Here is a 57,671-nt window from a genome sequence, read left to right as displayed (position 1 = left end):
AAAGAAATCTACCTTATCGACCCTAAAAGCAAGGAAAAACTATATTATATTGATGCCCCATTAATGTACGACTCATTTATTCCGCAAGGATATAAATCAAATAAAGAAATTAAGTCAATCCCTGAAGAGGCAATCTCATACGACATAAGTATGGATTATGAAGAAATAAATGGACAACTTTACCTACATATTAAACCTAATCAAGACTGGCTTAATGATAAGAAAAGAATATATCCTTTAACCATTGATCCGACCATAGTAAGGATTAATTCATCTCAAAACGTGGAAGACACGAATATTCGTAGTAATTTCCCCACTCAAACTGGTGGAAATGATACAGAATTAGGTGTTGGACTATATAAAGATACAAAACAAACCAATGTTATACGTTCTTTATTAAAATTCAATGTAAGTTCTATCCCGAAAAATTCAGAAATTATGAAGGCTGATCTAAATTTATGGATGTCAGCAGTAAGCAATGATACTCCTATTAATATTAGTGCTTATCAATTGTCTAAAAGTTGGGATGAAAATCAAGCTAGTTGGAATTATAGCAAAACTTCTCCTTTAACCTCCTGGAGTGTGAAAGGTGGAGATTATACTTCAACTGTATTGAGTAGCATGGAAGTGGGAAACCAAATAGATTTAGCATATAGTCAAAAGTGGGATATACCAGTTGGATTAATTAATAAGTGGGTGACGAATCCATCTACTAACAATGGTATTATTTTGAAAAGTAATAGTGAGTCAACAAATACGTACAAAAAATTTATTTCAAGTGAATATCCGATAGATGGTCAATATCAGCCACTATTAGTCATCACATACAAAACAGGTGCCAGATTAGGAATTGAAGATTATTGGGAATATGATTCTCATTCACTAGTTGGGGGTACTAGCTATACTAATTTAACAACTGGTAATAATGTTATCCAATATGAAGATTTTACTTTACCATCTCGTGGAGGATTTGGCTTAGACTTTAATAGAACCTATAATTCTAAGTCGCAAGAAAATTCAATATTTGGATATGGTTGGACAGCAACAGGCCTAGAAAACCTATACGTTGGAAGTGAAAATATTGACTATACAGATGAAGATGGAACTACTCATAAATTTACTTATGATGACGCCAGTGCCCTATACAAATCAGAAGCAGGTAAATATTTAACCATTAAAAAGTCATCGGAATCAATTAACAATAAATATGTGTATATTATTATGAACTACAAGACAAATATGGTAATAAAAAGGTTTTTAAAATCGATGAGTTTAATAATGATACAGATTTAACTTTAGCTACTCTTCAATATTGGGAAGACCGTCATGGAAATCGAATTAATTTTGAATATAATTCAAAACATCAATTAATTAAGATTACTAGTGACCTAGGTAATGGTTTAGTAAAATCCATTGAACTTTCATACAATACTGATGGATATGTTGAAAGTGTATCTTACGAAGGTAGTAAATTTACTTATTCGTATAAAAATGACCAGTTGATAAGTATGAAACAATTAAAGAGTGATGGAACGTACTCAGTTACTCAATTTGAATATAAAGATAATCGAATATCAGCGATTATTGACCCTAACGGTAGACGAACTGATTTTACTTATCAAAATGAAATGTTAACAAAAGTTCAAGAACCACAAGAAATAAATGGTGTTAAAGATCCTAGTGATCGACCAGGAACGGAGTATTCTATTGATATTGCAAATAAATCTTCAATCATTACTTATCCTGAGGGAAACCATGAAACATATTATTCAAATGATCAATATGTAACAATTAAAAAAATAGATTCTGACGGAATGGAAACTACTTATACTCTAGATGAAAACTATAATCCCACTACAATTATAGAGGATGGACATCCGACTACAAATACTTATGATAATAAAGGGAACTTAACATCAACTACTGATCCTGAACATCACACGATCAGCTATGAGTATACTACTTTTAGTAATATTGCAAAAATGATAGATTCAAATCAAAACCCAACATTCTATACTTACAATGCTAAGGGTGATTTATTATCTATAAAGTATCCAGATACAGGTACTGAAACTTACCAATATGATTCATATGGTGATATTCAGTCTATAACACACCCTAATGATTCAACTGAAAATATAAATTATGATTATAAAACAAATCTAAAAACAGTCGAAAGCTTTGATCCATTCCTAAATAAGACAAAATCTGTCACAGATCATCAAGATAATGTATTGGAACGTACAGATGGTAAAGGAAATTCCTTTACCTACACTTATGATGAAAAGAATGAGCTTACTACAGTTAGTGATCCTAACAAAAAGATAACTAAATACGAATATGATGCTAATGGTAACATAACAAAAATCACTAATAGCAAAAATAAAGAAACAAACTTTGAATATGATGGTCAAAATAATCTTCAGAAGGAAAAAAATGCATTAGGTGATGAAACACGTTATCAGTATGACCTAAATGGGAATCTAGAAAAAACCTTATTACCAAATGACCATATCATAATTAATAACTACGATTATTCTGTTGATCAATTGAAGAGTATCGAAGTAAATGGTATGACCATGTGGGGATATGGATATGACAGCTCAGGCAGTGTAACTACAATTTGTGAAGGAGATTTCCCATGCAAAGGTTCCGATGTATTAAAAACCATATCTTATAAGGATGATGGTTCTGTAGATACAATTGTGGACAGAGGGAATTTAATCAACTACACAGATTTAGGTACAAAACAAGTTCTTAAGTATCAAGTAGGTAATGAAACTGAATCATTACAATTTTCTATAAATTCAATGGATAAACTAAGTTCGATTACAAAAAATGGGGATACCACTCCTTTAGCTACATTTGACTATGAAAAAGGAGGTATTCCCAAACTTGTAAGATATAAAAATGGTTATTCGATCGAAATGTATTATGATCATAATCGATTAAGTAAATATATGCTTAATAATAGCAGTACACAAGAACCTTTAGACACTTATACTTTTGATTATGACGCAAATAATAATATTACCAAAATTTATTCCGAAAAAAACGGAACCACAAGCTACACATATGATGATAAATTGGACCAATTAAAGAAAGAAAAGTTACCAGACGGAACAACAATTTCATATGAATATGATGAGGTAGGAAATCGAATTTCAAAAAGTATCACAAAATCAGGCGATTCAAAAGTTACTCAATATAGTTACAATGATGCAAATCAATTGATTAAGGTTGGAGAAAAGACCTATCAATACGATAAGAATGGGAATCTAAAAAACGATGGATCAAACGAGTATATTTTTAACGATCTAAATCAATTGGAAGAAATAAAGGATCAAACAGGAAAAACTATATCTAAATATACTTACGATGAAGAAGGAAAAAGAATTAGTAGTATAACTGGAACAGATACGATCCATTATTTTTATGATGGTAATCAAGTAATCTATGAAACAAATAGTGAAAACCAGATATTAAGAGAATATACTTATAATGATGCTGGGCAGCCATTAACAATGACGTCCAATGGAAAAACTTATTATTATTTATATAATCAACATGGAGACGTAATTGCTTTAACAGATGACAATGGTAAAGAAGTTGCATCCTACACATATGATGCATGGGGAAATATTTTGACCCAGTCTGGAGATATTGCTTCAGAAAATCCTTATCGTTATGCAGGTTATAGATTTGATGAAAATTCAAAGCTGTATTATCTAGTTGATAGATATTATAATTCTGAAACTGCAATCTTCTTATCAAAGGATTCTGAAGAAGGAGATGTAGAAAATCCTATATCTTTAAATGGATATAATTATGGTAATAATAATCCAGTAATGATGATAGATCCTAATGGACATTTTGCTTTTCTAATACCTGTAGCATATGCTGCGACGATTGCAGTCTTGGGAGTAGGGGTAGTTTATTATTTTATAAAATCACTCAATGCAGTAGGAAATTTAATAAATCAAAGCTTTGCCAGAGTGAAATCTAGACCAAAATATAGATCAAATTATGAAATACATCACATTGTTGCACAAAAGGCTAAAAAAGCTCAATTTGCTAGGGGCATTCTTAAGAATGTAGGTATAACAGTCAACGATTCCATAAACTTAATAAGTATAAAAACAGGACTGCATAGAAGAATGCATACAAATGTTTACTATTCCACAATCAACACCCTTATGGGGAATGCTTATAACAAAAGAAATAGTTATAGTAAAAACCATAAGAATGTAGTGGCTCTTTTACGGGCAGTCAGGGTCTGGTTAACAGCTAAGAGTATTAGTTCACCATTTTAATTAATAAATTAATGAATCAAACTTCTATTAGCAAATAAAAGATGATAGTATTTTTTATTTTGTCTGTTAATGGAACAATAAAAAAGAAAACAACTTTATAAAAAGATTTATAATAATAATAATGAAGATGTAGAATGAATTCTATTAAGTGACAGGGAGATAATTACCGAATAAGTGTAGTAGTACTTGGTGAATAGCTCAGAATTATACTGATAATGTTTTGTATTCAGATACCAGTAATTTTAATATTGTAACCCTACCTGCGAAGCAGGTGGGTATCTAAGGAGTGTAGCAAGTATGTTAGGTATGAATATAAAGAAAAAATTGAAAACTTCTTTTGAAATTATCTTCTCTGAGGATCAACGCTTTATGTGTCATAGCACAAATACAAATGTTATTTTATTTGATAATTGGGACCATTCTATTAGTATAAATTCTCCTAAGAACCCAAGTTGTGTTAAATTTTCAAGAAATAATAAGTTATTAATTATTAAAAATACAAGTGGTGGACTATGGATATATGACTTAGAAAACTTAAAGTTACTCAAAAGAATTTCCTCAAAAAGAAACTTCAAATTACTTGATGATGGCTTTGGAATTACAGAAAATAATAGAATATTAGATATTATGGATACAAAAAATGGGAATCAAATTATTTCGGTTGATGTAGACACAGGAGACTTTTCACTTCTAACAAATTATGAAAACTCCCAAATTAAATACAATGGATTTATCAATCAGCCAAATAATAAATTCCATTTATTTACATTGAGTCTTTTGAATAAAATAACTGGTTATGTTGAAAATAAAATAATCAAGATTAAAGAGCCAATTTCGCCTAGTTCAATTGAGATAATTAGTAATTCGAAGGTTTTTTTCTGGGATTCACTTATATATAGTTCTATTCATAATTTATTTATTTTAGTTGATGATTACGATTTGATTTTAATGAATATGGATTTCACTGATATTGTTACGAAAAAAAAATAATTAAAGATGAGTTTAAGGAAAAAGCAGGATATTTTATGCAAATTCATTTATCAAATAATGAGAAGTATGTCGTTCTTACATACAGTGAAAGTATACTAATACTAAGATTGGATGGCTTAGAACAAATATTAATGGAATATATACCATATTTATGTTTTGCTGCATTCAGTGCTAATGATGAATATCTTTTAGTAGGAACCTGGAAGAATGGGTTTGTTTTAGAGAATAATTTAGAGTAATTCAAACTTGAATGATAAATTGAAAAGGAATATTTCATCTTTTAAAAAATTTATGACTGTTGATTAATAAATATCAACAGCCATAATTTATAATTATTTATGTGATTACTATTTTTATGATTTTTTGGATAGGAACCCTTTGAGTAAAAATTAACATGGCTACGCCAATAGTTATCATGAACTATTGGTGTGGCCATTACTATTTTAATAATGGTAGTAATAGTGAAATTCTTGATGTCTATGACGATAAACAGGTTTTTTATAAATAAGATTCTAACCTTAGCTAAATAAAATTTATATCCTATGATGACGTTAGGCACTATGGGGAATTTTTTGATCCAGTCTGGCGATTTAGCCTCTGAAAATCCTTATCGTTATGCAGGATATCGCTATGATGAAAATACTAGTCTTTATTATTTAATGGCTAGATATTACTCTGCGGAAACATGTGTATTTTTATCGCAGGATCCTATTTTAGGGGATTTGAATAACCCCATTACACTTAATGGATATAGTTATTCCAATAATAATCCTGTCATGTTGATAGATCCTAATGGGACTAATGCTCAATTTAAATATGCTTTACGAAAAGGATGGATTGGGTGGTTGCAACAATATGTTGGTTGGCAAAATGCAGGAGCGTTATATAGTTTAATAGTAGGTAGAATAGCGGGGGTATACACATTAGGTGATATGATCCACAAGTTTACGAAAAAGCGACTTGAGATTAACTATATGGTTCAATATAGTGGAAAATATGTGAAAACAATTATTAGTCAAGCAAAGAATCAACTTTTAAAGACTTTTGCCAAAAAAGCAGCAGCAATGATTGGTGGTGGTATCCTCGGGTTGGTACCAGATATTTATACTTTCTCCTGGTATTTTGTAAAGGGATGGATGGAATATGGACGAAAGCATAAAAAATAAAATTATATTTTTATAAAAATCAGGTGAATTAATAATGGGCTTGTTTTATGGGATAGTAAGTATTGCAATTTTAATAGTAATTCTTTTTGCTAAGAATAAAGGTGAATTTTGGAATTTGTTATTTATAATTCCCTTGATATTTTACTTAATCATTTTTCAAATTTTATTGAATTTACAGGTTGAAAGTATCTTATTTTATTTAATACCCTTACTAGTGTTAATATTAATTTCTTATTATATAAAAAAAATAGTCAATCCAAGAATTAAGAATATGCGGCTCATTTCCTCTAAAAAGGATTTCGAATCACATATAATGCAGATAGAAAAACTGTTTATCTTTGCAGCAAAAGAAATTAAAAATGATAAGTGTGGTAAAATAGATGATTTTGAGATAGAGATTGTTATTGGTAAATTAGGTAAACCTTTTAGTAAAAATGATAAGATAACTCAAGATTCATATTCCTATGTAAATATCATGATTACCAATAAACTTAATGGAAAAGTTATAGTTGATAATTTTTGCATTTGGAACATAGAAACAATATTTTTTAAAAAGTATTTATTAATTACTAATTATACTAAGCAAGAAGATATTATTAGCTTGATTAGAAGCAAAATTAGAAACTATATAAAATAACTACTTCACTAAAGCTTCTGACATAAATGTCTTCCTTACATTTATGTCAGATTTTTTTATGAATATATAATATTGAATCGATTGTTACAATTCATGAAAATATATTTATTAGTAATAAAAAGCAGGCAATTTATGTTGTATAAGCCCCTGTTAATATTGCTAAAAGAATAATCTATTTAACTAAAGAGATAAGAAGGGATATTGTGAAGGAAGTTTTTTCAGGTATATTTGTATTTATTGTAGGTATAGTCTTACTATGGGCAGGAATTTTTTATGTTAATAAAAAGAACTATAAAGAACCAGATGACGGTATGAACTATTTACTAAAACTAACTCCACTACCGAAAATAATAAATTATTGGCTTGCAAAATTTATATTTTTACTTGCTGGATTTTTGCTTGTTTTTTCTTGTATCTATGGAGTGATTCAAAATATTTAATATTAAGTTGTGTATAAACTTAAAAATTATTAGACTTTTTTTGCCTTGAAGAAAAAGATTATTTCTTTAAGGCTTTTTCTTTTTTCTTAGAAGAAAAAACCTATATAGAGTACAACTTTATTGTTTAGGGTACAACTTAATTGTACGATAACAAAAACCTAGAAAGAGGGGAGGAACTTAAATAATACAATTATGCGTAAAATATCAATTTTACGAAACTTTGACACATATATATAAAATATGGTAAAATAAAAAGACTAAGATATAGAAATCTTAACCTCTATTATAATAGTTTATTAACATTTATGTATGAATAGATTTTAGTCAACCCTAGAGTTGAGTTACTTTCTATTCTATTAATAACTAGTCGATCCTAGAAACGAGTAATTATTAAGTAATTACATATTAATATAATTAAAATATAAAGTCAAGGGTGAAAAATATTGAGAACTGAGTTGATGAATATCTTTTTTGATGAAAGTGGAACAAAAAAAGATAAACCTACATTAATGGCCGGACTATTAATTCCTTCAAAAATATACAATACATTAGAATATAATAATTTAAACAAAAAGTTACGGAGTAAAGAGTTTACAAACTTACATTGGACTGATTATACAGGTTACTTAAAGCTACAAAATGATATTCTTGAGGTTCTTTTTACCTTCGCAAAGTTTGCAAGATATTGCAAACTAAATGTTATTAATTATAACGAAAATCCTTTAGATATTCGTAAAAATCTCTATAATCAGGATCATTCTAGTGCGGAAAAATTATCTCAAATAATGATTTATACAAAGATTCCAGAGCGAATATTATATGGACTATTAAGGAACTATGGTAAAGATGTTTACATCAAGTCTACCCTGTTTATTGAACATTCCAATCGTTATGCAGATTATCAACTAGATAAAAGATTAGTAGAACAGTTGAATATTCAGTCAATGTACCGTGGAGAACAATTTGGGGTTATTGATTGCTGTTTTAAAAATAAAAGAGAAGAAATTGGAGTTGAAATTACTGATTTGATTTTAGGATTTATTCGACAAGTAATACTAAATGAAGTAGTTCCCTCCTCTCTTAGCCAGGAAGAATTAATTGAGAGAAAACTTAAAGGAAAAAAGGCTAAAAATGACCTTGCAGTTAAACTAGTAAAAAACAAAGATTTTATGGATTTTATCTCATCTATAAAATATTACGAATGGGAATCTAATAATGAACTGAAGGAAAGAAACTTCTCTGATTATCTAAATCTTTTTATGACTTCACATATATATGAGTTTTAAGTTATGTTCTAAAGTAACTGTTTTATTAATTGTTAGAAATTTCATCTATAGTTAGGAGCTAAAATAATGTCAATTCAACGTTTAATTGAAAAAATCCGAAATAATGATGTCGTACTTTGGGCTGGGTCAGGTTTGTCTTTCTATGCTGGTATGCCTAAAGTTAGCGAAATTATTAACGAAATACTAGAAAAATGTACTGAAGAAGAGAAAAATTACATACAAGGAAAAACAAACCTCGCTGAGGTTGCTAATGATTTTATTGCAATGAGAAGTGGTTCAAGACATGAATTAAATACAATTCTATTTAATCTAATTGACAAAGATCCCTCATCTCTGAAATATCACAAAATGCTCTCAGAGATTCCTCAAATTAATACAATAATTACTACGAACTATGATAAATTATTTGAGCTTGCTTATGAAAGAGATATTTACCCGATTATAAGTAATTCTCACATCCCTTATGCAAACAGTAAGAGAGTAGATTTATATAAGGTTCATGGTGATATTGGTGTACCAGATAGTATTCTTATATCAAGTAAAGACTATACAGAATTTTTTAATGAAGAACAGAATCCTATTTGGACAAAAATTAAGAGTATAGTAGCAGAAAAGACTATTTTATTTGTTGGATTTAGTTTAGCAGATCAAAATATTGATTATCTCATAAACAACGTAATTAGATCTTTAGGCAGCAATCAAAAGGAGTTTTTTTTAGTATCCCCTAATATGCCGCCTTTTAAAGTAAATGAATTAAAATCCAAGAAAGTGGAATACATTAATATGACTGGTGAGGATTTTATTACACAAGTTCATAGCGAGATAAAAAAAAAATAATTTATGACATACTAGATAATAAGGTTAATGCCCAACTTGGAACAAAGCTATTGATGCAATGGGGCATGGATTTAGGTGTGAAAATTGCTCAAGGAAAGACATATATAGACATGATAAAGTCAATTGATAATAGTCCATTAAATTTACAAATTGGATTTAAAAATCTAAACTTTATAGAGCTACTTTCTACTAGTATGTACGAGCCTATAAAAATTGATGGAAATCTAATTAGTTCCTTTAAATCTACCTTTAGAGATATTGAAATCCCAATTCCAAAAGGAAATAATTTTTCATTAAAGATTTCTCATATACCTGCTGCTTCTTTCAAATCAAACATTTTAGTACCATTCACATCAGAGTATCTAGAAAATGCAGAGATCCATTTTTTCGGTAAAAAGATAGAAGAAGTGGTTATGAAAATTACTCATCCATTAATTCGAATGACTATGAATCTAAAAGACAATTGTTTTAACTTTACTATTAATGAGTTAACTTCGGTTGCTCAGGCCAAAAACATATTTAACTTTCTACATTCCTTATTTTGTGTTGAAAATAGCTTTACTTTAGATCATCCCGATTTTGATGAGGAACCTTTGTTACAGTTTAAACTTGGACCAGATAATAAGGATTTACTTAACGATATAAAAGCCATTTCTAACCTTATGAATGACTTAAGTAGCATTGAGTCTTATTATCGTGTGAGATTCAAAGATTTTAATTTAAACATAAGTCATGATGAATATGAGAGTATACAATTATTATTATTAAATATTACAAAAGAAAAAAGAAAGATTAATTCTATCGCATTTAATATTAATGTATTTGACGAAGAATCATTACTTAAAGCTATTAAGAATAATAAAGGTGCTCCTGTCTCAATTGTTTACAATCAAGTGACTATAAATCTATTTAATAAAGACATAGTGATTCCAAGAAAGTTCGTTACTGAGGCTCCTGATGCTTATTTTACTGATTCAAAAACTTTAATTAGACAAATTCAAAGGAAAAAATCAATTGTCGGACTTAAAATTAAAGTAAAAAGTAAGAAAAACCAATTAACCCAATATTTTTCATAATAATAACTCAAAAGTTATAAACAAAAAATATGATTAACTTCTCGTAAAAATTGTATTTTACGCATAATTCGACATTAAACGACAAAAAAGGAGCATGATTATGGCTGATACCAGACAACATAAAATCCATGAACAAAAACTCAATGAATTAGTCAAAATAATGCCCTACTTTGTGGCTGAATATGTAGATGATAAACGTGACTCTCGCTCCCCTTCTACTCTATTGAACTATGTACATGATTATAAATTGTTTTTTGAATGGTTAATCGAGAAAAACATTGCAAACTGTAAAGAGATTAAAGATATCGATCTTTCTGTTCTAGAAAATTTAAAGTTAGAACAAGCGAAGAGATTTTTTAAGGAGCTACAGAGACGGGATATTCAAATTAATAAGGATGAAACTAAGAAACCGGAGAAAGTAACGATTAATCGTAAAATCTCCGCACTCCGCTCTCTATTTCATTACTTAACTACTCAAACTGAAAGAGATGATGGTGAACCTTATTTCTATAGAAACGTTATGTTAAAAGTTGAGGTTAATAAAGTAAAAGAAACGCTTGGTGCCAGGGCAAATAAAATTTCGAGGGATATTTTCCACAATAATGAAGATGTAACATTCTTGAATTATATAAAAAATGATTATTATAATGAATTGCCACCAAAATCTCGTAGTAAATTTTACTTTGAACGAGATAAGGAACGTGATTTTGCTATCCTTTCCTTATTTTTAGGTAGTGGGATTCGTGTAAATGAGCTTTCAAATCTTAGGTTAAGGGATTTAGATTTTGAGGAAAATCAAATTAGTGTCATACGTAAAGGTGGAAAATTAGATACTATTGCTGTAGTTCCAGAATCAATGGGTGATCTGAAAGAGTACCTAAGTATTCGTTCGGAAAGGTATAAAGCTACATCTGAGGATTATGATTACGTATTTGTAACAAAAGTTCATAATACCGCTTCTCCCCTCTCTAATCGAGCGATTGAAAGTTTAGTGAAGAAATATACTAAAGCATATAAATCTAATAAGTCGATGTCTCCACATAAATTAAGGCATACATATGCTACGAACTTAATGGATGAGACAAATGATATTCACTTATTAATGCGTCAGCTGGGCCATACATCAACTTCAACCGCAGCACTTTATTCTAATCCTGAGCAGGAGAAAGCTAAGTTAGCTTCGAGAAAACTTGGAGAGCGTAGAAAAAATTCTTTAGGCTCATAATACTCAAATAAAAAATGGAGCATATGAGCTACATTTTTTTGAGTTTACACATACAGAAATATCTTGGAGACAAAAGTTCACTAAAGGCTGATCCTGAATATCTATTGGTCCCCCAAATATATAACCTAGAATTTCGCAACCATCGGTAAGCCTCTATAAGCTCGATTAAGTTTTTTTAACACGATATGTGCCATGTATTTTGCTACTTGGAGAAATTTATCTAGCTCACCATAATTATTTTCCACAACGAACAATGGTTTAAAGAAAGCTAGAATTGACCAATTATAGGTATTCTTTTGTTTTCAAGTTTTTTGAAATACGAATTTTTTTAAAATTCCATGACATTTTTTCCAAAAAATGTTACAATTCATAATAGTATGGAAAATTATATTGAAAAGGGGATAGAAAAATGAGTAAAAATGTAAATCTAAAAAAGTTTTTAGTATTAATGTTTTCGGTTTTTTTGTTGCTCCCATCGATATCATCAGCTGCTGAGTCTACTGAATATAAATACAAAACACTGGAAGAGTTTTATCAAGCTGCAAAAATTTTAAAAGCTGATTCATCAAAAACAGAAGAAGAAATAGGTGACTTGTTATTAAAAAATACTGATCCTATTGTTTTAAACCAATATTTTGATGAATTTTTCAATGAAGTAAATTCATCAATGGAAGTTCTTATGGAAAAAGCAAATAAAGAAAGTTTAAATATAAATACTAAAAATAATAATGGTACAATATTATATAATGATAAAATTTATCTTTCTCACGGTGAAAAAGTTCAAATAATAATAAAAGATGAGCCTGAAGCATCTATAGGAATCACTGGATCTGAATATAAAGAATATGGTAATAGACGTTATACAGCTACATTTAAAATAAATGCAATAGCTTGGCCTGATTCTACTATAAGTTTAGTGAATCATTATAAGATTGGAAGTTATGGACTAAAAATGACAAGTGTTGATTCAGCTGGTACAACGGCTATTTTTCCAACAACTATTAAAGTAGTTAGTACAGATATTACTGATGGAGTAGCTGAAAAAGTAGGTTATGATATTAATGGAAGAGGTCAATATACAGTAACAATTGGAGGATATAATGGAATTGGTCTTATTACACGGCACTATACATTAACCAGTACAATTAAGCTAGAAAAATTGTATAATGATGCTGCCGTTGTTAATCAAAGTTTTAGTGTGAAGTATTAATCTTTAGTTGGGAAGTGACCTTATGGATTGGTTTGCTTATCTACCTATACTAGTTGTAATTCTTACAATCCTTATAATTATAGGACTTTATTTCATGATAACTAACTTCTTTAAAAGGATTTTTAAAAAAAAAAAGTAAATTTAACTAAAATATCTAGTTAGATACGCTAATGGCACAGGAGCACATAAGCAATTAATACCCTCCTTAGTCCATACTTGAGAAAAAACCTCACATATGCCTTCTCTGGTGTATGAACTTATTAAGTGCACTCCAATCGTTAGAAACCATCTAACAATTGGAGATGCATTTTTTTTTACTAAATTTATAAGTGAAATCAAATTAATGATTATTCAAGGCTATTCGAAAGCAATTTCTTAATCGAAATATGCAAAAAAATGGTTATTACCAAAGCGTAATTTCAATAATGGTTCAGCAATCCCTATGAAGATAGAATTTAAAAAAATAGTAATTATATAAATTGAAGGAGTTTCTTATTATGAGGCTATTTCTTTTAATATTTGCATTCCCATTAAAATCAAATAAAAATAAACGGCCATTTATAATAAAAAGTACATAAAAGAACGAGTGCATTCCAGATACACTCGTTCTTTTATGTACTTTTAAATTAATTATCTTTATAAATAAAAGGATAATAAGCTAAAGGAATAACCACAACCATTGTAGCAAATATCCATAGCTTGGTTTGTATCGATAACATTTGCTCTGGATTAATCACGCTACAAGGAATAGATTAGCAAGTATAAAATCAATAATTCTGTTAACCTCACAAGAATGAAATTTGTGTAAAGATATTTAACGAATAATCGCATCCATTTCCGGCAGGATATAGATATATGCATCGTCCACATGCTTGACGTACACAGTAGCTTTTTCACCGGATTGTCCTTTTGAGGAAATCAAATAAGATACTGTTTCTGTAGTACCGGCATCTATGAGCGATCTCAAAGAATACCTATTGATTCGTTCAGAAAGGTATAAGGCTACATCTGAAGATTATGATCATGTATTTGTAACAAAAGTTCATAATACTGCCTCTCCCCTCTCTAATCGTGAGTCTGGTAAAGAAATACACCAAAGCATATAAATCTAATAAGTCGATGTCTCCACATAAATTAAGGCATACCTATGCTACGAACTTGATGGATGAGACAAATGATATTCACTTATTAATGCGTCAGTTGGGCCATACATCTACTACAACAGCAAAGCTTTATTCGAATCCTGAACCAGAGAAAGCGAAATTAGCTTCAAAACAACTTGGGGAACGGAGAAAAAAGGTTTAGTAGATTATTTAAATTAGATAAACAAAAAAATGGAGCTAAGGAAGCTCCATTTTTTATATAGATGGTTCACAATCTTTATTTGTCATGATTCCTAATAATATATTATCTTTGCTAGTTATACTCAAATCATTAATTCTTTTATTAGTATCTAGTTTTTGAGAGCCTAAAAAGAATTTCTAAAGATAGTTTATATTTAAATTCCATTGGACACCCAATAATAATAAGTATTCTCATAAATTTTTATTCAAAATCTTAACTCTCTATTTTTTACCAAGTTTGTCGAAGTTAGTCAAACTTTTTAATAATTAAATGCGTCATATACTATTCTGCTATTCTTGTTTACACCATACCAACCCCATGTAGCTGTATGACCCTCCATAGTATTTGGGTCATCAACGACAACTTCATATACGTGAATAATAAAATTATTGCCTTCGTCGTGATCATATTCAACAAATACATTTGGGTTCGGCTTAATATCCAAATATTGTCTCACTAAATCCTCCGCTTGTTTATGTGTTAATGTTTTGTCAGCTTCTTCTTGCTTCTTTTTTTCTTCCGCAGCTCTTTTTTTAGCCTCTTCTTTTTTCTTAGCTTCTGCTAATTCTTTTTCTGCCTCAATTTTTTCATTGTATGTTTTTTTTGCTTCTATAGACTGCTGCATGAGTTCTGTTAAACTACTTTGTACATCAATGAAAAAATTTTTTTCTTTTAATTCGTTGTTTTTAGCTTGTTTAAATGTGTTATATGCTTCATCAAATTTGTTTTGTTCAAGAAGGGTTTTTCCTTTTTGTATGCTACTTTCAATCTCTTTCTTTATAGTTAACAATTTATTGCTTTCTTGAATAAGCTGATCAGCATTTTTAGTAGCAATCTCCTCATATTTTCCCATGTTTTTTATACCCTTAATCTTTTTGGCATTATATATACTTATCTCAAATTCTCCATTTTCTAATGCTGTTTTACTTTCATTTAATAGATTCGAAATATTTAATAGTTTATTAACAGTATTAGTTTCTTTCTCATCTTTAGCTTTCTCGAATGATTCTATGGATTCTTCATAATTCCCATTCTTTAGTTCCTCTTCCCCATTTTCTAACTGTCTTAAATATTCTTTAGGTGTACACCCTCCCAAAAGCAATAATGCACAAATTAAAACAAGAATTTTTTTCATCTAGTTTCCCCCATTGATTTAATACATAGATAAATTTACCACTTTTCTAATTCCTAATCACTATAATAATCACCCTTTAATAAACATTAAAATTTAATAAATCTAATTTCAGATCGTAGAAGGGTTAATTAATTTTTCAGTAAAAGGTTTCAATGTCTACTCATTTAATATTTATCAGGAAAAAGTGGCCATAGCATACTTATTGAGACAACACTAAAGACCCATACCTTTTAGGCTTGGGTCTTTTGTATTGTCTTATGATGATCAGCCAGCCAAACTCCTGACAGACTGGAATTATAATCTACACTAGTCGCATTATTATTATGAACAAAAACTTAGTGAGTTATATTAGAGTTGATAACTAATATTATGATGAAAACAGCAAAAACTTACTGTTAGTTTAAGCCCCTTCATACTCCTCGACATTACGGTTAATCGTATCAATAACTCACAGTCCCTCTTACATTATCGATAGTATCTCTAAACAGTTCAGTTACAGAATAGGCAACAACCACCAAGGTTAGTTGCCTTCCTTTAAAATGAGTTGCAAGATACACTCGACGTGTGTTTTGATAGAATGATGATACTGAAACGTGTAAATTCGATTTTGTGTAATGATGCACCCACTAAATTTAAGGGGGCCACAAACATTTTACTAATCTTCAATTGGCACAAATACTCGATGTTTGTTATTTGCGGTAGGAATATACAGAATCTCTGTTTCTTTATATGGTAGATCAACGACTTCATCAATAATATTATTAATTCCATCGCTCTCCTTGTTCTGATTCATACCTTTTTTTAATGTGCTCAAGTTATTGTTTTCTAACTCAACTTTTTCTTTTGCTTTATTAACATCTCTTATGGATTTACCAGCAACAACCGTCTTGAGAACAATTTCAGATAGAATGCCCCAACCAGTAGAACTATGAATATCATTAATTTCATCTAATGATTTGTCAAATTTTTTCTTTTTATCAACCAACTCGTTACCACTTCGCTGCTGTCTCAATAAATAGATTTTCTCAACTTCTAAGTCAATATTATGATAAAAACTATTAGCATAATTTTGTTTTAATTGCCTTGTTAGTCCATTAATAATTTCTATTTGACCACCGATCTTCATTCTTGATCCAATCTCAATTAGTTCTCCAAACAAAGATAATTTATTAGCCTCAAAAGCTATCGTCATTGTGAAATTAATATCCCTAAGTTTCTTTTCCTCAACTTTTGAATCAATTTCCAAATTCAATTCACTTTCTTGTCTTTTCAAACGATACTTATATTCTTCATGAATTTCATCTGCAGTTTTTTTATAGTTCCTAATAGCAGATAAATCAGTAGTATCAACAAATTCTCGATTTGCAATTTCAGACAAACCCTTTCTAGCTGCAATCAAACGCCCAATGTTTGTATCATGATGAATATTTAGAAGTTCTTCTAATTTCGCATCCATATCTGTAATTTGAGAATTAATTTTATGCAAATAATATGTCCCTGAAACTACTGACATCACTTGCATTCCTGCTGAAAGAATAATTGCTGGATTCACTGATGCACTTAAACCAACGTCAGCAAAACCAGCATGCTCGACTAAACGTCCCGACGCGTCTCGCACCATTGTTGATGTAGTTCCATTTGCAAATTTAGACAAATTGGCGGGATTTGCACTTGCAGTAAACAAGCCATTAGGTGCTTGTTTTGCAATTTGAGCTAAAGTCATTCCTTGATTAGCAACTTGCAATGCGGTCTGTGAAACGTTATTCGTCATTAACGACAAGTCAGATACAAAGACCTCCTTGTACTTTTTCTTTGTTTCCAATTTGTCATCAGTTACTTTTTCCAAAGAAAGCTCATCGCCTATAGGGTTAGAGATAACAATTTCATTGATTTCATTTAAGTTATTTAACATTTTTTCTTCAGACATTTAAACTATCTCCTTGGTCTTTTTATCCGATATAATACACACAAATTAATGAACATTCCGAAAAGTTCTAATAATAAGCGATACTTCTGTGTTTAAGTACCGCTAAATTCTAAAAAACTAGAAATTGAACAATGTCCACAATGAGCCACTTTTATATCCCCGCGGCCTTATTTAATAAAATACTTTTATCCTCGCCACTATCTAAAACATGCATCTTACGGTGACAATTCGGACAGAGGACAACCGTGTTCTCAATCGTATCTGGCCCGCCTTCTGAAAGCCAGACTATATGATGCGTTTCAAGGTAAGGCTCACCCTTCTTATTATTAAATGGAGCAGGCTCATCACAAAGCTGACACACCCCGTTCGCTCTACGCTTAGCATACTCACTAACATAAGCATTACGCTCATAGGTCTTTGTTGCCGTTTTTCTTATACTAGTTTTAGCTGATTGGCTTTCTAGCGCCTTTTTATGTAATTCATCATTGGACAATTTCTTTGCTTGTTTTTCCTTTTGTTCGTAATTATCCTTGATGATTTTATCATCAACTAGATTTGTAGCTTGATCATCTTTTACTTTTAGAGGAAAGATCCAAACATCCCTTATTACCCCATCTTCATCTTTTTGTTTTTCTTGATACGGTTTATCTACTAATTTCACTTTTCCTTTATATATGTAATTGTTCTCTTTAAACACTTCGAATAAATGTACAATCTACACCGTTATGATTAGACTCATTAAGAGTTCTATTTTGGCTCTTATTAATCTCTTGGTTACCTTTCTTACCCATACCAGTGTAGTGAAGAATATCGGCAATCCATTTATCCTCATATAAACCTTTTGTATGATCAGATATAATAACAAGTGTGTTTGTAGTTAAAGACCTACGCATTCCACCCATGTTGCCACAACTAAATATTTCTCTTAATCTATTGTTAGTAATTATCTCACCATGCTTTAACCCAGTATCAAAACTCACAATCTATCCCTCCTAATTTACTCCATTCTTTTCACAAGGTATCTATAAACACTAACTTAACGATTATATTCTTCATATGGCACGCCGTCTTCATCATATTCATCCCAAACACTTCCGCGGTCATCCCAGTTATTATTTTCATCTTTAGGGGTAGAGCTTACAGGGTAATTGGTTCTCGATAGAGATATTTGTTTAACCATAGCTTCCCTTCTTTTTTCAGCTTCTATTTTTTCAGGTATGTGATTCGGATGAAATGCGATAATCAAAGTTACCTTATAGTCGTTAATTTCTTTGGCAGTTTTTTTCTCAATTTCGTGCTGTATCTTATAAATACTTGCATATACCGCTAATCCAACATCCATTGCTTTGGCTATGGCAGTATTATTTAGTCTTGGAAGATAACCAATTTGTTGGTTTGTTTCCTTTTCATATACAGCAATGGCATTTGAGTCATAGGGATTGTCGGGCTCTCTTTGTAAAAACACTGAAGAAGTTTCACTCATTTTCTCTATTACTTCCATTCGATTTTCATATTTAACTCCAGCAACTTTAATTGGATAGGCTGTACTGCGTTCAAATTGTCGTTCAATTTCTTTCGTTCCTGGAGTATCTAATCCTAATGCCCTGTCCGCCATCTTATCAAGTACCAAATCTAAAACCCTATTAAAAAGCCCCATGTTCCCATTCCTCTCTTCTTTAAGGAAATCAATATTTTTTCAATTATGATAAACGGTATACTTTGTTCACAGTATATTAGTTTATCTATTGTTATTAATTACTCACCATGCTTTAACCCAGTATCAAACTCACAATCAATCCCTCCTAAACTACTCCATTCTTTTCTTCGTAAGGTCTCTGGCATCTGATATAGTATCGCATGTATGTAATGTATCAAAATGACACCACCCTCGACCGCTTGGATAAATCTTCCCCGTCTTGACTTCTTTTGATGGTTTGATTTCAGGACTAGGGTATAAATAAAGTGTGGTTCCCATTCCCTATCCGGCATTTAAGGTATAATTTGTTGATACATCATATCCTTCTACATTCTGAAAGGGTTCCAATCACCTTGTTTTTAGCATAGCTCTTATTAAAAGATTCACGATTCGCATACTTAAGTAACTGCCCCTTTGACCCATCCCCGCTTAGCTTCGACTATTATGAAAAAACCTTTATCATCTCTAATCTCAATATCCGTAATACCAGAACCTTTGTCATATTCCTGTACACATATCTGAACGTTCTCTTTGTTGAAACCAACTACTTTGCATTACCCTGTGATAATCCTTAAAAAATAAAAACAACATCTTTGTTTGATCCAAGTAAATCTTGACAATGTTTCATTGACTGTTCACTTTCGAGGGCTTCCCAAAATTTTATTCCAATATCATGTCTATTCAGATAAAAGGTATCACTTAAAATTACACTCTTATCTTTCAGGTGACCATATTCTATTTCTATGTACTCTTTAAATGCCTGTTTGATTTCCTTTAACTGGTTTCCATCGACCTTTTCCATGTTATCCCTCCATATTAACAATCGTATTTAAATGTGGTTCATATTGTCAATATCGTTCCTTTTTTTCAATAAAAAAGCCCTGAAGGGTTTATTCTCCAAGGGCTGTATCTATGCTATTTCTTCAGTTTATATTCTATCACATGGATTAGGTGGCTTATAATCCTTGCATCGAGATTATGAAAAAATAAGATAATAAAAGAGGTTTTTTCAAAAAAATCTAACAATATTGATCAATGAATAAAGACAGGATTGCGCCTGTCTTTACTTTTAGGTTATCTTTAAATTCTTAGAGAATTTTTCTGTAATATTATTTAAAAAAATCACATTACTCTAGGTGGCAACTTTTCGACAATTTTCCTAATAAGTGCTACAAGAGGACTGTTTGGAACGGAACTTTCCATATCATGACTAGCCCTATCCAATACTTCTTTTAGACTTTTTACTTGTTCTGTTGTCACAATATTTATTTCTGATAATTTCTGGAACTCTTTTAGATTGGAAACAACTTGGTTAACTTCTTGATTTTTCTCCTGTTTTTCTTTGATTTCAACATCACTCGTTATTTTTACCAAATTATCCATATCTTTCATAGCTTGGATAAATATTTCCTTGTCCTTTGACAGTTCATCTAAATTTAAAATTTCCCCATCAATTTTAATTGAATACTTTTTATATATACTATCTATCTCATCAATTAAATCTATAATTGTTGTATCCTTATTAAAAACAAACCACGCTCTTGTTTCTTCATTTGAGTTTAACTGATACAAATAAACTAATCCGTAAAAGTAAGTCGGTATTATATTAAAGTTTTTTTCTAAATCATATCTAATTACTGATATAGCCTGACCAGGAGAATATCGCGCATGCTTGATATAATTGTTGTATTCATTACTAACATATTGTTCTAATTCTTCCCGATTTAACATTAAAGAACCTCCTTTCAATTACTTTTCCTTACTGTGATATATGTTTACCTCAATATTCGGAAATTCATTACTAGAATTCTCAACAACTTCTTTACAACTAGGACAACAAAAAAGTTCAGTATATATGTGTACTTCACCTTCGAGGGTATCTTTTTTACTTTCATCAATATTATTCATTATTAATTTATATATGTATTCAATTATCTTATATTCTGTATCAACATTTCTTAACCAATAACCAGGTTCATAAACTTCAATCATGTGATTTTTTTTATCTACATACTTAGCGCTAAATCTATTTTCATTATCTTCTGGGATAAAAGCAAACTTATACCAATTGTTTTTTAGTAAGAAACTAGACTCAATATCAGAAGAAATAATTCCCTTATGTATTCTACTATGTGCAAAAACAACATCTTGTCCAATACCCTCAATATTATAAATTCCAATCCCTACGTTACCGCCTTGATAACTTTTCCTATTAGATTTTACAATACTGTCAGTACTATAATTTAAGTCTACATATAAATTTAAGTTTTGAAATAAATTTGCTAGAAAAGATCCAAAAGGTTTTTTTAAATAAAAATTAAAATCTGCCAATTTCAAAAACCATCCTTTAACAATTTACAATTCATTAAATATCATATTATCACAAAAAAGTTCAACAGATGGTAAATCCAGTAATTTTCTAATATATATGTGAGCTAATTTACATTATCATAAATAAAAGCCTTTCTGTATAGAAAGGCTTTTTTAACTCACTGTTGCATACATAATTAATCTTTAAGAACAAGTAGTGAACAACACTCATTTGTCGTCTGCGGAAACATATCCACCGGCTGCAATTCAACCGTCTGATAACCCCCATCCTCAATATTCTCAAATCCCTCGCTAATGTATTGGGTTTCATGATACATAATTCACTTTCTTTGGGCTCATAACAAAAATAGGTTGCAGTAAGGTTTCGTCACAGCCATTATAGGGTGGATCGACAACAAGGACATCGGAAGTGATGCCTTCTGAATACCATTGAGAAATAACCTTTTCCGCTTCACCGACAACGAATTCAATTCATTAACTGAAAAAGTCCATAAAAAAACGAGTGCATTCCAGATACACTCGTTCTAAAATTAGCTATTAAATTAATTACCTTTATGAAAAAAAGGATAATATGCTAAAGGAATAATTGCTGCCATCGTAGCAAATACCAATAGCTTGGTTTGTATCGATAACATTTGATCAGGATTAATCACGCAAAAAGGAATAGCGATGCCAAATAATATTAAGGCAATTATTCTTACACTTGTTAACCACATCAAGAAGTCCTCCATTCATTTTATAATTTAAGTTCTAGACAAAATAAAAAAGAGTGCCGCTATTTTTACGGTCAACTCTTTTAAGCTCTTTGAGTTTTATTGATTAATATACAACCTGCACTAATAATAACCAGTATCATTATTATATTGAGATTAAATATTGGTGAACGGTCCGCTAAAAACAAGCAAAGGAATAAAGGGAATACTAAGAACCCTAAAAGTAAATTTAAAACAGTAAATTGTTTTGTAAGAATCCTAAACAATAAAGTTAAAATAATCCCAACTACTATAAACGGTACACCAATATATAACAATATTAGGGACCAGTTAAAAGATTCCACCTTGTTTTCTGTTAGCATAATTGTTGCTCCCCATATTCCGCTTACGATGACGTAACATAATGTTAATAAAAACCCTAGCTTTCCTAAGTTTTTCATTTAATACCCTCTTTTCTTAATTTTAATAGTTAGTTGCAGCAAGACGGCCATTTGAATTAGTTATTTCTTCAATTTCCCATCTTAAACCATTTTCCCATGTTCCTTTATTTGATAGATTATCTCAAAAGATCCTTTGGCATTATAAGAACCATTCGATTTATAGATATTCATCGGATCATCTATCTCAAAATCAAAATCGGTATCAATAGAAACCTTTTTCTCAATTTCCGTATTCCCCTCTGTTATTTCAGCAATTTCTAGTTGATTAATTTTCGTGATTGGTAGCGTTCCGCTTTGATTACTGTTAAATGACGCTTTTCTTTCAGACTTATAACCTATAACATTTTCAAGTTTTACACTTATAGATTGTTCACTACTGGAGAGATCATCAAGTATGTCTTCTTTTGATTTTTCAAAAGGTATAATTTTGAGTAAGTTTTCTATTTCTGATGTTTCATGTTCTAGTTTACCCACCTTTAACGTATCTACTATTTCCCATTGCTTAACTCCCCTATGAAAGGGAACAATAATGTCTCCTATATAAATGTGTTTTAAGTGATTAATGCGGTTTTGCTTATTTTTGGATCCTTTTTCCTTCTCTATTTGTTCTAACTGGACCACTGCCTTTACATTACCGCTATCCTTTTCAACCTCTTGACCCTCAATTTTTACGGATTTCAACATATCTGAAGTTATTTCAATCTCATTCCCATTTAAGGTAAGGGTTTTTCCGATTAATTGTTTTGCTAGTGATTCATTTGAGATCTCTATTTTATCGGAACATGCTGCTAAAATTAAGATTGAAAGGATTGCTCCAAGGGCTAACCCCACTTTTCTTTGAAATTTCATTATTCCTATCCCCTCTAAAAATAAATGGTCATTTAGACACCAATAAACTCAACATGCGGGTAATGTTCTCTAAACACTTCTTGAAAATTTTGATTCGTGAAACGATTGACCGTTAGCGAGTAAAAAACATAAACCTTTCTCCCATCGCGTTGGAATCTATCATAGGTGTATTTACTTAAATAATATAAAGCTACCTCATTACCCAGTAGATAGTTACAGATGTAAGCTTCTTCACCATTTTTCATAAGGATATATTCAGAAAAACCATTAGTGATTGTATTTGAAAGGTCATTTATTTTTACTTGCCCATATTTAGTGAATAAATTCACAAACTGTACTTGGGTTGGAAAATCCCCCAACAATCTTCTACCGAACTTATAAGGCAAGAGGCACATTTCCCCTTTAGTTAGCTCTTCGCTGCTTAATTGTTTCTTAAATTTAGTGTAGGCTTGCATTCCTTTAAAAAAGATTATAAATCGGTTGCTTTGACCATTATCACTAATTTCCCTTTTAAAGCGTGGTAACGTTACCTGTTCACTTACATCTGATTCAAATAGATATACAGCATATTCTTTATTTTCTGGAGTTCGTAGACCCGCTTTTACTAAAGAGTTACGGTTCATGTGATACTTTTCCTTCCACTCTCTTGCATCGATCATTTCAAAACCGATATGACATAAATCTGTATAAAGATCATTAATATCTATCAAATATGGTATTTTCTTACCTTCTGGTTTGTTATCATAGGCTCTACGTGGGTTTTCGACCTTTCCCTCCCTTATCAGCTCGGTCAAGCCCTTCTCCGTAATGTAATAACATGCTGCTACCTTTTTGCCTTTTCCGTTCACTCTGCAGGTGGAATCAATCCAGCCTTTATTCTTCAATCGATGTAAAGCTACATATATAGTATTTTCCCGTTCTTTAAAGTAAATTTTGCGGATTTGCTCCACTGTTAAAGTACGGTACCTATATAAATCAAACAATAAACCACCATAATCAATGATAGGTGGCCTCCCTGCTTTCCACTTCTCACTTTCAATCATCCTTCTCCACTCCTTTTAATAAAATTTGTCCATTGGCATAAGTTAGGTGCATTGCACACAGTCGTTTCCTTCCAGTTCCTTCGACTATCGTCTGCGTAACTGTCTGTCAACTCCTTCGAATAGCTGTTTTGTCAGTATTCTCTTTCTTCGACGAGAGCCCTTCCAAAACTATCCGTTCAAAATGAAATGATAAATTAGAAAGTATGAACGATAACATCAAAATTCCACTTAATCTTTGACAGACTTGACCTTCTCATGTAATTGAAATGGATATTGATATTAATTAATATTGGTACTTTTTAATTTGTTAATATTACTCAATGAATTTGAGGATATTGTTCTTAACAAATTATTTAGTCTATCAACTTCAACATATCCCCCATTTTTTGGATATCAGTGACGATTATTTCAGTTCTTGGATGTGTACGACATAATTCACCAGCCTCCATATAAGTTAAATTTTTCCACGAATCATCTTTGATTAGTTTTGAATAGCGTAAGGCATTAAAGATAAATGATTTTATTTGATTATCAAAATCTCGAATTTTTAAGTCTGGAAAGTATTGTTTAATGAGAATGAATGCATTTGAGAATGTTAATTTAATATTTTTTTCTTGGATGATTTTTGTCATTTCCCCCACGTAAAAGGTATTTAATTTACGGTAATAATCTTTATCATTTAATTTGTGATCTAGCCTAACATAGGGGAGAATGTTAGGAATAGTTATTTTGACCTTATCGCTATACTCCTTAATTTCTATATTAAGTCCCATCTTATTTAGATTTGGGTTATCTTTGGCGAATTCTTCCCATTGACGATATTGGGTTAATGATTTATAAAGTGAGACTCTAACTAGCTCTATACTTTTAAGGGCTTGTTCTATTTGTTGATCTTGTTCCTCCAAACTCCATGCTTCTACCGGTATATGACGAATGTAGTCCATATAAAACACCCTCCAATTACGCTACTGCTACTACGTAATGACTTTGTTCCAATTCATGAAGAACCTGACAAAACCTCTCAAATTGTGGGATTGAATTGGGTTTCACCATAGCTTTCACTTCGATATTTTCACGATTTCCTTCTACAATTAAAAATTCATAGCTATTTATGATGGTGAATATTCTTTTTAATACAATTTCTTTTTCTTGACCGTTTACAGTAAATTTATATTTTTTTACCATTTCAAGTTGGCCAATTCCTCCTTCATTTTGTTTAAAACGGATTTTCCCTCTCCACATATTTAATAATCTACGAATATCAGTTTCAATAAAGTTATTAGTACTCATCCTGAATGAATTCTCCCTTCATTTTTAAATAAAAACTCAAAGAACCCTCAAAAGAGGGCTCCTAAAATATATTATTTTACGTTCATAATCAAAACATCGTTTTCATTTAATAGATTTCCTGTGGTGGATAAAGCACTGTCATTTATTGATTCTTCCTCATTCGCAGAAACTTCTATTGATGACAACTCACCACCTACAGTAATATTTACTTCATATGGACTAAGCATTGTTCTAGATGTCTTATTGTAGACAATAATTTTAAATTGATATTCTCCATCCTTTGAAACAGTATGTGTAAATGAATTAGTATTTGTATATTTACGAATCTGTTTCTTCCCATCTTTCCATACCTCTACATAATAACCGTAGACATCAGTTAGATTATCCCATTCTAAAGATATAGTCTGACCATTTACATTATTATTCACTGATTGAATAGTTTGTGGTAAAACCGTTTCTAGACTAGTTTCAAAACTATTTTCTCCATCTGTATTCTCTGATGGTGTTGGTTCCGGAAGTTGTTCTTCAGGAATTTCATTTTCATTAGGGTTGTCAATTTCTTCCCCTACATTAATCGTTTTTACAATAGGCTGACCGAATCCATTTTTATCATAAACAAAAACATGATATTCGTACTCACCATCAGCAAGATTTTCATCCGTAAAAGTAGTTTCAAGTCCTGTTGATACATGAAGTTGTCTTCGTCCATCCTTATAACGTTGAATATAATAGTTGTAAATATTATCTACTTTGTTCCAATTTAGGACTACTTTATTTCCTTCGACTTTCACTTCTACATTTTCCAACTTGTTTGCGTTTGGTGTCTGTTCCCCATTTTCATCTGGAGTCTCTGGTCCTACTTTTATCGTTCGTATAACTGGATCTTGCATACCATTGATTTTACTGTAAACAATAACTCGATACTCATAATCCCCTTCAGCTACATTTTCATCAATAAATTGTGTTGAAGGTGTTGTTTTCCTTATTTCTCTTTTTCCGTCCCGATATCTTTCAACATAATAATAATAAGTATTAGGAACCTCTTCCCAAGATAACTTAACATTCTTTCCTTCTACTTCAATATCAAAAGAATCTAAGGTATCATTTGGTGCTTCAATAGATACCGTTTTAGAGGTAGGATTCATGTCACCTGTTTTCGAATACACGATGACTTTATATTGATAATCACCATAAGGAACATTGGAATCAACATATTCTGTCTGATCTGCGTTTAAAGAGTAACGGAAATTCCTATTTCCCTTTGAATCATATCTTTCAATATAGTAACCATAAATGTCATCAAGTTTCTCCCAGTTTATAGTAACTGTTTGCCCCTCAACTTTAATTTCAAAATCATCTAAAGTAACATTTTCTAACGGCTTTCCTACTTGCACCTTTTTAATAACTGGATCTTGGAAGCCTGAAGGTGTATAGGCAATTACTTTATATTCATATTCCCCATTACTTACATTTTCATCAATATAAGAATTTGTAGAGACGGACCTACGGTAGTTTCGGTTACCGTTATTATCATATCGTTCAATATAATAATAATAAGCCTTGTCCACATTATTCCATGATAATTCTACATTTTGTCCGTTAACCACAGCAGAAACTTCTTCAATGACTGTATCAGGGTTTTGCTTTCCAACTTGAACAGTGTGGGAAACCGGATCTTGCATTCCTGTTTTAGTATAGGCTATAATTCGATATTCATATTGTCCTGCAGCTACATTTTTATCCTCAAATGAAGGTGTGGAAGAGTACTTTCTAAATTGTCTTTTTCCATCTAAGTATCTTTCAACATAATACCCATAACGCTCAGTTACATCATTCCAAGTTAATAATACATTACTACCTTCAACTGTAGATTTTACTGCTAGTTCATTTTCATTAGGTTTACCATTTTCTCCTTCTTCTGTTGAACCATCCTCTTTCGGATTTTCTACAATAATTGTTTTAGAAACAGGTTCAAGCATCCCACTAGAATGATAGGTTTGAATACGATATTCATATGTTCCTGGCGTAACTTCTTCTTGATACGATGTCTCAGTTACATATTTGCGTGTTTTTCTTTGTCCATCTACATATTTTTCTACGTAATAGCCATATGCGCCATTAACCTTCTCCCACGATAAGGTTAATGTTGTTTTGTCTACCTTCGCATTAAAATCAGTAATATTTGCGACTGGAGGTAAATCATTAGTTTTCACTTCTATGGTTGTCTTTTCCGTTTGTTGTCCATAAACATCAATGGCATAGACAGAAACCGAATATGTTTTTCCTTGTTCTAATTTATCCGTCGTTACCTCCAAATCCTTTGTGCTTTTAAAGACTTTTCTTGTTGAACCATCGTATATTTCAAAATAGTATAAATTAGCCCCTTCCACTGCGTCCCAAGTAAATTTATAGGAGCCATTCCCTAATTGGTCATATTTTAGGTTCTGAACAGCTGTAGGTGCATCTGGTAAAGGGACTTTCACCGAAACAGTGGCAGCTTGAGATTTTGTACCATATTTTTTGTTTCTCGCAATCACGTTATAGGTATATTCTTTTCCTACTTGTGGGTCCGTATCTTCAAATTTATTTCCTTCTACTATTTTTGTAGGGGATTGAATAGTCCCACGAGATTTTTCAATTATAAACTCAATATCTGGTTGATTATGATCCCACTCTAGGGTAACTTTCTTACTACTAATTTCTGATACTCTTAAATTTTGGATTTCATCAATAATGTAATCCAGTACCGTTACTTGTTTTGAAACGTCCTCTGTCTCTATTCCTTCATCATTCTTTGCTCTAATTTCAACGTTATATGACTTACCAGGTTCAAGGTTATAAGCAGTTCCAGTCAAATTATTGATCCATTCGCTATCAACTTTGACTTTATCACCATCTTTAACTAATACTTGATACCTTGTTCCATTGGAATTTCCATTTGCATCCCATGTTACTCTAAAGCCTTGATGGTCAATTTCTGAAAAAACAATGTTTCGTACTGGATTAGCTTTGGTTAATGTCGTAGTTTCTGTTTCAGTACTTTCTAGTTTTTGGATTTTGGTTGATACAGAGTAACGATGTAGTGTGTTCGGAGTTAGACCTGTATCAGAAAAAGAAAGAGATTTCCCTTCATAAACTTTTAAACCATCACGTTTAACAATATAGGTTGCTCCATCAAATGACGCATCCCATTTTATATCAGCAGTTGTTGATTCTACTTTCTCTGTTTTAATACTAGAAGGAGCCTTCACTAATACTTTTAAACGATCATTTAAACTATCCTTTAATTTCCCGTTAACAAGCTTATTTACAAGATTAAGAACATTATCTATGTTTTCATAGGTAGGATTCTTTTCTGCCTTCTTAACTGCATTTATTGCGTCTATAACTAGCTGAACATCCTTCTTTGTTAGATCACTACCCTTGTCCTCTTGATACTGTTCTAGAGCATCCTGATACTCTTTCTCATAATCAGGTATCACATTCTCTATTCCGTTTTCGATTAAGTCATCTGTGGTTGTATTACCTGGGTTTTTGATGATCGATGAAAACTTATCATAAGTAAATTCAAATAAATATTCTGGAGATTTTCCCCCTTTATCATCTTCTATCCATAATGTAAATACATGATTACCTTCAGATAAAAATTGGTCGAACCCTATATCTTGCAAAGTAATTTTGTTTTTTTCTATGTTAAAGGCTTTATTAAATTTTGAATCACTAGATTCTTCAACTAATGTATATGCAGTTCCATCATCTAATTTTATTTTCACACTTGTTTTATCATTATCTGGATCATATTTACTACCCGAAATTGTAATAGTATCACCGTTTCCAACAACTAAATTATTGGATGGATTTACGGAACCACTAGGATCAGAATTGTCGATATAATCTATAGTTACATTATAAGCATAGGTTTCATTACGGTAAGATGTTCCTGGCTTATAGACTGTTCCCTTGTAATCCTGAGAGTATTCCCATACTCTTGTATCAGACGCAGGCTTAGTAACTGTACCTTGATATCTGTAGACTCGGGTATCTATTGCTGGTTTTGATACGTAACCACTATAAACACCCATAAAAGGTCTGTCACCCCAAAATTCACTGACTTCTACCAAAGAAAGAGTTCCTGAATATCCTTGTAAATAATTTATATCATTTGGACCAAAGTATTTTGTGCTAGGAACTTCATACGGAGAAGCATAATAATCATTACCCGCGTAACGGTCAACATATTGCGTATCACCTGGTGTATAACTCCCACTAAAAAGATACTGTGAAAGAGTACCGCTATAACCCCCGGAGTTATAATAAGAAGAGGTTTGACCGGTAACATATTTGCTATCAGCTGGAGTATAACTTCCACTTATTACTTTAGAAGAAACAGAACCACTTTTTCCAATATTCCCCGTATATCCTTCCTCGTCAGAATAAGCAATAGTAGCAGCAAAGGAATTTGAAGGTTTCTTTTCTGTTTTAGTTACCTCTTTTGAATATTTTTTAGGATCTGTATATTCTTCGTGATTTACATAATTTCCATCTTTTACTCTCAGTGTAACTTGATCCCCATTTAAACTAACGATTTCAACTTTACCAGTATCAACAGAAATATCTTCAATGCTTTTTAAATTAGGAATTGTAATCGTTTTAGTTCTCGTTTGTTCCGAAGTTTCATCAAACTCGATCGTCATGCTTTTTACTGCAGGAGAAGAAGCAGCTTGTGCTTTTCCTTCCCCATTAGGAATAGGTGTTGCTACAGCAACTGCAGCAGCTGATGTAGCTAATATAGCTTTCACCAATTTATTTGATTTTGATTTTGATTTATTATTTAAGACATTAAAAGGTACCATTTAATCAACTCCTTATTATCTTCTATACACTTGACCTACAGCCTCTCTTTGAATGTTAATAGGTATATAACTATTGATAGAATCTCCAAAGGCTTTTCCAATCATATATAGGGCCATAATCTGATATCCCCCTTTAACTTGAACTGTCATTGGTTCATTAAAGTCTACTTTGCTTTGGGTAAAAGAAACTGACCACTGATTTGGTGATAAATTACGATCAGTTAATATTTGGTTAGCACTATCTCGATCTATCTCTCCATATTTTTGACCAGAATCGATAATAGCTGACGCAGCATTATTTGCTTTTACATAATTGGTAGCAAACCCCGCAATATCGGGAAGTAGTAAAGCAAATAGTGCAAAAAAGATAAGTCCTACCATATAAAATGGAGTAGATGACAATCTACACACCTCCCTTCAATCTTTGGTAAATAAAAAAGCCCCATCTCCTACCTTTGGGAGATGGGGCTTAAGTTCAGAGATATTAGAGGCTTTTTTATTAATTAGTTTGCCCAGTCGCCTTGGCCAGTTCCAAGTGGATCATGGACAGCTCCTGGACCACTAGATGCATTTGTCATCTTCTCCATTACATTGTCAAAGGAATCCTTCATTTTAGGTGCTACTAGTGCAGCAATACCTCCACCTAATACTAGACCCATGATTGTTAAAATACCTGTTTCAGATGACACTTGTGATTTTTCCTCTTTTAACCATTTTTTTGCTTTTTCCATTTCATTTCCTCCTTGTTAATTAAAATCCTGAAAATAAACTAAAGAATACATATACCATCATACTTAGAACAATTAATGCCATGTTAAAAAGCATAATAGTGTTATATTTATTTACAACGAGTGGTTTTTTGTTAATCAACTCGTTATAGCTTTCTTCACGCAGCCTCATCATGATAACCCTCTGTTTTTCAAGAATAACTTTTGAACGCTGTCTATCCGTTGTCATCGCTTGTTGTATAGCAACAACGAATAACTGTGCTTGTGGTACTCCAATTTGAGAAGCGAATTTTTGAAACGGTTTGATTGAACCTGGTTCTAAATCAATATCAACCATTAATTGCTCCACATAAGGTTTTAAAAAAGGACCTGTAAACTTTTCACACTCTTTAACCGCTTGATATGGTGTAAAGCTACTCATCAATTTGGCCAAAGGTGTAAGGTAATCTGGTAACTCTAATTTCCTCATTGCATTCGCATACTTAATATTTTTTGAAAGTATGCGATTCGGATAAAAATACATTAAAATACTACTTCCAACAGCAAACCCCAACATAATTGTTTTTTGATGGACAACATATAAAGTAATAAACAGAAGGGCCATCAAAAGCGAATAAACTATTTTCTGTGCGATGAATGTCTCCGGTGATTGTTTCATACCTGCTTGTCTCAATTTCAATCGTAAGTTATCTCTGCTATCGTCACTAAGTTTTACAGATTTTTGTGTTAGATTAAGCAAAGATTTTAAATGACGTTGTACCATTGATTCTCGTTTTTCAAGAGTACTAGAATCACTTTTATCTAACATGTAATCAGTAAAAGAATATACATAATCAGACTTTCTCAATAATAGAGAGTGTACAAACGCATATGAAACAAGACCGAGTATTATATAAAAGGGGCCAATTCATCACATCCTTTCAATTTAAAAAGAAACAACAAAAAGACGACTGTAGAAACCGGAATTAAGGTTTAAGAACTAATATAACTTAGTTCATCCTCAACTCTGAGTTTTCTCAGTCGTCGTATCGTTTGTTATTAAATTTTAAATATAAATTTATTCTTGTCTAAAATAATAAAACATTACGAATAGAAAATCAACTGTTTTTTTTAATTTTCAACATTTATTTTTTATGGGCTTCGGAAGGATCAAATTCACTATGTTTTTGAACCTGTACATAACAAAATATCACCGAGATTAATATAAATCCAAGTACGGCCTTTCCACCAAGAGTACTAAAAGTAGAATCAAACATATCAGAAACAAATATTTTAAACCCTACTATAATAGCAAGCAACAAACCCGCATTTTGAAAATATGCTCGTTTTGCTTGCGTCATGATGGAGTTTAGTTTCGCTTGTAATACCTTCTTTTGTTCAAATTCATCTGCTGTTGAAGCTAAAATATCATAAAATTCTGCCCCATTACGATGTGCTGCATCTAACATATTGTGAAAAAAGATAAGATCGCTATAATCATATTTTTCATTCATAGATTGAAAGGCATTTTGAACAGATTCTCCAGAACGTAGAATCGATAAGGCGTATTCTACATCACTTTTTATTGGATCTTTTAGCATCTCAGTTACAGAAACAATTGCATCAATCGCATTTCCTGCTGTTGGAATAGCGTTTGATACAGCTTTCATATAAGCCATCAGCTTTTCTTCAACTTCATGCTTATACCTTAAACGGTGAAAGGATAATAATACTTTTGGTACGATTAGACCTGCTGGAAAACCAAAAATAGAAAAGGATCCTAAACTAAAAATACTCATAATTACAGCTGCTATTGATCCACCTGCTGCAACATACAACCAGTATTCTCTTATACTAAGTTTCCATTCAAATTTATTAGCTTCCTTAATAAACTTTTCAGGATATATCCATTTTTTCAAACGACTATTTTTTATTAAAGAAAATCTTTCTTCGTCACTCTTTTTTTCATGTTTTGCTTGATAATCAGTATTAAATAAATCTTGAACTTTATATTTTTTTCTTCCTATAAAAGAAGAAAATAGGTAATACAGTAAGACAGCAGCTAATAATAGATTAATGTATCCGTATATTTCAGAAATTTTCAATACCTAATGCCTCCTTATCTGCATCTGAAACAAGAAATGAATATAGAGAAGGATCTACTCCAGCTTCAAAAATTTTCTTAGCCTTTTCTAATGACAAAAATCCTTGTTGTTCATGGGAACAATGAATTTTTTTCACCGCTCCATTTTCTCTTTCAAATTGATTTACATTTAAATTAAACAGTCTAGTAAAAACAGGTGTATTATTTTCATAATTAATAAGTTCTACTACCTCTCCGATTCTTCGTGTGTGATCTTCCATTTTCTTTTGAAAAATAACAACATCAAAAGTAGAAGTAACCCATTTTCCAATAACGTCAGGATCTAATTTCATACCTGAACGTAAACACATCATAACAAGACGTTTAACAGCATCAGGAGCCGAGTTAGAATGGGCAGTAGTAAACCCACCTTCATGCCCTGTATTAAAAATTTCAATCATATTTACTGCTTCTGGACCACGACACTCACCTACTGCAATCCTAGTAGGATTCTGACGTAAAGCATTTTTTAAAAGTACAGTCAAGTCAATGGTGGTATCCTCATCACTAGTGAAACGACATTCCATACTTACAATATGTTTATGGGGATAAATATCTTTCAATCTAGTTTCCGCAGTATCTTCGAGCATAATTAATCGTTCTCTATCGTCAACATGCTTTACTAAGTACTTTAGTAGCTCGGTCTTTCCACTACCAGTAGGCCCTACAATAAGCACATTAAATTTAGCTTTAACAAACGCTTCAAAAGCCTTAATCATATCATCACTTGCTTGTTGAGATTTAATCATTGAATTGTCATTTATTCTGACGGATGTTGCAAATTTACGAATGGAAATAGAGATTCCTTGACCACAAATAAGGTCGGATGCAATATTGATACGCATAGTTGGATATCTACAATCAACATAAGGTTTTGAAGATGTTAAACTTTCACCAGAAGCATTTACTATTTTCATAGCAACAGAATATAACGTTTCATCGTTTGAAAATCGTCTTTCTGTTAAATAGTAGCCTACTCCAAGTTCATCTACCCAAACTTCTCCTCTACCATTTACATTTATATCTGTAATTTTTTCATTATCAATAAGGTCTTCCAGTACATCTAATCCTGCTAGTGAATTAATGATGGACTTGATCAATTCATCTGCTGTGTATCCAGGAACAGTAATTCCCTTTTGTGATATGAAGTCTGATATGATTACGCTTAAATTTTGTCTTTTCTTCTTATTGATGATTGATTCCTGAAACAGCTTTTTATGATCATTTGATAAGAATTCACGTACCTGATTTAAAATTTCTAAAGAGACTTTCTTCTTCTCTGTATATCGTATTTCTTTTTCAGTCCGATACTGATAGCTGTACTTACTAATATCAATACTAAGTTTGTCCTTTTTGGAGGTGACAAGGGGAATAATTTCCCCTTCACCCTCTTCAATTTTTTGTATTTTGTCCTGCTGATCTTCGGGTAGGCTAAGTATAGATTCTGATTGTCCACCTTTTTCCATCTCCTTATTTTCGTCAGAAGTTTTTATTATATAATCTTCGAAATTAATCATGTTACTTTGTGGCATTAAATAACCCTCCAAATAAGTTTTTTAGGAACCAAAACTAATTAAACGGCGCTTCTTTTTTGGGTCCTCTAAAAGATGTTCAGCTCGTAATCCCAATTCTTCTAAATAAGCACCCACAGCTTCATTAATCGCAGGAGAACCGATGTTTAAATCCAATTCATGGACTGATCGCTCATTGTCAAAAGGAACAATAAATAATGAAGTATCTTGAATTAAATTATCTGCTTTGTCTTTATCAATCTCTTTCGGAACCATATTTATGATTGTCTTAAAGTTTTCCATATTAAGAGGGGTTTTTGACAATTTTTCCTTTATTTGATTAAATCCTAAAATTCTTGCTGGATGAAGAGTCATTACATTAAAAACATAGTCTATTTCCAGCATAATTGGGAATGCAAATATATGCTGTAAATACGGTGGTAAGTTCAGCACAATCAAGTCATAACGACTTGAGCGTAAATTTCGCATAAAATATTTCATAAACGATTTTTGATTAATTTCATCTGGAAAATTGCTTTCTTCAAACCCTTTAGGAAGAGTGAGAAAATCTAAGTTTTTTGGTATTTTCTCAATCGTTTTTCTTAATCGTTTTTTGCTTAAATTTATCTCATTTGCATTTGCGATATATGGTTCAATATCGACATCTTCATTTTCAATAAATTGAAGCATATATTGATAAAAATTCTTTTTATCATGACTTAATCCACTGGTTATAGCAAAAGAGGAAGTAAAGTAATTCATTTCAACATACAATACTTCTGCACCTCGATTAGCTGCGATTGTAGCGAAAGTTTGAGAAAGAGTTCGATTACCTAATCCTGGTGTCTGTCCCCAAAAACCAATGATTTTTTGATCCCCTAAGATATGAATTTTTTTCTTTTTATTTCTATCAAAAGGTGTCGTGTTTTTTGTAGAATTATTGTTTTCTATTATTTCATTTCTATTTTCTTCAATCGTATCTTCCTCATTTTCTATAGTAGAGGGAGATAGTTCCTTTACTTGCACATTTTCCTCATTACGGACTGATACAATTAAATTTGGAAAAGAATCTTCCTTTTGCAATGTTAATGTATCCTGTACACCTTTCAGCATAAGGTTATTAATTTGCTCTTCTTCTTTATCTTGAGCAATTACCGTTTTTTCTTTTTCCATAGTATGGATTATAGGGCTTGTTTGTACTTCTTTCTGAGTTTCAATGGATTTAAGAAGTGCAACAGCCTGTTCCTTGGTAGAGGGATTATAGAAAAATGAAGGAATAACTTCTCCATTGATCTTTGAATCACCAATAATAATATCGTAAATACCTAATGATACACATTTTCCTAAAAACCAATGCGGGGCATCCAATGTTGTTAGGAGAATTACCCTTACATTATTATTTCTAACAGTTTCTAATACTTTTAAAATAGCTTGATACCTCTGATTTTGGTCAGGTATAGGAGCAATTACGGGTATAAATTCAGAAAAAATTAATACCTTAGTATGATAAGAATATACCGCATATTCAATGCCCTCTAAGTAGTCCACCGATACCTTTGAATCAAGTTGTTCTTTCAAATATTCATCCAATTGTTTTTGGCCAGTTGCTAATACAATCATCTTTATACTCCTTTCAAAGTTCCTCTATTTAATTTCCATTTGCTTTTTCTTTAGTTTCCGATTTTGCTACTTTTTCCGTATTTTTAGGATCACTTTCCTTGTGATCTTCAGTTTCCTCATCAAAACCTGCAGTATCATCATTAGAAGCAGTTGTTTCATTGTAAGAATTGTCATTTATATATTCATAAACTTGATTTGCTGTAGCATCTTCCTTATCATTTGAAGCTATTTCGTCGTAACTTCTACCATTAGCAACAGGAATGATATTCCCTAAAATTTTTGCCTTTGTAAGTAAATCTAGTTGTTCTTCTGTAACAGCTAGTGTATAAAGTTTTGCGATCGTGTTGGTATTGCTTGTAGAGCTTGCAATTTGGTTACTGCTTTTTTGTTCATTCCCTTGCTGCGATGATTCGGTATAATTTTCTGCACTAAATACATTCTGAGTTTTTGAATCTTTGACGGAAGTCACACGAATTCTTTCGAATAGCTTTCCTGTGAATGGCTTTTTGGATTCCGTCTTATCCGTTGCAAAATAAAGATCAACATAAGAGTTAGGCATAATTGCATTTCCAGAACTAGATTCAATATCTACTAAAAGTGGAAATGCATATTCGTCCTCATTTAAATTCAAGATTGCAGAGTCAGGCATATCATTTGTTTCTAATACCTTTCCTTTATAGACAAGTGAGTTTTTAGTGATCCCATATCCATCAACTGTCCATTTTCCAATTACCTCGTTCACACTAGTTACTGCATTGGGTGGAATTGATTGAGATGGAACAACTCTTTCAAATACCATGTCAGGTTCAATTTTTGTATGTGGTGGAATATCTTCTTTTGCATAAACAACTTTTATAGGTGCTAACTGCCTTTGAATAGAAGTGTTATTATAAAAATAAAAAGCTACCACAACTATTAGGGCAGCCATTCCAGCAATGATTCGTTTTTTTGCTAATGAACTTAACTTCATATGATAATCACCTTTCACTTATTGTTTTTTTTCAATGATTACTATTTCTTTCTTATTTGAGGTTACATTTGATGATTCACCCATCATTTTTTTGAAAAAACTCTCTGTCCCACCGGTAGTTCGTAAAGCGATCATTGGTGGAAATTCAGATTTTGCGTAATAAACGGTCGTTTCTTCTGCATTCTTTACACTTTGATTATTGGTATAAAGTTGGTTATAAAAGCCTTTAAAGCGTTCAGAATCAATAGTCATTTTTTCAGAAACTCTTAATTCGCCTTTGTTAATAGATTGTTGCATCCCTCCTTTTATAGAATTCTCTAGAGATTTACCAACATCGTCAGTTACAAAGGTTTGATAACCCAAATCCACTATTAGAAAAGTAAATAAAGCTCCTAAGATTAAATAGAAGAAAAGTTTAGGTGACCATTCCATCTATTCTAATCACCTCCTTCAACAGCATTAAACACAAACGTACTCCACTTTTTAGGCTTAGGAGAAACGCGTCCTGTGGTAGATAAGGATAATATTACCCATTGAATCCAGTTGGGTTTTACGAAGGGATCTTTTACTACCTCCGTTCCAACAACATTAAAATAGTCTTGTGAAGTAGTTTTCCATATATGAGCCATACTTGAGTGAGTTACAGTTATTAAATGCGCACTTTTGTTTTGACAGTAAAATGATAAAATTTCAAAGTCCTTTATCAAATCTTTTTTTAGTTCATCAACTACCATTCTTTTAGGATACTTTTTTAACTTAATCCCATATTTTACTGAATAAGGTCTATGATGTAATTCAAAAACAGGATTTCCTGTAGGGGTTACGAGGTTCGTTTGAAAAATAATCAATCTCTTTAAACCAAGTTTCCTTGATAGTGTAAATCCATCATGTTTCCACCTCTTAAAATAACAATAGATAAAAAACGCTAACCCAAAACAAGCTAAAAAAAGCCCATAAAGGATTAGCGTATCCCAACCATGAAATTGTTCCATGAATGAAAAATTTATCTTGAGACAAATAAAGACCCCAAACAATAAAAAAAGAAAAGTATACAGAGTCTTTTCCAACAGATGAAGTCGGATACTTCTCATGCAGAAATCATCCCTTCTGCTTGCCATTTAGATTCACATTTTTTCAAAACCTCATTAAAAGTCATAAAGGAAGAAAGTGAATCTTTTCTTACACCAATAGTCATAGTTAATTTTTGGTTTTCGTTGTCACATTCAAAAGACAAGTAAGGGTAATATTTTTGTAGTCGTGACATCAGCAACCCTGCAACTGACAGGGTAGATAATGAGAATTCTTTTTTTAATTCAACAAAAGTGACTACTCCATGCGTTTTTTTAATTCCATAATTATCTTTCCAATCAAGTAATAGATGAAACAGTTCATCTATTGAAATAACATTTTTCACTATTCCCCCTCCTACCACATTAAATAAAGTACTTGAAGATAGGTTCCAATACCGATTGCTACAGCCCCAGGAAATCGCTCGAAAATCCTTTCTGAAACAAGAGAAGTTTTAAAAATCAATGATTTTATATTGAACAACTGATTTTTAATGGTCCAGTTCCATCCTTTTCTTCGAATGATAACAAAATAGGAGATTAACAAGATTATAAGTAAATAAAAAACATACAACCCTAGAACTGTAATATAAATCGTTCCTTGTAAACTACTTAGCCACACCGCAGATACAATACACATTTTTGTATCTCCTGCATAGGTGATTTTAAATGTTTCTAATAAAAGTCCGAACAATAAAGCTAGTACTAATGCCCCTATGAAATTGATAATGGGAAAACCTTGCGTAAAATAAAAGACACCCCCACTTAACAAAAAGAGAAGATGCCAAATATTTTTAGTTTTTCTATACCGAATATCAGTATAAATATTTACTCCATAGTAAAGAGTTACTGCAATTAATAAAACAATTAGGCTTTTTTCCATTTAAATAATCTCCAACTTTTTTGTTCATAACTTTGAATGGTTGGATAAACATCATCTGCTATTTCAATGAGTGATCGAATCATCTTCGAATTTTTTTTATTCGACATTGGAATTATTCCATTATTCATCCACTCTTGCATTTTCGCTTCATAAGGTATTTCATAAATGTTATCAATACTTGTAATTCTTCGGTATTGTTCGAAACTTTGGCCAAGTTTCTTTTGGACTTTATTGACTACTAAAGAAATATTACGGACATCTACCTTTTTCTGTTTTAAATACTGTATTCCTCTGTAGATATTATTAAGTGAAATTAAATTTGGGTCACTTACCATAATAATATCTGTTGCCTGCTTATAAGCTTCTTCGGTTAAAAAATCAAACTTAGGTGCTGCATCTACAATGACCACATCAAATTCTTTTAGGTTTTCTATTATTTTTTTTGCAAGCATTTCATTGTTTACATATTGTTCTTCATCCGCCCTTTGGATAGAAGGTAAAACTTTTAACCCTTCTTTAGTATCAATTAAAAGGTTATTAATCACATTAGAAGGTAAGTCCGAAGGTAATTTGAGCCAAGTTGCTATGTTACGATCATCAGACACTTGAAGCATTGAGGCTACATCACCATACGGTGTATCAAAATCACACAAAACAACGGAATGACCTAAACTATTATAAAATAAAGCTAAATTTACGGATATTGTAGTTTTACCTGTACCTCCTTTTCCTGAACTCCCTACAATTATTAATTTCTTTCGATTCATGGATTTATTTACATGTTGTTTTAAAGGTTGTGCAAAAGAAGGAGCATTTACATTTTTTAAATCAAATATCATGTCTTTAACCTCCATTACTTTACTTGAAAAAATGATTGTTTTGTTTTGATTGGTTGAATAACCTTTTTTCCTAATTTATTAAACAATGTTTTGAATAAACGAGGATTCATTGAGTAAAGTGATTTCCCATCCATATTCGACTTAATTGCTTGTTCAAAATAAGGAATAGTAATGTTTGGTTGAAGTGGGAATTCGTCCGAGTTTACCCCTTTTCCCCATTTGTTCCCAATAAATATGCAGTGATCCTCCCCAGCTTGCTGATAAGCTACGTTCATCATTGTTTTCTTTTTATGTCGCTGTGAGCTAAAATGATTTGGATCTGGATTAACAACCACCCAAAATTCATCACATATTTTTAAGGTTTCTTTAGCTAATGGATTGTCCCAATCAGTTGAAATATCCACGAATAACAACGGGATTTGTCTTGCTGTAAATATCACAGTATGTAAGGACTCTATATCAATACCGCTTAATAAATCCGTAGCAGAAATAGGTATAGTATAGATTCCTTGATTTTCTATCTTAGCTCGTGAATTAAATGTGTTTGTATTCTTAAGTTGCGAAATCCACGATTCGAAACCTGTAGGAATTTGTCCAATTTCTCGTCCTCTTATTTGCAACCATACTGGAGAATGCTCCGTTGCCTCTAACACGCCTGCTTGTAAACCTTCATCTGATAAATAGTCTAAAAAGTTATGAATTAAAAACGTTGATCCAGCTCCCCCATGTAAAGAACCCACAGCGATGACCTTTGGTTGCACTACACCAGTTACTGTATTTTTTGAAGGCAACGAAAAAGATGGTGTTTTCATTTTAATATTTTCAAATGGATTATTTATTTTGAAATTCCCAAACTTATTAGTTGGAGCATTCTGTAATGACTTAGTGGGTTTTTCCTTTTTGGGTGCTTGTTCTCTCTGAAAAAAGTGTGATATTTTTTTGGGAATACCATCATCTTTTTTTCTAAATGATTTAGACTCCTCTTCTACTTCTATTTCATCATTCTCTACTTGATTTTCATCTGAAAAATAACTCTGACTTTCTCCTATATCATCATTAGTTGTCCCATTGTAATTCGTTATGAGATGTTGTACATCAGCCAATGTTTTCTTTTTTGAAAGCCAGTTAAGTATATGATCCACAGTTATTTCATCTTCAAAATACAAATCATAAATACCAATCTGGATCAGCTTTTGCAAAAAATGGGTATCTTCTTGAACCTCTGATGTAAAAACTAATATAATCCGAAGTTCTGGTCGACTAATTCGTACTGTTCGTAACCTATCGAAAACAGCTTGTCTATGACTAAATTGGGAATCATACTTACTTACATTTACAGCCCCATACACAAAGGCTACCTCAGATTTATTCTCTTGATCTGTAGATGTTGCCCATTGTTCAAATGTGTCAAGGCTCGTATCTGTTTCTGTAACGTTAAAACCCAATTTTCCTAATTCATTCGTTAACACTTGGATATGATCTGAACTAAAAACTAAATGCACATTCATTTTTTTACCCTCCTCTCACTATTAATCCAAATAAAAAAAGCCTTTCTGTTATTAACAGAAAGGCTTTATGAATTAATTTACCCATTCGTCGGATTTTGCTGGCATTTCACCTTGAGCATGCTTTTCATAATACCAATCGACTAAATTGGTAATAATCGCTTCACTCCCTTGCCAGTTAGAACCCACTCCTGCTGGAAATGGATTATCGGGTCTGACAAGTCGAACTACATAATCATCAAATGGACTTCCGCATACTCCAACCCAATCAGAGTCAGCTGCACTTATACTATTTTTACCTGCATTATATGCTCGGATATAAAAATTATAAGGACCATCCTTTTGTTTAAATGGAGTATACCACTTATTTCCCCCGTCTAGTAATTCATCTTCAACATCTCGATTAGCGTCATATTGACTATAGAACATATTCCCACTAAATTTTTCTACATAGACTCTTGGAAGAATCCATTCGTTATGCCAATTTGTAGTAGGATATAAAGGTTCTAATTCTACTTCTTTAGGTAAGAATGAATCAGACGAAGGAAAATAGGCTACTACTCGTTGAGCTCCATACCATCCATCCCCCATACCGTAATATTCATTGCTATAATCGGTTTCCACTTTAAATTCATATCCAAATCCTGCTTGGACATTTTTTTTACTTAAATCTGTAATATTAGTAGTCAGGTAGTCGTAATAGTATTTATAATCATAGTAAAGAAAATCCCCATCTTCATCATAGACGGGGATTTTTATTGTTTTTACTAAACTACTACCGCTACCGCTTGCTAGGTATGAACCCTCAATATTACATGTTGTCATAGGGGGTGGTCCTGGAATAGTGATTCGTAATTTTAAATCAACTAAATACTTAGCTGAGTTCGGCCCTGTTGAGAATATCTCCCCAGCATTTTTTGCTAGGAAAGGTGTGCTAAGAACATTGATTTTCAATTGATGATTAGCTAATAACTCAACTGAATACATGGTTTCTGAAGGGATAGAAGCTGATTTACTTACAAATTCAATCTGTAGGTCTCCGGTATCCTGTATATAGTCGGGGACTGGTAAAACCGATTGTGCTTGAATCCGATGTATTGAGTTAAAAAAGTCTTGTTTCTTTATCTTGACTACCCCTCCAGTAAATTCAGAGGTATACATAATTGTATTTGGATCATCCTCTTCCCACCAATATTGTACGTAAGTATTGGATGACCATTCAATAATTTTCCCACCATCTGAAGTTGGAGTTTCGGTATATGAACTACTAGCGTTGGCTTGATTTACAAAAATACCGTAATTGATGGACATACTGATTAGCAACGTGGTAACAAATAATAATAGTTTTCTCATGATTATTTAGTCCAATTACTTTAGATTTATTAATATATCAATAGAATGCCCGTTATTACCTTTTGAGAAGTAAGCAGTATACCCATTCACTTCTGCTTTTAATCCAAAACCCATTTCAGCATTTTTGATATTATTCATAAATTCATTATCTACATTAATTCCAGCTGCTTTAGCAATAGCAATAACACTATTAAGGGATTTGCCATCATTATTAGATGTAAAAATTCGAATATATCCTACATTTTCAAAACCAACTAAATCTCCATTTTTGTTCCGAGCAGTTTTTACATTTTCTGTTCCATCAACATTTGTAAAACCATTTTCTTTAATACTTGGTAATGCTTTATCGAACACTTTTTTAGGTGATAATACTAAGCCTTGATTCGATGGTGTTTCTGGTTTATCTGGTACTGGAACCAAATCAGATGGATCAGAAGGCTTTGTTGGTTTTTCTTTTAAATCCGTTACTCCTTTATTTTTTAAATTTAAAATAAAAGTAATAGCTTCTGCCCTTGTTAATTTTGCAGAACCTTCATAGCCTTGGACAGTTTGAGAAGTTTTCCCGTTCGACAAACCTTCACCCAACATGTAACGAATTGCATTATCACCGACATAATTTACTCCTTGCGATGCAGATACAATTTCTGCAACTTTTGTACGTGTAATGGCTTTATTACGAACACCAGTATAAGGATAATTCTTGTTCTTTGCATAATTATAGAATGGATCAGCCCAATTCTTTCCTTTAGAAGCTGAAACTTCATCTTTTGCAAATGTTGCTATTAACATCTTCATAAACTCTGCTTCTGTTACCTCATTATTAGGTTTGAAAGTTCCATCTGGATATCCGTTTAAAATACCATTAGAAACTCCCCATTTGATATTTGAATAAGCCCAATGATTGGTCTTTAAATCCTTAAATAGTTGATTGGACTGTGCTGCAGATGTTGGCATTGTTTTTAATCCATCTATGTAATTGGCTCCTACTCCTAAAGAAAAAGCCATACCTGCCACAACTACCCCTGTCACAACCTTTTTATGTAACTTTTTCATCCTGTTACCCCCTTTAATAGATTAAATGTATAGTATTGGCGCTTTCATTTTGTCAATATAATCATAACATATAGAAAATATAAAGTAAACTAAAAGTTGGATTTTTTTCAAAAAAAGAACATAAATAGAAAAAAAACCTATTTTATAGAATAGGGTTTTCATTCTTTAAATAAGCTCAGCTATCTTATTTGTGATATAAAGTAATACAGCCATTACATCCTCAGTGTAATTAATAAAGAAATAACCTACTAGCCCACAAGCTAGTACTGAAAAAGCAACTTTTCTAGCAGATTTAAAAAATGCTCCTATGAAAAACAATCCAGCCATAATGAAAATAAAAATAATAAGTAATTGGAAACTCCCTTCTCTTGATTTTTTCATCATTTTTTCAGGATCAACATTTGATGCTTTCGCTTCAATTTTCGCCTTATCGATTATGGAACTTTTTTTAGATGTGTCTCCTTCACTTTGAAAAGGTATTTTTATTTCATCACTCCGTGGAATTTCTATTCCTTCAGCTCGAGTAAAATGACTAAAAGAAAAGAAGGAAAACAATAGAATCATAACTAGACTGATTGTTTTGTATGCAGGAACTTTTTTCATCCGTTCACCTCCTTTCTCCTACCAAGTTGGATCTACATATTAAAATAATGACGAGGATCAACTTTTTTTCCATCAATAGTAATTTGAAAATCTAAATGGACTCCAGTAGAATTACCCGTTGTTCCCATCTTTCCAATAATGTCCCCTCCTTTTACTTTATCTCCTACTTTCGCGAGCCTTGCACTCATATGGATATATCTTGATTGCACCCCTTTTCCATGATCAATCGTTACCATATTCCCTGCTGTTTGACTGTACTTCGAAACAATAACCGTTCCATCTGCCATTGCAAATATAGGATCACCTGCAACTCCTGGTTTGATTGCTCCTATATCTATAGCATCATGAAATTTTGAACACCCCTCACACGAACGATCTCCAAACCCTGATGTAATACGTGTCGATACTGTAGGCCATACCCAGCCATTCGAACCTTCAATTTTAGGATAATTATCTGTATTTAAGGATTCACGATCTTCTAAGTTTAATCTGTATCTTTCATCGAATAACGCAATCAATTCTAGAGTTGTTTCAATGTCTAACTTATCCTTTATATCAACGGATTCTAAGTAATCATAAAAAGGCTGCATAAAATTATCTGGAGGGATGATAGTATTGAGAACTTCTTTTGTAATGGTACAATTACCCGCGCTTTCAGTGACCCATTTATAGGTATGAGTATAAGTTCCCTCATACGTATCTGCAGTTGTTAATAGTTTCACAGTTTCTTCGGTAGTTTCTGTGACCGTTTCTGTCACTGTTTCTCCTTGTTCATTTGTAGAAGTAACTTCTTTTTTACAAACAGTAGTAATTTTAGAATCTTTCCAATGAAAAATTGGTCTCAATGCCTCAAAAGTTTCTTCTGGTTTTGGGGTTAAGAGTTTTTTAGAACGAAAAAAAGATGATTCATTTGACTGATCATCTGTTGTTTTTTCTTTCAATTCCTCTGATTCATCAACCGGATTAAAGACTTCGAGATCTTTATTTTTTATTTGTTGTGCAGTACTTAGAATCATATTTACATACCAATCAGCGTGATTATATGCGTATAGGGCTTTTCTCTGATTCTTTTGATATCCACTAGCTCTTAAATAATTTGCAGCTGAATAAATTGCATCTGCGGTGTTCATAATATCCATTTTTCCATCGCCATCGCCATCTACCTTGTATTTTTCCCAAGTAGCAGGCATAAACTGCATTGGTCCAACAGCTCCAGCTACTGATACACTTCCAGAAGGAAATGTAGAATAAGTTGATTCGTGAAAATGAATAGATGCAAGGACATTCCAGTCCACTCCAAATTTATTTGCTGCGGCTTTATATATCGAAATATAATTCGTAGGGGGAGCTATGTAATCTCCCCCTCCAGGAAACAATATCCCGTTATAATCTTCTTTATAATAAAGAGGATCATTTCGCATTCTATCTACTCCTGCAAGAATGGCCCAACTAAATTCATAAGATTGCACTTGTTGTTTTTGAAATTCATTTAATCCTTCATCCCACCTACTGGCTACTTCTTTATAGGTATCAAGAATATCTTCGTATCCTTTCATATCCTCTTTAGAAAATCCAAAAAAGGCTTCTATCTTATCTGTCGCTGCGGCCAACTTGTCCTCCAAGATGGTACGAGGAAAAGCGTAAATAAGCATAAATGCTAGCCAAGCTATACCCAAAATAAATAAGATAGAACCCCATATAGGTGCTGTTTTTAAGATTAATAGTTTTATACCTTTACCTATAACCTTCTGAAACACATTCTTTACTAATCTTGCAGCAACGGATGCAGTCCTTTTCTTAACAAACCTACCTGCAGCTGAACCAACCTTTTTCCCTAAGGAATTGGGATCTTGTTGTGTCCCATAAGGTGACTGATTCATAGGCTACCTCTAGAATTTCTTTTACTTATTAGATTAAATAAAAGTTGCTGATTTTCAGATTCCGCTTTAGTATTCGTTTTTCTTGGACTCTCTAAATCCAAATTGTTTTCACGAGAAATATTTGAATGATCGTTTGTTTGCTTAACTGGATCACCCGTTGGCATCTGATTAGTAATGATTTCTTTTCTATCGGTTGTAGATGGTCTATTATTGGTTACATTATTCTCTACAGTTCCTTTCTTGGTAGGAGAATATGCTGAAGAAATCTGGTTTTTATAATCTTGTATTGCTTTATCATAGTTTTTTGCTTGTTTGGTCAAAGTAGATAAATTTTGTTGAGCATTTTGAATATCTGGATGTGGTGTATTTACCATCTGTTGATGATGTTCCATTTGTCCTTTTAATTGATTTACAAGCAAACTTTGTTGTTGATACGCTTGAGGTTGTTCTTTTTGATTTATTTTACTCAATGCACTGTTTGCTTGCTGATACTCTTGTTTTGCGCTTGCAAAATTACTTACTAATTGATTATGATAAGCAGATCCTTTTCCATACTGAATTTGAGCTTTTTCCAACCTTTCTTTTGCATGCTGTATAGGCTGATCTAGGTGCTTACGATTCATTTGCACATTTTTTAGCTCGTTCTGTAATTCACTGATATTCTTTGGGGTATTTGATGTATCAGTTGTTATCGGTAACTTGAATTCCCCTACTAAGTTATTTGGATTATCATTTAAATGTTCCCCTGTCCCGGTTTTCATTTGGGTTAAATCTATTGAACTAGGATTGATGAATCCTTCACCAAAAGGATCATTTTTCTTATCGTTTTTATTACTTAATGGTTTACCTACCTTGCTACCTAATTTATCAACCATTTTGCTCCCTACAGCAGCTCCAGGTGAGAAATTACCTGTTACCATCGCAGATGTAGCTCCAGCTGTCATTGCACCCGCGAACATTGCACTCCCTTTAAGAAAACTCGGCATCACTCTTTTTGAAGCAGAAGATTTATTATTAGGTATTCTTCCGTTCAAAGGATTTTGTTTTCCATTAGTTATAGGAATTTTATTTCCTGTAACGTTTTCGCTATTTAGCATGGACTCTTTTGGACCAATTAATGGATCCTGTTTTTTAGAATTAAATCCTCCACCATCTGATCCAGTTCCTTCACTTTTTTGCTTACCTCTTATTCCACTAAATATTCTTCCCATATTTGACATAGCGGCAAATCCTAGCATAGATCCCATATTCGACATTACTCCACCTCCACCAGATTGTATTCCAGTGAAAGCACCTACTACTTTTTGTACAAGACTTACTACAACTGGTAAACCAAAGAAATAAGCAAAGATCAACCAAAAGGAAATATTCTCTACATTTTGAGTTAAATAAAAGAATAATACTAAAGCAACTGCATGAGCGAATTGCATGAATATTTGACTTGCGGTTTCATGCACCCATAATGCAAATGCATGACGTCTCGAAGGGAACATTAAACCAATCAATACAATAGGGAAAATTAAAAATAAAATTGATAAAGTTATCATCCTAAGTGCGTATTGATAATTCAAGACAAATGTCATACAGAAAGCCAAGAATACTAATATCGCTAATCCAAGACTTTGGAATTCAATTATCTTATTATATGAGTCTTGATCTCCCCAAATCGTATCTAGGAATCTACTGATATTAACACCATTATTTGTTGCAGTTTGATACACTAAATCGATTAAAAAATAATTAATATCGAACATAATGTTCCATATTTCTATCCCAAACCGTAGAGCCACTACTACATATAAAGCACCAAGCAAATAATCTTTTATCTTAGAACGGTCGTCACCAGTGAAGTTACTAAACAAAAGGAGCAATCCCATCAAACTTATTAGAACTACTATTGGAATAGGGGTTATTTTTTCAAAACCCTCATAAAGCATTAAAATACCACTAAAATATTTTTCAGGGAAAACACCATATACTAATTCATCTCTAGAACCTGCAAAGCCATCAGATAACCAATCGCCATCTGAAGAGAGATTATCTTGAAAAACCATATATGATACATCTTGAGCCCCTAGTACATCAATAAACCAGTTGGCAATCGATATAAATATGTTTGCTGTGAACCTTTCACCATATGATGGCTTCTCCATGTCCTTTAATGTTGCTTCGTCAATTACTTGCGCAGAAACGCTTCCTGCCAAGGAAAACAGTAGAATAAACACCAAAAATAGTGACAGTATTCTTTTTTTAATCAATTTACAAACACCTCCTTAAGTGAATTAACCCTTTAGGTACTTCAAACTACATTGCTATTAGACAGGAGTAATTAAAACAAAAAACAATAAAAAGATCATACTAGTCAGTAAAACTCCATAAATAAAAGGAGGAATTTCTATACCGAATAGAATATGATCTAAATTTGGTCTCATTTGAAAATAAATACCTACCGAAACGCAGATTATAAACAATAAACAAAATGTAATTATACGAATGGATTTATCTTTTGATGTTGTACACTTTTTGCATACAGACGAAAATGCTTTCTTTTTATTGTCATTACATCTAACACAATATTCGTTATATCCGCTAATCAACTAACTATTCCCCTCACGTATTTTTTAATTTTTCATTTAATATTTGGCGAAAATTAAGTGAGTCTTCACTAGGCTTTTTCACTTTTTGTTTTTCATTTAAACTCGGTGCATAAGAATAATACGGGGTATAATACCAATTAGAGGCACCTAATTTCATGTTAAGAGATGACAGGTCATTCATGCAGATCTTCCCCCTTAAAAAATAATCAATTTATAAATTCTCAAAGTACTTTAGATTAAATCATTTGGATTCGTTGTGAATAATCTATATTCATCATCAGTTAAGTCTATCTTTATTACACTTGATTCATTATCAATGCGTATAATACCGAGTCCTTGATTCGCCTGATGAACTAAAAAATCTCCTTCCCCTTCTGAAAGATCAAGTTTTCCCTTAATTTCTTCGATATCAATCGCTTCTTGCCTTAAAAGTAATTTTGTCGGTGAATTTTTTAATATACCCATCCCTTGAGGAAGCCTAGTAAACACTTCAAACCCCTGTGTAACAGCGCACATAGAGGTATTAAAGAAACGCATAATGCGGAATTCATTCTCGAGCCATTGTGCCGTTTCTGGATCTTCCATAGGTATCTGCGCTTCATCAACAACGACTCTTTTTTTCTGTTTACGATTTTTTTTTGCAAACTTTGAACTTTGCCACTTAGTTGCAATAAATAAACCAATTGGCCGCATAACCTCTTCATCTAATTTATCGAGTCCAAAACCAATAATAGGAGATTCATTAATTTTCACTGTACTTTGTGTATCAAATATTGCTTGTGATGGTGCATCTCCATATCTCGTGAAATTTCTCAATAACTCTGCTGCTTCTTTTGTTTCTTCATCATTGACCATAAGTTGATATAGATCACCAAGTTGGGGCATAGTTTTAATCTTACCTTTTAAGTTAAAAGATAAAACGCCACCATTATTCGAGGTACCTCCACTTTCATCTATTAGACTAGAAGGGTCTTCTGTAATATTTCTAGATTTATATAGTTCGCGAATTTTGTTTTCTATTTTAACCTTGTTTTTTCCAGTCAAAATACTCTCATCCATGATTCGAAGCATTTTGAATACAATGGCACGAGCAGCAAGGACGGATGACTCAATGTTGACGAATTGACCTCCATCAGGAGTTTCTTCAACATCAACATCAAAAAAATTAATTTTATGTTGCCCACCAGGTGATAATTCAATATATGGGCACCCTACTCCTAAAATGTATTTCCTGTAGTCCCCCTTCGGATCAAGGATAAATGTCCTAATCCCTTGATGAGCAGAACGGTTCGTCAAAGCTTCTACCGCAACAGTTTTACCTCCACCAGAACGTCCTAAAATCAACATGTTATGATTCATTAAGTTTGAATGCCATCCATCATAGAAAATAGGTCTCGATAAACCATCATATCCCCACACAATTCCACTTCTATGAGTTATCCCTCCATTACCAAAAGGGAAAAGATCAGCAACATTTGAGGATTCAAAAGAAAACGTGTGTTCTTTGTACATAAAATCTTCTGAAATTGGCATAATGCTTTTTAATGCAGACAGTTGTTTTCCGTCTGGAGAACGCATTATTATTCCTTTTCCAGCAAATCTTCTGACTAGATTATTGGTGTACTTTTTTAATGTTTTAAGATCTGGACTACTACAAACTGCTTGAATACTAACTCGAAATGGCTTTTCTAAGCTTTGACGTAATCGACGTTGTCTATCCCTTAAATCCATTAATTCATCTCTTAATTTCGAAGCATTTGCCTGATTTTTTTCTGTGTGTAGATCCGACTCTATCCCTCTTATCCTACGAGCAATTTGATCTAATTCTATTGTTGTATCTGCAGGTTCAATATGAATGGCTAAATCGGTATCCCCTTTACCAAATTCACCTAATATCAGTGGATCTAACATCCCTGCCCATGTATTACCACCTGTTATTTCTGCGAAAAAGCTCCGAAAATATCTAGCTGGTTCGGTAGTTCCTCCTATCTCAACTAAATAATCATTTACTTTCCCTTCAATGGACTCGTCAGAAGGAATTGTTTCCCTTATTAGAGAAGGAGAAATAAAATCTATGCCCTCTGCCTTTGTTTGTCTAGCACTTATTTGTTTAAATGTACGTTGATTATTATTTCTTTCTTTTTTGGCTTCTTGATTTCGTCCAAAAAATTTAATCAAGATGCACTCATCCTTTCATTTTTCATATCCAACATTATTTCTGGAGTTAATGATTGTTTGATTTCTGAAAAACTGCCAAGCTCATTTACATCGTGAAGTCGTTGGGATACACTTAAATCCCGATTTAGTGTCTGATAAATCATGTTATAAACACCTGTTTTATCGAGTCTCGTTAAGTAAATACCCATTGCTTGAAATGATTGATAGATTAAGTCTCCAACCTCATCTAACATATTTTCAGCAAGTTCCTTAGCCTCTTCCTCCGTCATGGTATTGTTAGAACCACGAATATTTCCTATAAAGTTATCAATAGTAACATTACCGGTAGTAACTCCACCTTCTGTGCCATATGAGAATGGATTGAATCGAACAATAATGTATGAACGATAGTCACGGGTTTTTCTTTCAACATAGCCCTTCAAATGTTCTGCTACGCTTTCTGCAGATTTTTCTAATTCAGGAGTAAGATTATGTTTTTTACTATTTTCTAAATAATCATTAACATAATCATTCATGTCTAAATACTGGGATTGAATTAATAAAGTAGCATGACAGGGAAGAGTATTCATAGCTGTTCTGAAATTCAACCATACACCTTCTCTTTCGGATTGGGACATCATTGGTACGTTAATAGGTTCTACCTGTATAACTATTGAATAGGTATTGTTTTCTAATTTAACTACACCATCCTCTGTTATTTCCTCAAATGAAAGCAACTCTTGAACAGTACTTGCTTTATTTGCTTTACCTTTCTTCTTATTAACGGCTTTGTAATAAACAAAGCCGATAAGTCCAATACATGCAATAAAAGCTATTGTTCCAAAATCCACTATTCCTCTTCCTCCTTCATCAAATTCAATCTTTTATAATAAAACACTCTCCTTCTACGACGTATAGATAACTTCACAAAAATAAGTTGAGAAAGCGTTAGATTTGTTCTATTGTCTTTGAAATAAGCTAAAATAATCGCAATCGCAACTGGAATTGCTAAATGGATTCTACTAAAAATAATGTGATCAATAGGTAATTTAGGAACTATTTTAGCAATTTGACTAGATACAATAAGTGAAGGCGCAATCCATATTAATTTGGCAAAAGAAAACGGCCCCAATATCTTTTCTTCTAACCCAGAATTGTATGGCAACTCATGGTGATTTCCCCAACTCATAAAAAATCCTCCCTTCATATAAATGAAAAAGGCAGAAACCTATATGATTTCTACCTTTCGTTATTACTTCAATTGAATATTAAAAATTCCAAACAAGAAGCCAACAACCGCCTCTGTCTTAAAGGCTAATAACAATGCAATAATTAGTGACCCCAACCGATACTTCATATTTACCAAGGCTTGTACAGATCCTGAGAAAAACAATGAAAATCCAATCCACAAAATTAGAACGACAACTACAACAATAGCAATACCGCGAATAGTCTCAATGGTTTTTCCCCCAGCTTCATCGATTTCTTTATCAATACTGGTTGTATCGGACTTAATATTCCCCTTCACACCTGCAGCATTAACTGTTAAAGGCTGCGTCGCAAGTATTCCTCCAGTTAACAATAAAGCTGTAATACAAAATAGAGAAACAATTTTTTTAAGCATTTTTATCCCTCTCCTCAAATTAATAAATGTACGTTTATAAATAATAATTTTCTAACTTAAACTCGTATTTAAATCACCCCCTTATCGATATGAATAATTAGAAATACTTTTTAAAAAATAAAAAGACTATACTTACATTAATAAGGAGTAAGCATAGCCCTAATATTGATTCTGTTATACTTTCAATCTTTATAGTGATAGGAAATTTAATTTTCTTTTTGTATAGGGGGTACAATAATGGTACTCCTCCATGCCTTCTATTTCCTACAACGAACATATCACCTATTAGATGAGAAATTAAACCTATAAATAGACCTAATGGATAATATAAAGAACAGTCCATTACAAATGAAAAGATACCAAACAAACCAGAAACGATTAAAGAAAATAATAAGGTATGTGTTATGGTTTTATGGCCAAAAAGAAAATAAATTACATGTGAAATGACTGGAACCGACCTACCCGCTTTTGATTTATAATGATCGATGTCTGGTAATATACTCCCTATAAGCACACACGCAAAAAACAGTAGGGATTCAATTACATTTTTAGGTGTTAATTCACTGATATTAGATGAAAAAATGGCTACTAAACCAAAAGTACCTCCAAATAACTGATGTGTCTTAGCTTTCATACTTTATTCTCATCTCCACATCCTTTACAGATTCTAATCATAGATCCTCTTGCTTTTATTTTTTGTCTAAAAGATTTTCCTCCGCACTTAAAACACCATCCCGCTAGTTCAGTAGAAGGTGTTTCTGTAGAGTTTTTCTTTTATTTGTCTCGATTTTATCAACTGTATCCAAGATTCTTTTTTTCTACTACCTTTAATTCTATCCTTTTGATTCTCATCATTTAAAGGGAAAAGTGTGTCGATTTCGCTCATCCTTTCTATTTAGTGTAAATAAAAAGGACCAAGGAATATCTTAATAAAGATTCCTTAATCCTAAAAAGCTCCGAATGATAATATTCTTCCTTGTACGCTATACCAAAGATCGATCCATTTTTCTGCTGCAACTCGTGCATCCTCTAATGTTTTATAAGTATTTCCTTCTGTTTCAGAATTGATTTCCTTCTTAAAAGACGGGTGATTTAAAAAGTAAACATAGCAATTCTTCTTTTTTAAATACAATATTTTCCCCTGGACTTTATGCTTTTTAAATCTCCATTCAACTGGAGCTAAAGGTAGGTCACTAATAATAACAGGAACTAGTTTTATCGATTTTCCCTCCTTAATCTTATGAAATGTATAAAAATAGCGCTTGCATATTGTCAATATAATACCAGATACATAATGTAGATTCAACGCTTAATTTTTATTTATTTATTATTTTTTAAAGAATTAGTAATAATAAAGAATTAGGGTATAAAGATTTTTTATAGTAGCCATAAAAATTTTTTCACCCTTATTTTCCTGCTATAAAAAATTTTTATGGCGATTTATTAACATAAATTGTGGAAAAACTGCTATAAAAAAATTTTATAGTAAGGTAATTTTTCGCCATAAAAAATTTTTAACGCTGCCATAAAATTTTTTTATAGTATATTTAAATTTTGCTATAAAAAATTTTTATGGCGTAGAAAAAGATGGGATTTATTTATTAAAATTGGCTATTAATAAAAAAAGACCACACATATTAAAATGCGTGGTGCAATTTAATTCAAACTGGTATTAAAATAAATTATGCAGTTAAACTATGAGTAAATATTCACTTTATAATTGTATTTCATTTAACATACATTACTTTTTCATTATTTTTGATAATTGATCTTTAAGACACCTTCAATCGAGCCGTCAGATTTATCAGAAATAATTGTATACTTTATTTCAAGATCTTTGTTTAGTGAATGCAATAATACTAATTTGTTCAAAAATATTGTTTCACTTGGTCTGATACCTTTTACTTCAAATTCTATAACATTATAATTTTCATGCTCATATTGTGGTTTTGCTATATACATATCTAATTCATTGTAAAATTTGTCTATGCTAGATTTACTTTGATCAGTAATAAAATGATTAAAATTCCTTTTTTGGTTTTCAGATTTAACTATACTATCTGAATTAAAATTAAAAATGTTTTCAATGAAATTGTCCTCTTCATCGATTATTTCCGAATAAATTGGCGTATAATCGTCATTCGGATAATCATTTCCACAAAAAATTTCAACTGACTTATCAATAAATAATTTTATAGTTATATTTTCATCTTGCACATTCCCGACATTTTTAATAACAATAGGGAGTGTACAACACTTTTTTATTTTCTCAATAAACATTAATATCATTTCATATTGTAACAATCTATATTTAAAATCAGTTAGCAATTCATTCTTTTCTTTTTCTGTTTTCGTACCATAATATTTGTAATCGTATTTTCCAAAAACCCCTAACTTTTTTTCTTTCTTTAGATTTCCAACGAAGAAAAATTCACGATTTATATCAGTATCGAAATATAATTTAACTTTATTTATTATTTCATCTTTATCGCTATCTTTTGTTTCCTCAAATGTAAAAAAGAAGTCTGTTGATGAAAAAATACCAAAATCGTTTGGTGGTTGTTCTGACTGTTGCTTTTCATAAGGATCTAATCTAATATTATCTATTTTATTTATGAGATCAATGCAGTCTTTTTTCAGAACCCCCATATAATTTTTAAAGTTATAGTATTCATCTATAAAAACACAATCTAGGGATGTTGAAAGTATCTTTTTTTCCTGTTCGTAAAACATTAACTTATGCTTTGCTAAATCGTATTTACTTTTTAGGCCACCACTTGTCAAATCCACCCAATGAAAAATCTTTGAGTCAAAATCATTTTTAGATTGGCTACTTCCCTTAGTCCCTAATAGCATTTGGGTAGATAAAGTATATTTTGATAATAGATCTAACACCTCAAAATCCAACATATAACCTTTATACGATAAATATTTGTGTAGAGAATCTCTTACAATACCTAGTAGTGTATCTTCTTCTAAAGGTAATGTTTTAATATTTATATCGAAATTATCCAGTATAGTTACATCAAAGTCCTTTAAAGCATCTCTTGTTTTTTTATCTTTTTCTCCACTTCTATATTTTCTAATAGAGTTTATAAAATCATTTGTATTTCTATTAAAAGAACCAATTAAGACAACCTCATATTTATTTGCTTCAATATCGTTAATTAATTCCTTTATCCATTTTGCAACATCACTCTTTTGAAAGAGGTTTATAGAAGATTTCACTTGAATTGCCTTAGTAATAGTTCCATTTACCTCCAATGCAATATCAACCTTGTCATCATCACTAGGATATTCAACGTGAATTCTATCCCAGGATTCTTGTGTAAGAGATTCTAAAATAGTTGCAAAACCTTGATATAAAAAACCTCTTATAGCTTCCTTCCCAGCCAAACAATCACCTTCATTCAAAAATAACTTCATAAAATAACAAAAACTACAAACCCTTCATTAATTTATAAAAATATTGCTCTATTGTATAATACTCAATTTTTATATTTTCAATGTTATATAGTATTTGCAAAGCACTAAACAGACGATCTATTCCAAAAGAGCTTGTTTCATTGGATAATAGTTCTAATAAATTATTATCATTGACTAATAAATGTACTGTTTCAGTTTCTTCTATATATATAGACATCATATCTTTATAAAACGTATCGCGCATTGGTTTACTCATACCGACTCTTTCTAAAGCATCTAACAAGGAATCCCTTTTAAGAGTAGGTCTAATGCTTTCGGGAAGAATCGAAATTAAATGTTCTGTCTGCTTTTCAGAATTAATAATTTCTTCTATTTTTGCACGAGCACTTTTCGAAATTATTTTGTCTCCTTTTGATAGAAGTGTTTCAATGGTTTCATTCACATCATATGTAAAGTACTCAAGTTGCTTATCATTAACAAATTTTTGCATATACTCATCATGTTTTGCTCGCAGTTTTGGAGATAACTTTAAATATTGTTCTTTAGACAAAAGAGGCACAGTCTGTCGCAACTTATAGATCGGACTGGTTTCTCTATTATTACTCTCTTTGTTTAATCTATGAATAACAACAAGAAAATTATTTTCTTCTAAAGTTTCGAGAATTTTATTTATTGTTGGCCTAGACTTCCCCATCTTCTCACATAATTCTGTTATTTTCGGATAACAAATATCTACACCTTCATCCTGATTACAATATTCCCACAGGTGAAGAAATAAGATAATTGCTTCTCCCCCAATTATTGGAGACCAATACCAAAGTAAATACCTTTCTAGATTTACAACATTGTTCCTAGAATAAGGTATATTTTCTCCATTTTTATTAAGATTCATTTTTTCAATTTCATTAAAAGGAATCTCTATTTTTTCTTTT

56 protein-coding genes and 1 pseudogene (1 of these 57 running past the window's edge) are annotated in these 57,671 nt (G+C 31.8%); 13 read left to right on the top strand and 44 right to left on the bottom strand.

Features of this window, described 5'->3' with window-relative positions; genetic code table 11:
- The 12 genes from NST63_RS26730 to NST63_RS26675 form a co-directional block, all read left to right on the top strand.
- On the top strand, positions 1 to 1,293 hold the 3' portion of the coding sequence (locus tag NST63_RS26730) for a DNRLRE domain-containing protein (protein ID WP_341044274.1). The gene continues 669 nt to the left of window position 1, outside the view; the window shows 1,293 of its 1,962 coding nt (coding positions 670–1,962); its start codon lies off the left edge, out of view; the stop codon is at positions 1,291 to 1,293.
- Between the two features lie 215 nt (positions 1,294 to 1,508).
- Complete coding sequence (locus NST63_RS26725) at positions 1,509 to 4,313, top strand: RHS repeat-associated core domain-containing protein (protein ID WP_341044273.1); 2,805 nt, start codon at positions 1,509 to 1,511, stop codon at positions 4,311 to 4,313.
- Positions 4,314 to 4,610: 297 nt separating this feature from the next.
- Entirely contained in the window at positions 4,611 to 5,303 is a 693-nt protein-coding gene (locus tag NST63_RS26720; RefSeq protein WP_341044272.1) for a hypothetical protein, read from the top strand.
- A gap of 35 nt (positions 5,304 to 5,338) precedes the next feature.
- Positions 5,339 to 5,542 (top strand): hypothetical protein, encoded by a 204-nt coding sequence (locus NST63_RS26715; protein WP_341044271.1) that lies wholly within the window; start codon positions 5,339 to 5,341, stop codon positions 5,540 to 5,542.
- A 333-nt stretch (positions 5,543 to 5,875) separates the two neighbouring features.
- Complete coding sequence (locus NST63_RS26710) at positions 5,876 to 6,469, top strand: RHS repeat-associated core domain-containing protein (RefSeq protein WP_071977079.1); 594 nt, start codon at positions 5,876 to 5,878, stop codon at positions 6,467 to 6,469.
- 34 nt (positions 6,470 to 6,503) lie between these two features.
- The gene (locus tag NST63_RS26705) at positions 6,504 to 7,106 is read left to right on the top strand and encodes a hypothetical protein (RefSeq protein ID WP_071977080.1); all 603 of its coding nucleotides are present in this window, start codon (positions 6,504 to 6,506) and stop codon (positions 7,104 to 7,106) included.
- Between the two features lie 203 nt (positions 7,107 to 7,309).
- On the top strand, positions 7,310 to 7,546 hold the full coding sequence (locus NST63_RS26700) for a hypothetical protein (protein WP_071977081.1): 237 nt from the start codon (positions 7,310 to 7,312) through the stop codon (positions 7,544 to 7,546).
- Positions 7,547 to 7,989: 443 nt separating this feature from the next.
- Positions 7,990 to 8,832, top strand: coding sequence for a DUF3800 domain-containing protein (locus tag NST63_RS26695; RefSeq protein WP_280618112.1), 843 nt, complete (start codon positions 7,990 to 7,992; stop codon positions 8,830 to 8,832).
- Positions 8,833 to 8,898: 66 nt separating this feature from the next.
- Complete coding sequence (locus NST63_RS26690; protein ID WP_280618110.1) at positions 8,899 to 9,669, top strand: SIR2 family NAD-dependent protein deacylase; 771 nt, start codon at positions 8,899 to 8,901, stop codon at positions 9,667 to 9,669.
- 65 nt (positions 9,670 to 9,734) lie between these two features.
- Positions 9,735 to 10,745, top strand: coding sequence for a hypothetical protein (locus NST63_RS26685; protein ID WP_341044270.1), 1,011 nt, complete (start codon positions 9,735 to 9,737; stop codon positions 10,743 to 10,745).
- A gap of 100 nt (positions 10,746 to 10,845) precedes the next feature.
- A complete protein-coding gene (gene xerS, locus NST63_RS26680) occupies positions 10,846 to 11,970 on the top strand; it encodes a tyrosine recombinase XerS (RefSeq protein WP_436580663.1) in 1,125 nt (374 codons plus the stop codon).
- 409 nt (positions 11,971 to 12,379) lie between these two features.
- A complete protein-coding gene (locus NST63_RS26675; protein ID WP_341044268.1) occupies positions 12,380 to 13,180 on the top strand; it encodes a hypothetical protein in 801 nt (266 codons plus the stop codon).
- Positions 13,181 to 13,994: 814 nt separating this feature from the next.
- On the opposite strand, the gene NST63_RS26670 is transcribed toward NST63_RS26675, so the two are convergent.
- Positions 13,995 to 14,147 carry a hypothetical protein gene (locus tag NST63_RS26670; protein ID WP_341044267.1) on the bottom strand — a complete coding sequence of 51 codons (153 nt, stop codon included), beginning with the start codon at positions 14,145 to 14,147 and terminating at the stop codon, positions 13,995 to 13,997.
- Between the two features lie 152 nt (positions 14,148 to 14,299).
- Between NST63_RS26670 and NST63_RS26665 the strand changes: the two genes are divergently transcribed.
- Positions 14,300 to 14,485, top strand: a complete 186-nt coding sequence (locus NST63_RS26665; protein ID WP_341044266.1) for a tyrosine-type recombinase/integrase — start codon at positions 14,300 to 14,302, stop codon at positions 14,483 to 14,485.
- A 298-nt stretch (positions 14,486 to 14,783) separates the two neighbouring features.
- Here NST63_RS26665 and NST63_RS26660 read toward each other — a convergent pair whose 3' ends face one another.
- The 43 genes and pseudogenes from NST63_RS26660 to NST63_RS26450 all read right to left on the bottom strand — a co-directional run.
- Entirely contained in the window at positions 14,784 to 15,659 is an 876-nt protein-coding gene (locus NST63_RS26660; RefSeq protein WP_341044265.1) for a hypothetical protein, read from the bottom strand.
- 655 nt (positions 15,660 to 16,314) lie between these two features.
- Positions 16,315 to 17,586 carry a hypothetical protein gene (locus tag NST63_RS26655; RefSeq protein ID WP_058006306.1) on the bottom strand — a complete coding sequence of 424 codons (1,272 nt, stop codon included), beginning with the start codon at positions 17,584 to 17,586 and terminating at the stop codon, positions 16,315 to 16,317.
- A gap of 151 nt (positions 17,587 to 17,737) precedes the next feature.
- Complete coding sequence (locus tag NST63_RS26650) at positions 17,738 to 18,247, bottom strand: HNH endonuclease (protein WP_341044264.1); 510 nt, start codon at positions 18,245 to 18,247, stop codon at positions 17,738 to 17,740.
- A gap of 28 nt (positions 18,248 to 18,275) precedes the next feature.
- Positions 18,276 to 18,566, bottom strand: coding sequence for a hypothetical protein (locus NST63_RS26645; protein ID WP_341044263.1), 291 nt, complete (start codon positions 18,564 to 18,566; stop codon positions 18,276 to 18,278).
- Positions 18,567 to 18,622: 56 nt separating this feature from the next.
- Positions 18,623 to 19,243 carry an HIRAN domain-containing protein gene (locus NST63_RS26640; protein WP_341044262.1) on the bottom strand — a complete coding sequence of 207 codons (621 nt, stop codon included), beginning with the start codon at positions 19,241 to 19,243 and terminating at the stop codon, positions 18,623 to 18,625.
- Between the two features lie 610 nt (positions 19,244 to 19,853).
- The gene (locus NST63_RS26635) at positions 19,854 to 20,084 is read right to left on the bottom strand and encodes a hypothetical protein (RefSeq protein WP_341044261.1); all 231 of its coding nucleotides are present in this window, start codon (positions 20,082 to 20,084) and stop codon (positions 19,854 to 19,856) included.
- Between the two features lie 320 nt (positions 20,085 to 20,404).
- On the bottom strand, positions 20,405 to 21,013 hold the full coding sequence (locus NST63_RS26630) for a hypothetical protein (RefSeq protein WP_058006302.1): 609 nt from the start codon (positions 21,011 to 21,013) through the stop codon (positions 20,405 to 20,407).
- A gap of 18 nt (positions 21,014 to 21,031) precedes the next feature.
- Entirely contained in the window at positions 21,032 to 21,613 is a 582-nt protein-coding gene (locus NST63_RS26625; protein ID WP_341044260.1) for a deaminase domain-containing protein, read from the bottom strand.
- Between the two features lie 176 nt (positions 21,614 to 21,789).
- Positions 21,790 to 22,081: pseudogene (locus tag NST63_RS26620) on the bottom strand (23S rRNA (uracil(1939)-C(5))-methyltransferase RlmD); the annotation flags it as partial.
- A gap of 74 nt (positions 22,082 to 22,155) precedes the next feature.
- Entirely contained in the window at positions 22,156 to 22,329 is a 174-nt protein-coding gene (locus NST63_RS26615) for a hypothetical protein (protein WP_161809566.1), read from the bottom strand.
- A gap of 80 nt (positions 22,330 to 22,409) precedes the next feature.
- Positions 22,410 to 22,766 carry a hypothetical protein gene (locus tag NST63_RS26610; RefSeq protein ID WP_058006300.1) on the bottom strand — a complete coding sequence of 119 codons (357 nt, stop codon included), beginning with the start codon at positions 22,764 to 22,766 and terminating at the stop codon, positions 22,410 to 22,412.
- An 81-nt stretch (positions 22,767 to 22,847) separates the two neighbouring features.
- Positions 22,848 to 23,615 (bottom strand): hypothetical protein, encoded by a 768-nt coding sequence (locus tag NST63_RS26605; RefSeq protein WP_341044259.1) that lies wholly within the window; start codon positions 23,613 to 23,615, stop codon positions 22,848 to 22,850.
- 32 nt (positions 23,616 to 23,647) lie between these two features.
- A complete protein-coding gene (locus NST63_RS26600) occupies positions 23,648 to 24,658 on the bottom strand; it encodes a PadR family transcriptional regulator (protein ID WP_341044258.1) in 1,011 nt (336 codons plus the stop codon).
- 353 nt (positions 24,659 to 25,011) lie between these two features.
- The gene (locus tag NST63_RS26595) at positions 25,012 to 25,602 is read right to left on the bottom strand and encodes a hypothetical protein (protein WP_058006296.1); all 591 of its coding nucleotides are present in this window, start codon (positions 25,600 to 25,602) and stop codon (positions 25,012 to 25,014) included.
- Between the two features lie 16 nt (positions 25,603 to 25,618).
- Positions 25,619 to 25,948 carry a hypothetical protein gene (locus NST63_RS26590; protein ID WP_058006295.1) on the bottom strand — a complete coding sequence of 110 codons (330 nt, stop codon included), beginning with the start codon at positions 25,946 to 25,948 and terminating at the stop codon, positions 25,619 to 25,621.
- A gap of 71 nt (positions 25,949 to 26,019) precedes the next feature.
- Positions 26,020 to 30,801: a fibronectin type III domain-containing protein gene (locus NST63_RS26585; RefSeq protein ID WP_341044257.1), complete on the bottom strand. Its 4,782-nt coding sequence runs from the start codon at positions 30,799 to 30,801 to the stop codon at positions 26,020 to 26,022.
- A 15-nt stretch (positions 30,802 to 30,816) separates the two neighbouring features.
- The gene (locus NST63_RS26580) at positions 30,817 to 31,203 is read right to left on the bottom strand and encodes a DUF4320 family protein (RefSeq protein ID WP_341044256.1); all 387 of its coding nucleotides are present in this window, start codon (positions 31,201 to 31,203) and stop codon (positions 30,817 to 30,819) included.
- A 101-nt stretch (positions 31,204 to 31,304) separates the two neighbouring features.
- Positions 31,305 to 31,532, bottom strand: coding sequence for a hypothetical protein (locus tag NST63_RS26575; RefSeq protein WP_058006292.1), 228 nt, complete (start codon positions 31,530 to 31,532; stop codon positions 31,305 to 31,307).
- Between the two features lie 19 nt (positions 31,533 to 31,551).
- Positions 31,552 to 32,292, bottom strand: a complete 741-nt coding sequence (locus tag NST63_RS26570) for a hypothetical protein (protein WP_058006291.1) — start codon at positions 32,290 to 32,292, stop codon at positions 31,552 to 31,554.
- A 361-nt stretch (positions 32,293 to 32,653) separates the two neighbouring features.
- Positions 32,654 to 33,613, bottom strand: a complete 960-nt coding sequence (locus tag NST63_RS26565; protein ID WP_341044254.1) for a type II secretion system F family protein — start codon at positions 33,611 to 33,613, stop codon at positions 32,654 to 32,656.
- Positions 33,600 to 35,183 (bottom strand): CpaF family protein, encoded by a 1,584-nt coding sequence (locus tag NST63_RS26560; protein WP_180212664.1) that lies wholly within the window; start codon positions 35,181 to 35,183, stop codon positions 33,600 to 33,602. Before NST63_RS26560 ends, NST63_RS26565 begins: the two co-directional genes overlap by 14 nt.
- Positions 35,184 to 35,207: 24 nt before the next feature.
- Positions 35,208 to 36,782, bottom strand: a complete 1,575-nt coding sequence (locus NST63_RS26555) for an AAA family ATPase (protein WP_341044253.1) — start codon at positions 36,780 to 36,782, stop codon at positions 35,208 to 35,210.
- A gap of 28 nt (positions 36,783 to 36,810) precedes the next feature.
- Positions 36,811 to 37,752 carry a Flp pilus assembly protein CpaB gene (gene cpaB / locus NST63_RS26550; protein ID WP_180212662.1) on the bottom strand — a complete coding sequence of 314 codons (942 nt, stop codon included), beginning with the start codon at positions 37,750 to 37,752 and terminating at the stop codon, positions 36,811 to 36,813.
- A gap of 18 nt (positions 37,753 to 37,770) precedes the next feature.
- Positions 37,771 to 38,184: a DUF5411 family protein gene (locus NST63_RS26545; protein WP_058006286.1), complete on the bottom strand. Its 414-nt coding sequence runs from the start codon at positions 38,182 to 38,184 to the stop codon at positions 37,771 to 37,773.
- Positions 38,185 to 38,189: 5 nt separating this feature from the next.
- Positions 38,190 to 38,600, bottom strand: a complete 411-nt coding sequence (locus tag NST63_RS26540) for a hypothetical protein (protein ID WP_180212661.1) — start codon at positions 38,598 to 38,600, stop codon at positions 38,190 to 38,192.
- 239 nt (positions 38,601 to 38,839) lie between these two features.
- Positions 38,840 to 39,166 carry a hypothetical protein gene (locus NST63_RS26535; protein ID WP_180212660.1) on the bottom strand — a complete coding sequence of 109 codons (327 nt, stop codon included), beginning with the start codon at positions 39,164 to 39,166 and terminating at the stop codon, positions 38,840 to 38,842.
- 11 nt (positions 39,167 to 39,177) lie between these two features.
- Positions 39,178 to 39,702, bottom strand: a complete 525-nt coding sequence (locus tag NST63_RS26530; RefSeq protein ID WP_180212659.1) for a hypothetical protein — start codon at positions 39,700 to 39,702, stop codon at positions 39,178 to 39,180.
- On the bottom strand, positions 39,687 to 40,541 hold the full coding sequence (locus NST63_RS26525) for an AAA family ATPase (protein WP_180212658.1): 855 nt from the start codon (positions 40,539 to 40,541) through the stop codon (positions 39,687 to 39,689). Before NST63_RS26525 ends, NST63_RS26530 begins: the two co-directional genes overlap by 16 nt.
- Positions 40,542 to 40,555: 14 nt before the next feature.
- Positions 40,556 to 42,049 carry a hypothetical protein gene (locus tag NST63_RS26520; protein ID WP_180212657.1) on the bottom strand — a complete coding sequence of 498 codons (1,494 nt, stop codon included), beginning with the start codon at positions 42,047 to 42,049 and terminating at the stop codon, positions 40,556 to 40,558.
- Positions 42,050 to 42,121: 72 nt separating this feature from the next.
- On the bottom strand, positions 42,122 to 43,399 hold the full coding sequence (locus NST63_RS26515; protein WP_180212656.1) for a hypothetical protein: 1,278 nt from the start codon (positions 43,397 to 43,399) through the stop codon (positions 42,122 to 42,124).
- 15 nt (positions 43,400 to 43,414) lie between these two features.
- Complete coding sequence (locus NST63_RS26510; RefSeq protein ID WP_180212655.1) at positions 43,415 to 44,452, bottom strand: S-layer homology domain-containing protein; 1,038 nt, start codon at positions 44,450 to 44,452, stop codon at positions 43,415 to 43,417.
- A gap of 165 nt (positions 44,453 to 44,617) precedes the next feature.
- Positions 44,618 to 45,055 carry a hypothetical protein gene (locus NST63_RS26505; RefSeq protein ID WP_212945975.1) on the bottom strand — a complete coding sequence of 146 codons (438 nt, stop codon included), beginning with the start codon at positions 45,053 to 45,055 and terminating at the stop codon, positions 44,618 to 44,620.
- A 32-nt stretch (positions 45,056 to 45,087) separates the two neighbouring features.
- Complete coding sequence (locus NST63_RS26500; RefSeq protein ID WP_251340325.1) at positions 45,088 to 46,935, bottom strand: peptidoglycan DD-metalloendopeptidase family protein; 1,848 nt, start codon at positions 46,933 to 46,935, stop codon at positions 45,088 to 45,090.
- Positions 46,932 to 49,193: a hypothetical protein gene (locus NST63_RS26495; RefSeq protein WP_251340326.1), complete on the bottom strand. Its 2,262-nt coding sequence runs from the start codon at positions 49,191 to 49,193 to the stop codon at positions 46,932 to 46,934. The genes NST63_RS26500 and NST63_RS26495 overlap by 4 nt, the downstream gene beginning before the upstream one ends.
- Positions 49,194 to 49,545: 352 nt before the next feature.
- Positions 49,546 to 49,713 (bottom strand): hypothetical protein, encoded by a 168-nt coding sequence (locus NST63_RS26490; protein WP_251340327.1) that lies wholly within the window; start codon positions 49,711 to 49,713, stop codon positions 49,546 to 49,548.
- A 50-nt stretch (positions 49,714 to 49,763) separates the two neighbouring features.
- Positions 49,764 to 51,710 (bottom strand): VirB4 family type IV secretion system protein, encoded by a 1,947-nt coding sequence (locus NST63_RS26485; RefSeq protein WP_251340328.1) that lies wholly within the window; start codon positions 51,708 to 51,710, stop codon positions 49,764 to 49,766.
- Positions 51,707 to 52,540 carry a hypothetical protein gene (locus NST63_RS26480; RefSeq protein WP_251340329.1) on the bottom strand — a complete coding sequence of 278 codons (834 nt, stop codon included), beginning with the start codon at positions 52,538 to 52,540 and terminating at the stop codon, positions 51,707 to 51,709. Before NST63_RS26480 ends, NST63_RS26485 begins: the two co-directional genes overlap by 4 nt.
- A complete protein-coding gene (locus NST63_RS26475) occupies positions 52,540 to 52,878 on the bottom strand; it encodes a hypothetical protein (protein ID WP_058006273.1) in 339 nt (112 codons plus the stop codon). Before NST63_RS26475 ends, NST63_RS26480 begins: the two co-directional genes overlap by 1 nt.
- A gap of 63 nt (positions 52,879 to 52,941) precedes the next feature.
- Complete coding sequence (locus tag NST63_RS26470; RefSeq protein WP_058006272.1) at positions 52,942 to 53,313, bottom strand: hypothetical protein; 372 nt, start codon at positions 53,311 to 53,313, stop codon at positions 52,942 to 52,944.
- Between the two features lie 97 nt (positions 53,314 to 53,410).
- Positions 53,411 to 53,947, bottom strand: a complete 537-nt coding sequence (locus tag NST63_RS26465) for a metal-dependent hydrolase (protein ID WP_251340330.1) — start codon at positions 53,945 to 53,947, stop codon at positions 53,411 to 53,413.
- Positions 53,948 to 54,259: 312 nt separating this feature from the next.
- Entirely contained in the window at positions 54,260 to 54,445 is a 186-nt protein-coding gene (locus NST63_RS26460; protein WP_058006270.1) for a hypothetical protein, read from the bottom strand.
- Between the two features lie 620 nt (positions 54,446 to 55,065).
- A complete protein-coding gene (locus NST63_RS26455; protein WP_251340331.1) occupies positions 55,066 to 56,727 on the bottom strand; it encodes a hypothetical protein in 1,662 nt (553 codons plus the stop codon).
- Positions 56,728 to 56,752: 25 nt separating this feature from the next.
- On the bottom strand, positions 56,753 to 57,671 hold a 919-nt coding region (locus NST63_RS26450; RefSeq protein WP_341044250.1), incomplete at its 5' end, for a helix-turn-helix domain-containing protein.

This window comes from Heyndrickxia sp. FSL W8-0496, from assembly GCF_038007825.1.
Taxonomy (GTDB): domain Bacteria; phylum Bacillota; class Bacilli; order Bacillales; family Bacillaceae_C; genus Heyndrickxia; species Heyndrickxia oleronia.
This window is presented reverse-complemented; position numbering and strand designations above follow the sequence as displayed.

What these genes read in the sequence shown, in the direction of transcription:
- NST63_RS26725 (WP_341044273.1), top strand. Translation starts at nt 1,509, where the DNA reads ATGAAACAATTAAAGAGTGATGGAACGTACTCAGTTACTCAATTTGAA.
- NST63_RS26720 (WP_341044272.1), top strand. Translation starts at nt 4,611, where the DNA reads ATGTTAGGTATGAATATAAAGAAAAAATTGAAAACTTCTTTTGAAATT.
- NST63_RS26715 (WP_341044271.1), top strand. Translation starts at nt 5,339, where the DNA reads ATGCAAATTCATTTATCAAATAATGAGAAGTATGTCGTTCTTACATAC.
- NST63_RS26705 (WP_071977080.1), top strand. Translation starts at nt 6,504, where the DNA reads ATGGGCTTGTTTTATGGGATAGTAAGTATTGCAATTTTAATAGTAATT.
- NST63_RS26690 (WP_280618110.1), top strand. Translation starts at nt 8,899, where the DNA reads ATGTCAATTCAACGTTTAATTGAAAAAATCCGAAATAATGATGTCGTA.
- NST63_RS26685 (WP_341044270.1), top strand. Translation starts at nt 9,735, where the DNA reads ATGGATTTAGGTGTGAAAATTGCTCAAGGAAAGACATATATAGACATG.
- xerS (WP_436580663.1), top strand. Translation starts at nt 10,846, where the DNA reads ATGGCTGATACCAGACAACATAAAATCCATGAACAAAAACTCAATGAA.
- NST63_RS26675 (WP_341044268.1), top strand. Translation starts at nt 12,380, where the DNA reads ATGAGTAAAAATGTAAATCTAAAAAAGTTTTTAGTATTAATGTTTTCG.
- NST63_RS26665 (WP_341044266.1), top strand. Translation starts at nt 14,300, where the DNA reads ATGTCTCCACATAAATTAAGGCATACCTATGCTACGAACTTGATGGAT.
- NST63_RS26660 (WP_341044265.1), bottom strand. Translation starts at nt 15,659, where the DNA reads ATGAAAAAAATTCTTGTTTTAATTTGTGCATTATTGCTTTTGGGAGGG.
- NST63_RS26655 (WP_058006306.1), bottom strand. Translation starts at nt 17,586, where the DNA reads ATGTCTGAAGAAAAAATGTTAAATAACTTAAATGAAATCAATGAAATT.
- NST63_RS26640 (WP_341044262.1), bottom strand. Translation starts at nt 19,243, where the DNA reads ATGGGGCTTTTTAATAGGGTTTTAGATTTGGTACTTGATAAGATGGCG.
- NST63_RS26635 (WP_341044261.1), bottom strand. Translation starts at nt 20,084, where the DNA reads ATGGAAAAGGTCGATGGAAACCAGTTAAAGGAAATCAAACAGGCATTT.
- NST63_RS26630 (WP_058006302.1), bottom strand. Translation starts at nt 21,013, where the DNA reads ATGTTAAATCGGGAAGAATTAGAACAATATGTTAGTAATGAATACAAC.
- NST63_RS26615 (WP_161809566.1), bottom strand. Translation starts at nt 22,329, where the DNA reads ATGTGGTTAACAAGTGTAAGAATAATTGCCTTAATATTATTTGGCATC.
- NST63_RS26610 (WP_058006300.1), bottom strand. Translation starts at nt 22,766, where the DNA reads ATGAAAAACTTAGGAAAGCTAGGGTTTTTATTAACATTATGTTACGTC.
- NST63_RS26605 (WP_341044259.1), bottom strand. Translation starts at nt 23,615, where the DNA reads ATGAAATTTCAAAGAAAAGTGGGGTTAGCCCTTGGAGCAATCCTTTCA.
- NST63_RS26600 (WP_341044258.1), bottom strand. Translation starts at nt 24,658, where the DNA reads ATGATTGAAAGTGAGAAGTGGAAAGCAGGGAGGCCACCTATCATTGAT.
- NST63_RS26595 (WP_058006296.1), bottom strand. Translation starts at nt 25,602, where the DNA reads ATGGACTACATTCGTCATATACCGGTAGAAGCATGGAGTTTGGAGGAA.
- NST63_RS26590 (WP_058006295.1), bottom strand. Translation starts at nt 25,948, where the DNA reads ATGAGTACTAATAACTTTATTGAAACTGATATTCGTAGATTATTAAAT.
- NST63_RS26585 (WP_341044257.1), bottom strand. Translation starts at nt 30,801, where the DNA reads ATGGTACCTTTTAATGTCTTAAATAATAAATCAAAATCAAAATCAAAT.
- NST63_RS26575 (WP_058006292.1), bottom strand. Translation starts at nt 31,532, where the DNA reads ATGGAAAAAGCAAAAAAATGGTTAAAAGAGGAAAAATCACAAGTGTCA.
- NST63_RS26570 (WP_058006291.1), bottom strand. Translation starts at nt 32,292, where the DNA reads ATGGTACAACGTCATTTAAAATCTTTGCTTAATCTAACACAAAAATCT.
- NST63_RS26560 (WP_180212664.1), bottom strand. Translation starts at nt 35,183, where the DNA reads ATGCCACAAAGTAACATGATTAATTTCGAAGATTATATAATAAAAACT.
- NST63_RS26555 (WP_341044253.1), bottom strand. Translation starts at nt 36,782, where the DNA reads ATGATTGTATTAGCAACTGGCCAAAAACAATTGGATGAATATTTGAAA.
- cpaB (WP_180212662.1), bottom strand. Translation starts at nt 37,752, where the DNA reads ATGAAGTTAAGTTCATTAGCAAAAAAACGAATCATTGCTGGAATGGCT.
- NST63_RS26545 (WP_058006286.1), bottom strand. Translation starts at nt 38,184, where the DNA reads ATGGAATGGTCACCTAAACTTTTCTTCTATTTAATCTTAGGAGCTTTA.
- NST63_RS26530 (WP_180212659.1), bottom strand. Translation starts at nt 39,702, where the DNA reads ATGGAAAAAAGCCTAATTGTTTTATTAATTGCAGTAACTCTTTACTAT.
- NST63_RS26525 (WP_180212658.1), bottom strand. Translation starts at nt 40,541, where the DNA reads ATGATATTTGATTTAAAAAATGTAAATGCTCCTTCTTTTGCACAACCT.
- NST63_RS26520 (WP_180212657.1), bottom strand. Translation starts at nt 42,049, where the DNA reads ATGAATGTGCATTTAGTTTTTAGTTCAGATCATATCCAAGTGTTAACG.
- NST63_RS26515 (WP_180212656.1), bottom strand. Translation starts at nt 43,399, where the DNA reads ATGAGAAAACTATTATTATTTGTTACCACGTTGCTAATCAGTATGTCC.
- NST63_RS26510 (WP_180212655.1), bottom strand. Translation starts at nt 44,452, where the DNA reads ATGAAAAAGTTACATAAAAAGGTTGTGACAGGGGTAGTTGTGGCAGGT.
- NST63_RS26505 (WP_212945975.1), bottom strand. Translation starts at nt 45,055, where the DNA reads ATGAAAAAAGTTCCTGCATACAAAACAATCAGTCTAGTTATGATTCTA.
- NST63_RS26500 (WP_251340325.1), bottom strand. Translation starts at nt 46,935, where the DNA reads ATGAATCAGTCACCTTATGGGACACAACAAGATCCCAATTCCTTAGGG.
- NST63_RS26490 (WP_251340327.1), bottom strand. Translation starts at nt 49,713, where the DNA reads ATGAATGACCTGTCATCTCTTAACATGAAATTAGGTGCCTCTAATTGG.
- NST63_RS26475 (WP_058006273.1), bottom strand. Translation starts at nt 52,878, where the DNA reads ATGAGTTGGGGAAATCACCATGAGTTGCCATACAATTCTGGGTTAGAA.
- NST63_RS26470 (WP_058006272.1), bottom strand. Translation starts at nt 53,313, where the DNA reads ATGCTTAAAAAAATTGTTTCTCTATTTTGTATTACAGCTTTATTGTTA.
- NST63_RS26465 (WP_251340330.1), bottom strand. Translation starts at nt 53,947, where the DNA reads ATGAAAGCTAAGACACATCAGTTATTTGGAGGTACTTTTGGTTTAGTA.